Raw genomic sequence first — 55,055 nt, forward strand, 5'->3', positions numbered from 1 at the left:
CGTTGGCGTAATAGGCATTGCAGACTTCAGTGGTGATGGTGAAGCCCGGCGGCACCGGCAGGCCGAGGCTGCACATCTCGGCAAGGTTGGCGCCCTTGCCGCCGAGCAGGTTGCGATCACCGGCTCGGCCTTCAGCGGCACCGTCGCCGAAGGTGTAAACCCACTTGGTCATTAATGCCCTCCAGGTCCCTTGGAAGATAAACAACACCCGGGCCAAGGCCCCGGTCCCCGCCCTTCCGATCCGAGCGATAAGATGCTGCATTGCGAAAGGCAAGCGCCGGCAAAGCAAGCGCCGCGACTACAATCGATTAAGCAAAAGCTGCGTCAAAAAGACTTGCCGGTGTGAGTTGCGCGAGATAGAACACAACAAGAACAAAGTGGAGTAGCGCGATGAAACTCGAGGGAAAACTCGACTATCTGGAACTTCCGGCCACCGGCGGCACGCTGGACAGCGTCAAATCCTTCTACAGCGCGGCGTTTTCCTGGTCTTTCACCGATTACGGGCCAACTTACTCCGCTTTTGCCGAGGGGCTCGACGGCGGCTTCCAGGCCGATGCGGGCGAAGCGCCCGCCAGACCGCTGCCCGTGCTCTATTCCGAAAACCTGGAGGAGACGCTGGAGGCCGTTGAGAATGCCGGAGGCAGCATCATCAAGCCGATCTTTTCCTTCCCAGGCGGCAGGCGGTTCCACTTCACCGACCCGGCCGGCAACGAGTTGGCCGTGTGGGGCGAATAGCCGGCAATTCCGGTCGCCGGATCGATCTCCCCTCCAGATTACGCCCGAACGCGGCGGCAATCCGCCGGCGCAGACATGCGGCAAGATTACTTTGGATGTCAGCGGTCCAAGCATTGAGCTTTCGACCGGCTCGTCCTATAAGGCCGCGCGCAGCGGGCACCGCCCGGCTGCTGGGGCGTCGCCAAGTGGTAAGGCATCGGTTTTTGGTACCGACATTCCCAGGTTCGAATCCTGGCGCCCCAGCCAACCATTTTTTATCTTTTATTCAATGATTTAGCTAAATCGATCAGGTCTTCGTCTAGGGCACTCGGCTAGGGCCTTGGATTGCGTGGACCGGCAGCAAGAATCTGGCGTCCGGAACTGGACTTAAGAGAAGCGGCGCCGTTTAGGACCGCTTCGAATTCACGATAGCATGTGCAGTATGGTGCCAAGGGCCGTAGCCCCTGTTGGCCGCTTTTCGCGATCGAGAGCACGCGGACCATTGTTCACGGTAGCTCAGTCAGCCGGGCTGCGAGGAAAAAAGCGCGGCCGATTGACATACCGCTTAGAATTCCAATACCTATAGTATTTAAACGCCCAGTGCTGAATACCGGCGGGAGGAGCCAATGGCCGAAAACACGACAGCTGATCCTTCCACGCCTGCCCAGCTTCGCCTCGCGGGCGGAGCGCAGGGATTCAATTGGCTTCCGGTCTTCCTTGCAGACGAGTTGGGATTATTCGGCAAGCACGGCATTGCCATCGAATACAAGCGCTTCGGCAGCGTCGACAAGGCAACGGGAGCTGTCCTTGAGGGTGAGGCCGACCTTGCGATTACGCCGCCAGAAGGAGCAGTCGCGGACTTCGTGAACGGTGGAGAACTGCGCATTGTTGCGGCCAATGCAGTGCGGCTGCCGATGTCTGTCGTGGCGCGGCCAGAAATCGCCACCCTGGCGGACCTTCGAGGAAAGAGGATCGGCACGTCCTCGCTCACCGAGGGTACTGCGATTTACACGCAGATTGTGCTGGCTTCCCAAGGACTGCACTACCCCGCCGACTACGAATTCGTGCTTGCGGGTATTCATACCAAACGGTGGGAGGCGCTGCAGGCCGGGCAAGTCGACTGTGCTCCCCAGCCCGCGCCGTGGAACTTCCTGGCCGAGGACCAAGGCTACAAGCTGATCGGCGAGGTCAATGAGTTCATACCCGAGATCCTCTTCACCGCGGTCATCGGCCGATCATGGTGGCTGCAAGCCAATCGAGATGTGGTCATACGCTTCATCAACGCCCTGATTGAGGCCCATGCGATCACCAATGAACCGGCACGGCAGGACGTAACATTGCCGATCTTCCAACGCATCACCACGCCGGAAAGCTCCACCCTGGCCAATCGTGGTCTAGAATACATGCGTGACATGGGCATGTGGCCGGACAAGCTGGCCGTGCCGGCAAACGCGTTGCGCACGACGATCGACCTGATGATCCGCGCGCATTTGCTCGATGAGGCCCTTCGGAGCCAAGCGCTGCACGCCTTCGATGCTTCTTACCTGGACGCCGCTTGCACCACTGTCGGCTGAACCCATCCTGCCGTGCACCAAAGCAATCCCGCAACTGACCCCTCACCTTCGCTTGCCCTTGGAGGTCGACGACCCTAAGTTGCTTGCTCAGATACGCTGGGTATCCCGATACGTTCATTGGATGATCAAAGATGGCGCGACTGACCCGTGAACAAAGCCAAGCCTTGACGCGCGAAAAGCTTTTGGCTTCGGCCAGCGAGATGGTGGCCCGAGACGGCTATTCCGGCGCATCGATCGAGCGGATCGCAGAGGAGGCCGGCTTCTCGAAGGGGGCCTTCTACTCCAATTTCACGAACAAGGAAGACATCTTCCTGCAACTGCTGGAGCGCAACGCCGGCGGAGATGTGGTCGAACTGACCGAAAGGCTTCGCAGCGTTGACGAGCCGAAGGATGTCATCGAATCCATTTGCGAATGGGCCAACCAACGCGCCAAGGACAAGCGCTGGGGAACGCTGGCCATCGACCTGCTGCGCATCGCGCGCCGCGACAACACGCTGGAGGATCGGCACCTGCGCCTGTTCAGGGACCAGTGGGAAGGGCTGGGCAGGCTGTTGTCGGAGAAGCTGTTTCCGTATGGGGATGCGGAACCCCGGCCACTCTATGTCGGCGGTATCGTCCTCGAACTCGTCTATGGCGGCATGTCGAGTTTTATGGACGACAGGGCGCCCGGCGAAATGGTGCGGGTCGCGCTGACGTCGATGCACGAGGCTCATCTTTTTAGGCATAAGAACGGAAAGGCTGTGCGCAAGCGGACTGCAGCGTCCTGACGCGAACTATGCCACGCCACGTTGGAAGGCCGACCGATTCTCCTTCGTGGACGTCGGGTGCCTATTCGTAGAGAAGTCCCTTCAAGCGCAGCCGTTCGCGCATTGAGTTGACGTCTAGGCTGAGCTTGCCTGCAGCGTAGAGGCGACGTTTGTCTTCCTCGGCCGCCTCCCGCTCTCGTGCCGTTCTCGCAACCAACTCGGCATTGGCACGGGGCACCACGCAGACGCCATCATCATCGGCGACGATCACGTCGCCAGGGCAGATGCGGGCACCGGCGCAGATGATCGGAACCTGGCAATCGCACGGCGTCTCCTTTACCGTTCCCTGAGCGAAGATCGCCTTCGACCAGACCGGGAACTTCATCGCTCGCAAAGCAGCCACATCGCGCACGCCGGCATCGATCACGAGGCCTCGGATGCCGAGCGCCATCGCCGATTCAGCCAGAAGGTCGCCGAAAAATCCGTCTTCGCATGGAGAGATCGGAGTCACGACGAGCACATCGCCCGGCCGCGCCTGCTCCAATGCAACATGAATGGTCCAGTTGTCGCCCGGCGCCACCTCGCAGGTAAGCGCATTGCCGCCGATCCTGGCGCCGTCATAGATGGGACGCAGCCGCGAGGCCAGCAGCCCCTTGCGTCCCTGGGCCTCGTGAACGGTTGCCACCCCCAGCGCGCCCAGTGCGTCGCACACTTCGATCGGCGTACGTTCGGTGTTTGTCACGACTTTTGCCATTGATATCTCCAGAGATTCGTGCCGGCCGGACCTCGCTAGCGACCCTGTCGCTTGAGCCTCTCGTCCAGCCGCGGGTAGACTTTGCGCGCATTGCCCTCGAACACCGCCGCGCGGTCGGCTTCGTCGAGGCCCAAAGCATCGATGTTACGGCGCGTGTCGTCGAAGTTGAAGCCGGTCAGCGGGTCAACCGCCTTGACCGCGCCCAGCAGTTCCGAGCCGAAGAGGATGTGGTCCGGACCGATCACGCGAAACAGCGTGTCGATCCCCGCCTGGTGGTAGACGCAGGTGTCGAAATAGACGTTGCGCATCAGGTGCGTGGCGAGATCCGGCTTTTCCATCATGATTGCCAGCCCGCGATAGCGGCCCCAGTGATAGGGAACCGCGCCGCCGCCGTGGGGAATGATTAGCTTGAGGTCTGGGAAAGCGCGAAACAGGTCGCCCTGGATCAACTGCATGAACACCGTGGTGTCGGCATTGATGTAGTGCGCACCGGTGGTGTGCAGGCAGTCCGAGCACGCGCCCGAGACATGGATCATGGCCGGCACCTGGAGCTCGACCATCCTCTCGAAGAGCGGATACCAGTAGCGGTCATAGATTGGCGGCGCGGACCAGAAGCCGCCGGACGGATCGGGGTTGAGATTGCAGCCGACGAAGCCGAGCTCGTCCACACAGCGCTCGAGTTCAGCCAGCACAGGAGCGAGGTCACCGCTCATCGACTGCGGCAGCTGGCAGACACCGGCAAAGTTCAGCGGGAACAGGTCCACGATGCGCGCAATGAGATCATTGGAGACACGGGACCATTCGGCATTCAGCGCAGCGCTGCCGACATGATGACCCATGCCCGAGGCCCGGGGCGACAAAATTGTCACGTCCGAGCCGCGCTCCTGCTGAAGACGAAGCTGGTTTTCTTCGACGGTCGCGCGAAGCGTCTCGTCGCTTATGGCGGGATAGACCGGACCTGCGTCGCGCTGGCCCTCGGCAAACGCCACCTGGGCCTTGCGATAGGCATGATGCGCCGGGGGCTCGGTGGTGTAGTGACCGTGGCAGTCGATTATCATGGCATTCTCCAACCGCAGCTCAGGGCTCCAGCACATAGTTGGTGAAGCCACCGTCGCCCCAGGCTACGCCGTTGATCGCCTCATTGATCTGGTCCAGCGGATAGGTGCGGGCTTCCAGCACGGACAGGTCGACCGCGCCAGACCGGACCAGCTCCGCTATCTCGATGCCCTCCGCGGTGCTGAGCCAGGCCGAACCGGTGAGCACCATCGAATTGTCCATCCACCATTTGGTGTTGAACAGCATGTCGGCGCCCGTACCGCCGATGTTGACGATGGTGCCGCCGCGTTTGACGCCCATCATCGCGTCCCTCATGGCGTTGACGTCGGCCACCGCGCCAAGGCTGTCGAGCATGAGATCCGCGCCGGAGTGGTGCTTGGAGCGCACCCAGTCCGCGACCTTGCCGTCCAGGCTGGAAAAAATCTCGATCCGGTTCGGCGCGAGGCGCTTCAGCTTTTCCAGCAATGGCTTGCCGCGCGCGACCGCGTAGATGGTGGATATCCCCATGGCGAGCGCGAACATGGTGGCGCCGACACCCAGCGTCCCGGTCGCGCCGTTGATGATCAGCGACTTGCCCGCAAGGTTGCCCAGCTTCTTGAGCGCCGAATAGGACGTGCCGAGATAGCCCATGCGGGCAGCCTGCGGAAACGTCATATTGTCGGGTATCTTGACGATGGCGCTCTGGGGCGCGCGCATGAATTGAGCGAAGCCGCCGCCGGGATAGCGCTTGTAGATTTCCAGGCTGTTGCGATTGAACCCGAAATATCCGGCGAAGGTGAAGTAGTCGCACTTCATCTGGTTGCCGCTGGCGCAGGCGTGGCAGGCACCGCACGAACGCAACGGATTGACGTAGACACGGTCTCCGGGCTTCAAGGCAACGACCTGCTCGCCCACTTCGTGCACGATGCCGGCGGGGTCAAGGCCAAACGTCGCGGGCTTGGGAGGCAGCGGCTGGTGAGGATACCAGTTCTCCCAGTTGTTCAGCACGTTGGCGAGGTTCGGGACCATACCGCAGGCTTTGACCTCGACCACGACATCTGTTCCGCACGCTCGAGGCTTGGCGATCTCCTCGATCCGCATTGGTTCGTTTACCGCATGCAACCGTGCGGCGCGCATCATCACTGTCACGATGTTCCTCCTCAAATACCGCCAACCGGATCGAGTTGACATTCCGATTGGACTGTGGATACCGTACAGTATCTGGATTGGGAGACGCAAGACCCGATTTGCGGTGCCGGTACCAACCATCGCTGCTGCCCTCGGGCCTACGCTCGATTTCGCAGGGTGGCTGGCGGCCAAAACCGGGCCCGCTCACAACGACTGCAGCCGTCACGCCGCTGGGGAGGAGACGTACAATGCCGTTCGAGTTGCAGCCTCAGGACTGCCTGAGGATCCTATGTGGAGTCTGGTTCCTGCCGCATCTGATCGGGAAGGTCAGGAACTTCGATAAGGCTCCGGTCACATTTGAGAAGGCCGGTCTGAAGCCTGGCAAGGCATTCCTTGTCCTGACAATCGTCCTCGAGGTGCTTGCCGCGCTCGGCATGATTTTCAACGTCTATTCGAAAGCAGCAACCGGTTGCGCGATCGTCGTGCTGCTCGGAGCAGCCTACGCAGTGGTGAAGGTCAACGGCGCCAAATGGCGCTGGCAGCAGATGGGACCGGAATTCCCGCTTTTTTGGGCGCTCGCTTGCCTCATCTCGGCACTGTGACTTTGAACATCTACCTGGGAGGTTTGATATGCAGGTTCGACGCATCGTCACTGGCAGGGACAACGCCGGTAAGTCAGTGGTCGTCAGTGACGGTCCCTCCCCTGGGGAAATGGTCCTGCGCCACACGCCAGGTTTCGTATCCTCGCCACAGTGGAAAATCGAGGAGGCGCCAGAGCTGCGGAGCATCGACAACAAGGACCCCATGGAGACGACCGGCACCATGGTCATGCCGGCAGGCGGATCATCGTTCTGGATCATTACTTTCCCTCCCGACAGCGTCTACATGTCATCGGAATGGAACCCCGCGGTAGCTGGTCCCGAACTCATCGAGGCGTCACCTGGCATTGCCGAGCGGATGGAGCCGGACAGCCCTGGCATGCACCAGACCCCGACCGTCGACTACGTCACGGTGGTCAAGGGCAGACTGATCCTGGAACTCGATGACGGCAGGACTGTCGAGCTAAATGCCGGCGACACCGTAGTCCAGCAGGGCACTCGTCACGCATGGCGCAATCCAGGCGACCAGCCGGCGACGATCTCCGTGATCATGCTCGGCGCCACTGTCTGACGCGGCGGTTACCATCCCAGAGACCACACCAGCCTCGGCTGGGCTTCGGACCGCTCAGATCGTTGCCGCCACGTCGGCGAGGATCTGGCGCGTCCACGCATGCAGGCCCGAATAGTGAGAACGCTCGGTCCAATACATGTCGATCTGGATCAGCACCTCGAGAGGGAAAGGTTTTAACGTCAACTTGTCCGAAAGCCGGCGGGCCAGGCGATAGGGAATGGTCGCGACCAGCTCCGTGCCCCGGATCAATGCTTCAAGATTGTCGTGGCTCGGCACGATCACGCTCGGCGTAATCCTGACGTCGATTGCCCGAAGCGCCGCGAAGTACAACGCCTCCCACTGGCCATTGTGGGTCACGGCGATATGCCGCGTCTGCCGGTAGCGATCCATCGTCAGTTCGCCGGCCGCAAGCGGATGGCTGGAATCCATGATGCAAGCGTAGCGGTCGGTGAAGAGTTTGCGCCGGTAGTAGATATCGCCGAAAATCGCCACCGGGCCAAGCACGATATCGCAGATGTTTTCCTTGAGCTGCTGCCTGCCGTGCACCGCGGATTCAAAAATGTTGACTGCGATCTGGGGCGCCTGCTGCTGGACCTGGCGCACGAAGGCCGGCATCAGGAACATACGCTCGTGATGGTTACAGGAGATCGTCACGCTGCCCGTGGACGTAGCGGGATCAAAACCTTGCAGAGAGGACAACGCCTGCATGCGCTCGAGGACATCGCGCGCTTCCTGGGCGAGCTGACGGCATTTGTCGGTCGACAGGATCGAGTTGCCCTGGCGAACGAACATCGGATCGTTGAAGGCCTTTCGAAGCCGCTTGATCGAATAGCTGATCGTCGACTGATTGACGCCGAGGCGCTCCGACGCCTCTGAAAAGGACCGGCAGTCGCTGACCGTGACCAATGCCTGCAAAGCATTCAGGTCGATCTGGGCAAGTTCCTCCGACAGCATGGCGCCTACTCTCTATGCAAAATTTCGATCACCTGTATCGAACCTATTGGGTTGTTAGATGTCCTGCAAGGGCTTAGCCGGAAAGGAGCTGCACAGGAGGATTGAAAATGGCTGCTAATCTCGAACAGAAGATCGCTGACGCTGGAAGCGCCCAAACCATGCTCTGGGAATCGCAGAGCCCGCCGATCGTCAGCACGCCGGTGACGCCGGAATTCACCAACTGGCGCGACGAACAGCTCGCTTGGCGCAGCAACGCCGTGCTCTATGACCAGTCGCACCATCTCGCCGACCTGAACATCCGCGGCAAGGATGCGCTGAAGCTCATCCGCGACACGGCGATCAACAGCGTTGAATACTTTCCCGTCAACGCCGCGAAGCAGTATGTAGCGGTCAACGACGAGGGCCAGCTCATCGGCGACAACATCCTGTTCCGCTATGAGGAAGACGAATTCCAGGCGGTGGGCATTCCGCCGACGATCAACTGGCTTCAGTATCATGCCGAGACCGGTGGTTACGACGTCGAGCTTGTGCGGGACAATCCGTCCTATGCCCGCAAGGGAAATCCGCTGTGCTACCGCTACGAGATCCAGGGACCTGGCGCGTTCAACGTGATCCGGGAACTCATCGGCGGCGAGCCGCCGGATGTGAAGTTCTTCCACGGCACCCGCTTAACGATCGCCGGCAAGATGGTCCGCGCGCTTCGCCACGGCATGGCGGGCGAACCAGGCTTCGAGTTCGTCGGGCCCTGGGCCGATCATGAGGTCGTTCGGGCCGCTCTGCTCGAGGCGGGCAAAAAGCACAACATGATTCAGGTCGGCGGCCGGGCGTACCTGACCAACTCGCTCGAGTCCGGATGGCTTCCGCGCCCGTTGCCGGCGTTCTACTCGGGCAAGAGCACGGCGGGCTTCCGCAAGTGGCTTGCCGCGGACGAGATCGATGCCAATGTGTCTCTCGGCGGAAGCTTCTTTTCCGAGAACATCGAGGACTATTACTTCACGCCCTACGACGTGGGCTATGGAAAGATCGTCAAATTCGACCACGACTTCATCGGCCGCAAGGCCCTCGAGGCCCAGGTCGCCGACGGCCGGACCACGGCCAACCGCAAGGTGACGCTGCAGTGGAACGGCGACGACGTCGCCAAGGCGTGGGCCTCGATGTACCAGCCAGGTGTCGGAGCGAAGTTCATCAACCTTCCGATCGCCCACTACGCGACCTATCACTACGACCGGGTCGAGGCGCCAAACGGAAGCTTGGCCGGGCGTTCGCTTCATACCGGATACTCGGCCAACTACCGTTCGATGATGTCGATCGCGGTCGTGGATGCGGCAGTGGCAGAGCCTGGCACCGAACTGGTGGTGGTCTGGGGCGAGCCCAAGCCATCCTCCAAGGTGCAGGTTGAAGACCACGTGCAGTTCAAGATCCGCGCCACCGTCCACCCGGCGCCGATCGACGCGCACGCACGCACCAGCTATCGCAAGAACGCCTAAGCCGCACGCCTGAACCGAGGGCGGCATCACGGCCGCCCTCCCCTCACGGCAACCGCACCCGACGACAACAGACTGGCGGGACCTCCTGCCGGTGTCGCTTTGCGACGCGAGAAACCGCCTTGCCCTTCAGCTCGGCCGTCAACCCGGAGACCGGGTATGGAAAAGTCCTATCTGCTTACGCTCCAATGCAAGAACCGGCCGGGCATCGTCGCCGGCGTGGCGAGCCGTTTGGCAGCACATGGCGCCAACATCACCGCGGCCGAGCAATTCGACGACCCCGAGACGGATCGGTTCTTCATGAGGGTAGCGTTCGATTTGCCTTCGCCCCTCGATGATCTCGCCGGGCGTTTTTCCGAGGAGGTCAACCGCTTCGGCCTGCAATGGACATTGCGGCCCCAGAACCTGCCCCGCAAGGTTCTGCTGCTTGTCTCGAAATTCGACCACTGCCTGGTAGACCTGCTTTACCGCCAACGACTGGGCGAGTTGCCCATGCAGGTTGTCGCCATCGTCTCCAACCATCCGCGAGAAGGTCTCAACCTCGCCTCCGACGACGCCATTCCCTTCCACCACTTCCCGATCAGCCATGAGACCAAGGCCGCCCAGGAGGCGAAGATCAAGCGCGTGATAGAAGATAGCGGCGCCGAGCTTATCGTGCTGGCCCGCTATATGCAGATCCTATCCGACGACTTCTCAGCCTATCTCTCCGGCCGCTGCATCAACATCCACCATTCTTTCCTGCCGGGGTTCAAGGGCGCCAAGCCCTATCACCAGGCGCATGAGCGCGGCGTGAAGATAATCGGAGCAACGGCGCACTACGTCACCGAAGACTTGGACGAGGGTCCGATCATCGCCCAGGACGTCGAACATGTGACCCATGCCGACACGCCCGAGGACCTCGTTCGCAAGGGTCGGGACATCGAACGCCGCGTGCTGGCCCGCGCGGTCGCCTTCCACCTTCAGGATCGGGTCTTGCTCAATGGACGCAAGACCGTCGTCTTCGCCTAACAACGGAGCCACGCGCATGGAAAAAGCTGCTATCCGCCCCTCCTCTATCGACGCCTCGATCGAGATGGCGCCAAGCCAGGTGATCGACTCCCCTGACCTACCGGGCCTTTTCCCGTCGGGGGTCCGGGTCTACATCACCGATATCGGCCTGGCGGACACGCCGACCCTGGTCAAGGCAGCGCGTCGCGTCGCGGACCTTGGCTACACCGCGGTTCCCCATATGGCCGCTCGCCGACTGACCACGCGCCAAGCGCTGGAAACGCGGGTGAAGGCTTTGGCTGAGGAAGCGGGTGTCCGCGACTTGCTCATCATCGGCGGCGACGTGGCTACCCCAGCCGGTTCATTTTCCTCCTCTTTCGAGGTGCTCGAGACTGGTTTCGTTGACAAGTACGGCATCGCCGAGGTCGGTGTAGCCGGCCATCCGGAAGGCAGTCGCGACTTTGGCGACGAGGCGGCGATTGCAGCGCTCCGGATGAAGAGCGCCTGGGCCGAGCGGACCGGGGCAAAGATGCGTGTCGTCACCCAATTTGGCTTCGACGCGGACAAGTTCATCGCCTGGGCGGACGGCCTGGCGGTTTCCGGGGTGGACCTGCCGATCCATCTTGGCGTGGCCGGTCCCGCCAAGATCACGACCTTGCTAAAATACGCCGCCTTGTGCGGCGTCGGCAATTCGCTGAATTTCTTGAAAAAGCGCAGCGCCTCGCTTGCCGCCCTTGCCACCAGTCACTCGCCGGAGAGCTTCGTCGGCCCGATCGAGCACCATCTGCGGGCAAAGCCGGAGTCGGCAATCGCGCAGCTGCATGTCTTTCCGTTTGGCGGCATCAAGAATACGGCCAGGTGGCTCTACGAGCGTGGCTCGTGGCAAGACCTCGAAGCCGACGATCGCTCGTCGATCGCTTAAGCGCGCAGCCACCTCCCGAGAGCCGAGCCAGACCATGGCGCGCCGATCGTCGGCGCGCCATGGTCTCTCGTTGCCGCTACATGGGCGAATGTTGCGGCACGATTGCCACGCGCAGCCTATCAGTCAGCACCGCCGGACATCCGCGAGGACGTCCGGCGCGCTCAGGACAACGCGAAGCCGCCGTCAGCTGCGGCCGCGCCCCTCCGTTTCGATGCGCAGCGTGACCTCGTCCCCGATCAGGGGAAGATTGGCCGTCATGCCGAAGTCGCTGCGCTTCAACTTGGCAGTCGCGCTGAAGCCGGCCTCAAGACTGCCGTCCCACGGGTTCTTGCCCTGGCCGTTGAAGGTCACGTCGAGCGTCACCGGCTTGGTCACACCGGCGATGGTGAGATCGCCCGTGATGGTGCCCTGCTTGTCGCTGGACTTGGTGAATTTGGTGCCGACGAAGGTGATCTCCGGAAACTCGGTGGCATTGAACCAGTCGGCGCCCTGGATGTCGCTGTCGCGCTGGGCATTGTTGGTGGAGATGCTGGACACCTTGACCTTGGCCTGCAGCTTGCTGGCCTCAGGCGCGTCCTTGTCGAAGGTGAATTCCCCGGAGAACTCTTTTGCGACGCCGATGACGTTGGAGAAGCCGAGATGATTGATGAAGAACACGATGCCGGAATGAACCGGATCGATGTCGAACGTGATCGGCTGTGCGGTTGCCGGCCCGATTGGCGCCGTTGCGAGTGCAGCTAGCAAAGCTAGTTTCAGTCTGTAGTTCATTCCATCCTCCTTTGTTGATGCACGAAAAGCGAATTCACAGCGGAAGGCTGAACCCCTTCCGTGCCAGCATCACTGCGACTGCCGCGACGGCCGGCACCAGGCAAAACCCTGCGAAGACGGACGTGGCGAGTGCAGGGGTTTTCTGATCGAGACGATCGAGGATCACGCGGCAGGCCGAAGGGACCAGGAAAAGCAGCAGGAGCACCGCAAGGGCGAGAAGGTCGATCTTACGAGTGATCAGCGCGACGGTCTGCGCCACAGCCATCATGCCCGCCGCTCCGCCGAGCAAGGATGCCCATCCGAAGCGGTAATTCGGCTGGGACAGGTGCCCAACCACGATGCCGGCGATGCCAAAGGCGACGCCAAGAGACAGTTGCAGGCTGGATGATGAAGCCCCCATGAAGGCAATGGGAGCAAAGCCCGCGCTGGCAACCGCGAGCATGATCGCAGGGCGCAGGCCTGATCCCTCATCGGGATAGTCAGCTTCCCGATGAAGCGCATATAGCGCTGCCGCTCCGGCCAGAGCGGCGACAACCAGGTCGAGAGGCTGCGCCAGGGCAATCGTATCGCCGATGTAAGCTGCTGAGGCGACTGGCATTGCCGCCAACAGCAACTGTCCGAGCCTGCGGCTGCCTGTCCATTCCGTCGCCACGCCCAGGATCGATCCAACCGCCGCCAGGTAGAACACCTTGTTGACGGCGCCGACCGGAGGGAAGGAGGGAAGGCGATTGTAGGTCAACCAGTAGGACAGGAAGAAGCCGAGCGGGATCAAGAGATCGTACCAACGGCGATCGACGCGCCCCCATCGCATCAGGCCGCTCAAGGCGAACGACAAAAAGCCGCAAATGGCGACCGCCAGCATAACGGCCTCCTGCGGCGATCGGGCAACGCCAATCACGTCGCATTGCCGTTGTTGGCTACAGGATAGCGGGCACACGCTCGCGGCACCTTGCGGCAGGATGAAGTCACACCGTCCTCCCCGGTCTGAGTTCTCCATGACCGGCCCCTTCTGGATACCGGTCAGATTTCAAATACCAAAGCGTATCTCACTAACCTTGTCAATCCGACTGGGCGGCTGGCCGGAACCCGCCTCGCCTTAGTGCAGGTGCAACGGCGAAGTCGGTTGACATACGACTCAGACTTCAAATACTATATGGTATCTAAAGTGGGACAGACGCGGAAGCGCCGGTTCCGCTGACACGCCTGGGAGGAGTGCGTGGCTGTGCAGGAACATATCAACGCCTATTTGCCTGTGCTCGCGGCGGATGGCGTATCGGTCAGCTTCGGAGGCGTGCAGGCGCTCGACAATGTCTCGCTCGACGTCGGCGATGGCGAGATTTGCGGCTTGATCGGCCCGAATGGCGCGGGCAAGACCACCTTCCTGAATGCCATCACCTGCCTTGCACGCCTTCAACGCGGCACCGTAGAGCTGTCGGGTCGGATAATCTCCAATTCGGCGGTGCGCGACATCATCGGTCTCGGGATCGCTCGGACATTCCAAAATGTCGGCGTATACGGCTCGCTGAGCGTCCTGGAGAACGTCATGCTCGGCGCACACCACAAGATGGGTGGAAAAGTCGCGCGTGCCCTTCTCAATCCCTTCGGTGCGTGGGCCGAGGAGAAGACGGTCCGCCGCAAGGCTGAATCAATTCTGGATGAATTGGGAATGGCCGCATTATCGAGCGTGCGCGCTGACTCCCTGCCCTATCCCTTGCAAAAGCGGATGGAGATCGCACGCGCCCTGGCGGCCGAGCCCAAGCTCCTGTTGCTGGATGAGCCGGCCGGCGGACTGACCCATGGCGAGGTCACCGAATTCGGCACCCTCGTCAATACGATCCGGCACAGCCGCAGGCTCTCGATCCTCCTGATCGAGCATCACATGGGTCTGGTGATGAGCCTGTGCGACCGGATCCATGTGTTCCACCTCGGTCGAAATCTGGCGTCAGGACGCCCCGAAGAAATCAGGACCAATGAAGCCGTCATCGGCGCCTATCTCGGGAGGAGCACGTGAGACTGCTTGACGTCCGCAATCTCTCGGCCTCCTACGGCAAGGTACGGGCGCTTTTTGACTGCTCGCTCGCAATCGCGCAGAACGAATTCGTCGTCCTGCTCGGCGCCAATGGCGCGGGAAAAACCACTTTGCTGCGCGCGCTTTCGGGCACGATCCGCTCGGCCGGCGAGATCGCCTATATGGGAAGCGACTTGCAAAAGATGGCGCCGGAACGGCGTCTGCAACGCGGCTTAGCGCAGATTCCCCAGGGCAGAGGCACTTTCACGGAATTCACGGTCGACGAGAATCTGACGCTGGGCGCCACAATCGTCTCCGATGCCCGCCAGGTCCGACAGGACAAGGAGCGGTGGTACGATCGCTTTCCGCGATTGCGCGAACGACGCTCCCAACTGGCCGGCAATCTGAGCGGAGGCGAGCAGCAGATGCTCGCGGTTGCGCGAGCGCTCATGTCGCGGCCAAAACTGCTGCTATGCGACGAGCCGTCATTGGGTCTCGCACCCGTCATCACGCGCGAAATATTCGCGATCTTCAAGGAACTCCGCGACATCGATGGCTTGACGCTCTTGGTCGTGGAGCAGAACGCGGACCTGTCGCTCAAGTTCGCCGACCGCGCCTATGTCATCGAGGCCGGGCATATCGTGGCCGGCGGCTCAGCCGGCGCGATACTTGCAGATGAGCATATCCAGAAATCTTACCTTGGGGACTAACGTGGCGACGTTTTACCAGATCATTGTTTGCGGCATTGCCCCAGGCGGAGTCTACGCCGTGCTGGTCATTGCCCTCGTGCTGGTCTCGCGTCTTACAAGGCGCGCGTCGGCCGACCGCCTCGATGCAGCCTCCTTCATCGACATTCACGATACCGCCGGACTGCCATTCCTGATGGTGGTAACCGCCATTTCCCCGTCCTCAAACGCCAGGGTTCCCTTGGCCAAGGCTCTCGGATCGAAGGCGCGCAGGTCGACGGCCTCGGCGTTGCAGTTGGGAGGCTGGGCTTGACCCTTTTCCTGCAAATCGTCCTCAGCGGTCTTGCCACCGGCGCCATCTATGCGGCTCTTGCCCTTGCACTGGTGTTGATCTTTCGCGCCACCAACGTCGTCAATTTCGGTCAAGGCGAAATGGCGACTTTCTCGGCATACTGCACCTGGCAGCTATGCCTGTGGGGCCTGCCATTGTGGCTTTCGATTGCAATCGGCCTGGCCGGTTCCTTTGTGCTGGGAATCTTGGCGTTTCGGGTCTTCGTCCGCCCGCTCCTGGCAGCACCAGTCGAGGCGACAGTGGTCGTCACGCTCGGCATGTTTGTGCTCTTCCAGGCGATGGTGACGTGGCTCTGGGGCGCCGAGCAGAAGCCGTTCCCCAGCCTTTTTCCCGAAGGCAGCTTCAGCCTCGGTGAGGTACAGGTGCTGGCTTCGTCGGCCGGTACCTTGCTGATCCTCATTGTCCTGGCCGCGGCCATCGCCTCCCTCTTCGCCTTCACAAGGCTTGGGCTCTCCATGCGTGCCGCGGCCTTCGACCGCGTTCGCAGCGTTCTGGTGGGCATCAACGTCGAGCGCATGCTGATGCTCGGCTGGGGTTTCGCCGCGGCGATCGGAATGATCGCGGCGGTGCTGGTCGCGCCACGGCTGTTTTTGAGCCCGACCATGATGACCCCGATCCTATTCTACGGCCTTGCCGCGGTAACCGTTGGCGGCTGGGACAGTCCGCTCGGCGCGATAGCCGGAGGCCTTCTGGTGGGCGTCAGCGAGAGCCTTGGCGCCAACTACATCGGCTTTCTGGGTGCGGACATGCGCATCGCGGTCCCGATCGGGCTCACCCTTTTCGTCCTGCTGGTCAAGCCGGTCGGTCTGTTCGGCTCACAGAAGGTCACCAAGCTATGAGCAACGACATTCGGCGCACGGTCGCGGCAACCGCTGGTTTTGTGCTGGTCGCCGCATTGCTGCCGGCCACTTTGTCAGGCTTCCAGTTGCAGCAGGTGAGCATCGCCATCTCCTATGCGGTCGCCATTCTTGGCCTCAACCTGCTTATGGGGTTTGCCGGGCAGATCTGCCTCGCCCAGGGGACGCTGTTCGGCATCGGCGCCTACGTCGCCGCCATCTTGAACGCGACCTATGGCGTCCACCCGTTGGCGACCCTGCCTGCGGCAGCTGTTTTTACCGCGCTGGCCGGTCTCGTCGTCGGACTGCCGGCCCTGCGTCTGCAGGGGCTGCAACTTGCGATCATCACGTTTGGTGTCGCGGCGGCCTTTCCGCAGCTTCTGTTGAAGCTCGGCAGTTGGACGGGCGGAGTCTCCGGCTTGCCGATCGATTCCCTGGAGCCGCCTGCGTTCCTGGCCGATTACTCCGAGCTCTGGCTCTATCTGGTGTCGCTGGGGTGCGCCTGCGTCGCGGCATTCATCGTCTATCTCGTTCTCCTCGGCGACGTCGGCCGCGCGCTCCAGGCGCAACGGGACAGTCCGCAGATCGCGGAGGCTCTCGGCGTCAACCTGACCAAGACCAAGCTGTGGGCGTTCGCCATCAGCTCTGCGCTCGCCGGACTTGGCGGCGGCGTCTTCGCGATCCTCAATGGCTTCATCAGCCCGCAGTCCTTTCTCGCCCCACTTTCCATCACCATCGTGATCGGGAGCATCGTAGGCGACTCGACAAGCATTGTCGGCGCCTTCATCGGCGGGCTGTTCATCACCTTCGTCCCGACCTGGACGTCCAGCATCAATCTCGCACTCGGCAACGTCATCTACGCGCTGGCACTAATCGGCATCATGCTTCTGGCGCGCGGAGGGGTTGCCGGTCTGCTGGAGAGACTTGCCGCTGCCTTGACGGCGCGGTCGAACGCCAACGGCAAAGCCGGATCAATCAGCCAATTAGGGAGGAAGTTATGAGACGATGTTTACGCATGCCAAGAATGCTTGTGACGGCGGCAATACTTGCGCTAGCCGTCGGTGTCGCTCCGGCGAAAGCTGACGAGGCACCGGGCATCACCGACAGCACCGTCAAGATCGGCATCACCGGTCCGCTCACCGGTCCCGTCGCCGTCGTCGGCGCGGTCGCAGAAGGCATCCGCGCCCGGGTCGAGGCCGCCAATTCCCAGGGCGGCGTCAAGATGTCCGACGGCAAGACCCGCAAGATCGAGCTCGTGATCAAGGACGACATGCTCGATCCGCAGCGAACCCTTGCGAATGTGCGCGAGATGGTGGAGCAGGACAAAGTCTTCGCCCTTGTCGGCACGGCTGCCACGCCGAACAATGTCGCCATCGGACGCTATATCGAACAACGCAAAGTGCCCAATGTCTTCATGTATTCAGGCGTCCACAAGCTGAACGCGCCGCACGAGGAAATAGGGTTCGTCCCGGCCTTCTCGACCGAGGCGGCGTCGTTCGCCACTTATCTGAAGGACAACAAGCCCGAGGCAAAGGTCGCGCTCCTCTATCTCAACACCGAGACCGGCGAAACCTTCATGAAGGCCTTCGACCAGGCCATCGACGGCTCAGGCGTCAAGGTCGTCGATCGGCAACCGGTGACTTCGCAGGATCCGACCGTCGAAACGCAACTGACAGCGCTCAAGGCTTCCGGCGCCGATACGCTGGTGATCATCGCCGCGCCGCAACAAGGCGGTGAAGCAATCCGCTTCCAGGCCGAGAGCGGCTGGAAGCCGCTGACGCTCGTCACCAACCTTTCCTCGGCCTACCCGATCCTGCAGGCGGTGGGGCTCGAGAACGCCAAGGGCATCATCACCTCGAATTTCCTGAAACCGATCGTTAGCCCGGAAAAAACCGGTGATGCGGGTATCGACCAGTATCTGGACGATATCGCCGCGGCCAAGGTCAACTTCGTCTTCGCCAACACGATCGGACAGGTCGGCTACGCGACCGGCGATGCTCTTGTGAAGGCGCTCGAGCACATGAAGAAGCCGACCCGGGCTGAGCTCCTCGACACCGTCTTCAACATGCAGAAGTGGGACGATCCACTGTTGCTGGACGGGATCAAGCTGAACACCAAAGCCGGCTCCGATATTTTCCCGATTGAGGCACTGCAGCTCTATCAGTTCGACGGGCAGAAGTACGTGCCTGTTGGCAAGCTTCTGGATTTCGAGGGCAAGACGGAAGAGTAACGGACGATCGACACAGGTTGCTGCCGGCTGCGAGCGTCCGCGTTTTGCGGGCGCTTTGCTCGCGAGGGCGAATTTCGATTTGTTTGAGCCATTCGTGAGCCGACAAGATCGTCGGCGGTCCTATCTGCAACCCGTTTTTGCCGGAAGTCATTCGGCAGAAAGATGCTGGCGAAGGCCAATTCGGATTCCGTTGCGCGTGACGGCAGATCCAGCTTCAGGCAGTTTGCACCTGCTCTGCGTACCGGACGCAACTTCCCCATTCTAGCCAATATGGTAGAGATTGGGGCTGGTGCAAATTCCGGTACGAACGGCAATGAACCTTCAAACCAGAGCCCGGTCCATTCTCGATAGCGAAGTCGTCTGGGACGCCCATTCCGGCTTCATGCCGGATCCTGCCGCGGACTTGAACAACCTACGGATCTGGCGAGACGCCGGTGTCGACTATCTGTCCATCGATGTCGGGTTCGATCTGCTGCCCTGGGAAATGACGGTGACCAATCTCAGCTGCTTCCGCCACTGGATCCTGGCGCGTCCCGCCCACTACGTGCTCGTCTCGTCGGCCGACGAAATCCTCGCTGCCAAGGCGCAAGGCAAGCTGGCGGTCACCTTTGACATCGAAGGCATGAACGCCCTGGACGGCCGGATTGAGATGGTCGAGTTCTACCATGGCCTTGGCGTGCGCCAGATGCTTTTCGCCTATAACCGCAACAACCTTGCCGGCGGCGGATGCCATGACGAAGACCCGGGTCTGACCGCGTTCGGTCGGCAGGTGATCGACGAGATGAACCGCCTCGGCATGTTCGTGGATGTGAGCCACACCGGCTATCGCACCACCATGGACGTGATGGAGTACACGGACCGGCCAGTCATCTTCTCGCACTCCAATCCGAAAGCGCTCTGCGCCCACGGTCGCAACATCACGGACGAGCAGATCAAGGCCTGCGCCCGCACCGGCGGCATCGTCGGCGTCGTCGGGCTCAGCCGTTTCCTTGGCGAGGCGCGCACCGATTCCGAACGGCTGGCCGACCATGTCGAATATCTGATCGATCTCGCTGGCCCACGCCATGTTGGCATCGGCCTCGACCATACTTTCCCGGTCGAGATCGAAGGCATCGACGACATCATCGCCAGCAATCCGCATTTCTGGCCGAAGAGCGAATATGCGGGAGAAACGACCTATTCGGCACCAGCCCAAATGAAAGAGCTGACCGAGATCCTGCTTCGTCGCGGTCAGCCGGAAGGAGCGGTCCGCGACGTCATAGGCGGCAACTTCATGCGCCTTGCCCGGAAAATCTGGAAATAGCCACCGAAGCAGCCGTCGAGCGCTCCGTGGGACCTTCTTTGGTCAGGCGGGTTGGTCCGCGCCAAGAAGGACGCGCAGCTTCGCGACCGCCGCATCCGGACTGGTCGATACGGGGAGGTTCGTCGCCGCTTTGACCGCATCCCGCGCGCGCGCCATGGAGAACTGTGCCAAGACGATCGCATCGAAATCCCTCAGCTTGGCGGCTTCAGCCGCGATCAGCCGGTTGTGGGTTTCCACGTCTCCTGCACGCACCGCCTCGATCGCGCCCGGCACGAAATAGCTTGTGATCGTGGCAGCTTGGCCCATGCGGGCGGTTTCGTCCCGGAACTCCTGCTCCATTCCTTCCCTCGACGGCGGGAAAGTGTAGAGCATTGCGGTGCGGCCGCCACGGCGGATCGCCGTCTCAAACATGGCCTCGTTCGGTTTCAGGACCGGAACGTCCAGCTTCGCCGCGGCCTGTTCAATCGCTTGCCCGAACGCCGAGCAGGTGAACAGCACGGCATCGCTTCCGATCGAACGGGCATAGCTGGCCAAGGCCTCGACGCGCCGGACCATGTCGCTCGTCAGGTCAGCGGTTTTGGCGCGGTCCACTGCCAGGCTGTCCTCGAGGATATTGACGGTTTCGGCGCCAGGCCATCCCGCTTCGAACGCCCATCTGATCGGCTCCGTCGAGATGGGCGTGGCATGGATCAGGGCAATGCGAGGCTGTGACGTCATTGTGCGAGACCGAATGATAAACGAGGCCGCCCCGAGAGCAAGCGGCGTTGGTACCGATGACTATTTCGGGGCTGCCGCCGCGAAGACCCATACGCTCTCGGCAGGGATCCGCGCCCATACATTGCCCGAGGCAAGTTGCCGCGCGCCATGCGCCTTGGCGACGAAGTCGCCACGGCGCAGACGGTACTCCCGCTTGTCGCCGAGATAGATGCTGTCGTCGAGATGCATCTCGATGCCGTCCGGGTGCAAGGGACCGCGGTACTTCGAGATCGACACTCTCGCGATGGGCGGGATCATCCCGCTTATCCTTTCGAGGCCAGCTCACCATGGCAAGGAGGGAGGAAGGCGACCGCAGACCCAATAAGTGATCGCCCTTGCCCTCGATCACGTGGCGAGACAGCCATCACAAAGCCCGTCGCCTCGAGCGCTACGAGCGTGCGACGTTTTGGCCATGAAAACCGAGAACCGTGAGTGGCGAACCCGGTTGCGCATAATCCGGCGGAAGAGTTCCACTTCGGGTAAGGTTGAAGGCCGCAGGAGGCAGGATCGGGCTATCTTTCCCGAAAGGCGCGCTGGAACGAGTCCACCAGCGGCTTGGTCAGATAGCTCAGAAAGGTTCGCTCGCCGGTTGAAATGAAGGTTTCGACCGGCATGCCTGGGTAGATCTGCTCGGGCTTGACCTGCGGTGGCAGCTTGTCGGCCATCTTAAGCCGCACGGTGTAATAGGGCTGTCCAGTGCTGGGAGTGGTCAGCCGGTCCGCCGAAATGTAGAAGACCTTTCCCGGCACTTTTGGTGTTGTCCGTGCGTTCAGGGCCGTGAACATCATGTTCGCGCCTTGGCCGACTCGGATAGAATCGATGTCTTCAGGCTTGATCTTTGCCTCGACGATAAGTTCCTTCGTCGGCAGAAGCTCCATCGCAGGCTCGCCAGCACGAATGACGCTGCCTTCGGAATTGTACAGAGAGCGGACGATGATGCCGTCCGCCGGGGCACGAATGGTCGTTCGCACCAGGACCGATCGAGCGGCGTTGATTTGTTCCTCAAGGTCGGCCACCTCTACCCGGGCTTTGTTCAGTTCGGTGACAGCATCCTCGACCCGGGTGGTTGTTAGTCTTTCAATCTGCTGGCGCGCTTCCACGATCTGGGTGGCCGCGCTGGCGATTTGCGCCTCCAGCGATCCCTCCTGACCTACCAACTCGGCGGTGCTGCGCAGAAGGTCGGTGTATTCGGAACGATTTGTCAGTCCCTTGTCGAGCAAGTGCTTTTTGCGTTCCGTCTCGGCATTGACGATCGCGAGCTGGTTTGCCGCAGCACCCTTTTGCGCCTTCAAGCCGGCAACAGCTTCCTGAAGGGCTGCCACCCGTTCCCTAAGGATCTCCTGATCTGCGCCATAGCGCGCTAGCCGAGCCCGGAACTCCTTGGTTTGCTCTGCAAAGACGTCACTGAATTCGGACGCGTCTGAGTAGGCGCCTAAATCGCGGGGCAGGACGATTTTCTCCAGGCCATCCCGTTCTGCCTCGAGCCGCGCGATCTCAGCCTTTTGTGCGACCCACTGTTTGAGGACTCGGTTGAGCTGCGACTGCGCCACCGTTGGATCGAGCACGATCAGCGCCTGCCCTCGTAAGACTCTGTCACCCTCTCGAGCTTTGACGCTGCTGACCACGCCACCTTCGAGATGCTGGATCATGACATTCTGTCCAGCTGCTGCAATCACTCCTGGCGCGATCGTTGCTCCGGCAATCGGCGCCATTGCGCCCCAGAATACGAAGCCAAGCAAGAAAACGGACACGCTTGCATACCCCGCGAGCGTGATGCGATCTGTGCGTGTGTCGACGTTGCGCTGCCAGCTATACGTCCTGGCGCCGATGGCTTGGCTAGTCATTAGCGACCTTTATCTCGCCTCGAGCAGATGAGGGGAAAGGCACCACTCCTTCGCGCGACTGAGAGGCTGCGGGCCACCCCGCTTGGGCGCGTCGCTCGACAAGTCTATCGAGCACGCCCTTGGTCAAACCGTAGATCTCGACCTGGCCATTGCGTAGCATCAATACGCGATCGCATTTGGAAGCGAGAGAGGGCCGATGGGTTATGACAAGCACGGTCGTTTTTCGTGAACGCGCCCCGCTAATCGCGCGCTCGAGCGCGGCTTCGCCGTTGGAATCGAGATTTGCATTGGGCTCGTCGAGAACCAGCACCTTGGGATCGCCGTAGAAGGCCCGAGCAAGCCCGATGCGTTGACGCTCGCCACCCGAAAGGCGAACGCCGGTCGGGCCGATCAGCGTCGAGTAGCCATCCCTCTGACCCAGGATGAGCTCATGCACTTGGGCCCGCTGGGCTGCTTGAACCAACTTCTCGCTGGGCGCATTCGGTTCGAACCGCGCGATATTTTGCGCGATGGTTCCCGGGAAGAGTTCCACATCTTGCGGCAGGTAACCAATATGGCGGCCGAGTTGTTCCGGGTCCCAGTTCCGAACATCGCCGCCGTCGATCCGGATCGCCCCAGAGCGGGGCGCGATCGCACCGACGATGAGGCGCGCCAAAGTCGATTTTCCAGCCTGGCTCGGCCCTACGATCGCGACTGTCTCGCCGGCGGCGACCTCAAAGGTCAAGCGCTTGATCAGCGGCAGCGAGCCATCGGCCGCGCCCGGAAGATGATAGACTATTTGCTCCACGCTTAGCGCTCCTTCAGGAGCCGGCAATGCTACGTTCTCCTGGTTGTCGAGCCCGGACCGGAGAGCCGAAAGCCTCTTCCACGCAAGATTGGCGTCGATGATCTGCCGCCAACTCCCAATGATCTGATCAAGAGGTTGCAGAGCGCGCGCCGAAATCATCGAGGACGCAAATATCATACCGGCGGTCATCTCGTTGTGCAGAACCAGATAAGCGCCGGCCCCCAATATCGCGATCTGCAGTGTCGAACGAGTGGTGCGCGATACACCGCCATAAAACGAGTTGATGCGAGCGAGCCCATCCGAGGCGTGGAGAGAGCCGGAAAAACGGGTGCCCCAGAATTCTATCGCGTTGGACACCATGCCAAGTGCGCGAACGGTTTCGAAGTTTCGGGCGAAAGCCTGCGCCGAATTCATCGAGGCGTTGAGACTCTCCGCCGCCTCCTTGCCAGGTCGCGAGCTCGCGACCTGGTTCAGCATGGCGATGGCGACCATGAGAACCGCCCCGACGACCGTCACGAGGAAGAGCAGCGGATGGATGAAATAGAGCAGGCCTACGAAGATCGGCCCGAAAGGAAGGTCGAAGAGAAAGAAAATCGTTCTCGAAGCGATGAAGCCTCGCACGGTGGCCAAGTCGCGCAAGGCTTGAACATCGCCGAGGCCAGCGCGAGGGCCACTCATTGCAGCGAGAAAAGACGATGTGCCCAAAGAGACATCCAGTCGCGCCGCGAGCCGGCTTGCGTATACACCCCGCACGACTTCGAGCACGCCGAAGAGCAAGAGCGTCGAAAGCGCAAGCAATGTTAGGTAGGTGAGCGTGTCCAAATTGGCGGCGGGCAAAACCCGATCATAGACCTGCAGCATGTAGAGAGGCAGAACTAGCACCAGGGTGTTCATCACCGCGGAGAACAGGCCCATTTCGACCACGCTCTTCGACAGCACCCTTCTATTCGTGTAACTGGGCATCCCCGAAATCGTCTCTTTTGGTTAAGCGATCATTTTAGACAATGTTTATATATCATGCCAAGCAGCCGCGCTATCGCTTGCGACCTTTTGACAGCCTAGCCTCACTTTCACCGGAAGTTATCCACCGGGCATCCAGTTCGGCTGGGACGCCAGGAACCACCAATCCAGGATGGCGCTAAGCGTCTGATTCTCAAGCAGAGAATTGAATCGTCCAAACTCGAAATTGCCTTAGTCAGCCAATCGTTTGCTGGCAGTGAAAATGACGTCTGCGAACGAGGCGGCGTGAAACTCAAGTTGCTACATGCTTTCCAATAATAGCGGCGCCGCCGCAGCAAGCTGGCCGCCGATAATGGTGTCGCCGCCATCGGCCCGATCGGTTTGGAATTGGTGATGGCAGCGCCGACCGGAAAGGCCGGCGCATGCGCATCCGCGGCGATCAATGCGGCCGACGCTTATGGGCAACTTGATCGGCGTCCGCCGCCTTTCTGATCGGTGACCGTCGGAACCAGGCACGGCGGGGGGCGCGCCCGCCCCTCGCCATGCCATGGTCCGATCGCATGAACGATCAAACGACGAATACGTCGTGATAGGTCAGTGCCGCTCCGGGCTCCAGATGGGCGATTTCCACCTGCGGGGCCGATCTCGAGCCGTCGGGATCATAGGACAAGACGCCCGTGGCCCGGTTGTAGAGCAGGTGATCGTTGCTATGGGTGGCGTGTTCTCGCAACTCAAAATACGACGAGTTCACCTGCGTCGGGCTGGACGAGGAACCGGCGCCGAGTTGGGTGAAGACGGCGTTGTCGAGATAGAGCGCGTCGTTTACAGCGTCGAAGTCGGTCAGCGTGTCGACATTGCCGGCGCCATAGGCGGTGTCAAACACAAAGGTGTCGTGGCCCGCGCCGCCGGTCAGCACGTCGTTGCCACCCTTGCCCCGCAATGTGTCGTTGCCAGCCAGGCCATCAAAGGTATCGGCCGCGGCAGTGCCGACAAATGTATCGTTCCCGGTCGTTCCGTGGGTCGGGTCCGTCGGCAGGGTCGGAGATGACGGTAGCGGGTCGGTCGGCACGGTCGGAGATGACGGCAGCGGGTCCGTCCCGTCATGGGCTGCATGCCAGGCCGCCTTGGCGTTGGCCCAGTAATCGCGGGCCGCTTGGCCTTGAAGGACCGTCCAGCCGGCGGGCGGCATTGGATAATCCGCCGGCAGTGGCGTGTCGGAGAGGTTGAGATAGTAATTGCCGTGCGACTCGACCGTCTTGTCCCAGGCCCGCTGCACCCGCTCCAAGCCGTTGTGGTCAACGTCGGTGATCGCCACCACGCAGTCGATGAAGCGCAAGCTGGGAACGATATCGTCAGCGCCTGTGCCCTTGTCCAGTTTGAACGGCGAACCGTGCGTCATCTCGCCTTTGCGAAGATACTCTCCCATGCCTAGAAGCATGCCATCCATGGTGACCGTGTTGTCAGACCCATCCACGTCACCGTCGCCAAGGCTCACTCCGGAAAACACGTGGTCGAACAGCGAATCCCGGATGGTGCCGCCGATGACGTCGTCGTCCTCGACCGCGTCGTCTCGTGAGTAGCCGACATAGGTATCCTCGATGAGGAAGGTGCCAGTGCCGCCGACACGGATGCCATCCCAGGGCTTGGTGATCGTCCAGTCGTCGATGACAAAGCTGTGGGCTGAATTCACGCGGACTGCGGCGGAGTTGACGTAAACGTCCTCCCAGGCGCCGGTTTGGGAGACCGTGCCGTTGATCGTGCCGCCCGACGCCACGAGGTTGTCGCCGGGGTTGACGACCGCGAAGGGATAGAGGTTGGTGGAGCTTCCCTGATTGGCGACGATCCACGAGGCTTTGCTGGCATCGATAGTGGTGTCGGCGGGGAGACCGGATGCTTTATATTGGCGGTAGCCGTAGTCACCGCTCAAGACAATGGTATTCGTATCGGCCATTCTTGGCGACCTTTCACACCCCCACCCTTTCTGCCCAACATGCCTGAAGCCCGAATGGCTCGCGGCCAAAAAAGCCCAGGTTAGCGGTATGGAGCAAATCACAAAATTTAAAAAAAGTGTCTCAAAATGTAACAATATATCTCTAGCGGGAATTGGGTGGCGCGGCGATTTCAGCGCGGATTCTCTTCAGTGGTCTCAACGCGGCTTTCGATCCCTTGCCACCTCCAAAACCCACCGGCCTCGCAGGAGCAGTCCATGAGCGGAGACGGTGCGCACGGGTTCCATCGTTGCAAATCATCGAAATCCGGACGATTGGCGAGACGATCAAATTCGTCCGTGAGTTATGGGGCAAGAACGCACGCCGGGATGTCGAGCGCCCGGCAATGAACTGACCGATATTTGCGTCAGCTCGACATCACGCTCTCTCAATATGAAGTGGAAGTCCGTGCTCTGGTCGCGGCGAGCTGTGGGGCAGGTCCCTCGACAATATCGGCCCGACCTCCTATATGCTTCGCGCAAAAGCACGGAGAAAGGGTGTGTCCCGAGAGCGTGACGTGCTTATGTGGCGCGAAGCCGGGAAACTTGCGTTATCTGGCGACTATGAAGGATGGCTTGCCATCGAATGGGAGCTTCGTAGCAGAGGATTCTCACGCGCCAAGCTGTTGTTCGATAACGACCGGGTCCGAAAAAAATTGGATGAGATCTGCAAGAGGGCACAGGAGCAACGCGCCGACCCCAAACAGACCTAAAGACCAGAAACGCCCCGCCTTTCCAGAACCCAGCCAACCTTTCTCTCTTTCCGATGAGTTGCATTTCTCCACGCCAGGTTTCTCGCCAGGCAGGCGAAAGCGCCGGCCTAAACCTTTTCCGCCGACAGACGTTGTTTGTTCCAGACGGACCGAGCGACCGGCAGCGGAGAGGATCACCCGATGTATTTCATGGCACTGGCCACCGACTACGACGGCACGCTGGCGCATGACGGACTGGTCACCGCCAGCACGCTGTCGGCGCTGAAGAAGCTGAAGAAGTCCGGCCGCAAGCTCATCCTGGTCACCGGCCGCGAACTGCCCGATCTCAAAGAGGTGTTTCCGGAGGTCGGGCTATTCGACAAGGTGGTGGCCGAAAACGGCGCGCTGATCTACACGCCGGCGAGCGAAGAAGAGCAAACAATCTCGCCCTCGCCTTCCGCCGATTTCGTCGACAGACTGAAGAAGCGCGGCGTCAAGCCGCTCTCGGTCGGCCGCTCGATCGTTGCCACCTGGGAGCCGCACCAGGCCACCGTGCTCGACGTCATCAAGGAGCTCGGCCTTGAGCTGGAGATCATCTTCAACAAGGGCGCGGTGATGATCCTGCCCTCAGGCATCAACAAGGCCACCGGACTGGCGGCTGCGCTCAAGGACCTCAGATTGTCGCCGCATAATGTGGTGGGCATCGGCGATGCCGAGAACGACCACGCCTTCCTCAGGGCTTCGGGTTGCAGCATCGCCGTCGCCAACGCATTGCCCGCCGTGAAGGAAACCGCCGACCTCGTCACGAGGGAGGCGCGCGGCAAGGGTGTCGAAGAACTGATCGGCAAGCTGATAAAGCAGGATCATCTGATAGCTCGCAAGCGCTTGCGCGGCGTCCTGCTGGGAACTGCCAACGGCAAGAAGGTCTATCTGTCGCCCGTCGAGACCGTTCTGATCGCCGGAAGCTCCGGTATCGGCAAGTCGACATTGGCCACAGCGCTCACCGAGCGACTTGCCGAACAGGGATTGCAGTTCTGCATTTTCGATCCCGAGGGCGACTATGACGGACTGGAGGGCGCCGTTCCGTTGGGTGATGGCTCGACTACACCCAGCAAGGAACAATTGCTGGAGCTGATCGAAAAGCCTAGCACCAATATCGTGGTCAACGGGCTGGCGCTGAAGGTCGACGAGCGGCCCGACTTCTTTGCCGAATTGCTGCCAGGCCTCGGCAGCGTCCGCTACCGCACGGCAAGGCCGCATTGGCTGATCATCGACGAGGCGCATCACCTTCTGCCCAGGCGCCGCGAGGACACGCGCGCGGTGCTGTCGCTCGAGCTGCCGGGCACGGTGCTGATCACCGTGCATCCGGAAGCGATTTCGACCGGGGTCCTGCGCCTGGTGACGGCGGTCATCGCGCTCGGTCCGAAGGCGAAGAGCGTGATCAAGACCTTCTGCAAGGAGGCCGGGCTGGAGGCGCCCAAGAGCATTCCTTCGCCGAAGGGTGACCGGGTTCTGCTGTGGCGGCCGCAGGACGGCAAGAAGCCGTTCACGGTCAAGGTGATCGAACCCCACCAATCGCTGAAGCGGCACAGCCGCAAATATGCCGAAGGCGAGCTCGACGAGGCCGGCAGTTTCTATTTCACGGGGCCGGAAAAGGCGATGAACCTCAGAGCCCACAACCTGATTATTTTCGCCCAAATGGCAGAAGGCATCGACGACAAGACCTGGGAATATCACCTGCGCGCCGGCGACTATTCCAAATGGTTCCGCCAACAGATCAGGGACAAGGAACTCGCCCGCGAGACGGCAGAGGCCGAGAAGGACAAGCGTCTATCGCCCGAGGACAGCCGCAAGCGCGTGCTGGAGGCCGTGCGCCGGCGTTACACGGCGCCAGCCACGGCACCGGAGAGGTAACTCAGTCGGTTCCGGACGCCAAGCCGCCCTCAACTCGCCTCGCGCATCGCCTCAGCCGCCTGCAGGTCGACCGAGACCAGCTGGCTGACGCCCTGCTCGGCCATGGTGACGCCGAACAGCCGGTCCATGCGCGCCATGGTGATCGGGTTGTGGGTGATGATGACGAAGCGCGTCTCGGTGGTCTTCGACATCTCGTCCATCAGATTGCAGAAGCGCTCGACATTGTGGTCGTCGAGCGGGGCGTCGACCTCGTCGAGCACGCAGATCGGCGCCGGATTGGTAAGGAAGACGGCAAAAATCAGCGACATGGCGGTGAGCGCCTGCTCGCCGCCGGAGAGCAGCGTCATGGTCTGCGGCTTCTTGCCCGGCGGGCGGGCGAGGATTTCGAGGCCGGCTTCCAGCGGATCTTCGGACTCGATCAGCTGCAATTCGGCCGTGCCGCCGCCGAAAAGATGCGAGAACAGGCGCTGGAAGTGGCCGTTGACCACCTCAAAGGCCGACAGCAGGCGTTCGCGGCCCTCGCGGTTGAGGCTCTGGATCGCCTGGCGCAGTTTTCTGATCGCCTCGATGATGTCCTCGCGCTCGGAAACGATGATTTCCAGGCGGTCCGACAGCTCCCTCTGTTCTTCCTCGGCGCGCAGATTGACGGCCCCGAGCCGCTCGCGCTCGATCTTCAGCCGGTCGAGCTGGCGCTCGACCTCGGCCATGTCCGGCGTCGGATCGTCGGTCTCTAGCCCGGTATGCTTGATGACGAGATGCGGCGGCGTGTTCAACGCTTCCTGGATGCGCGCCTCGACCTCGGCGCGGCGTTCGTCGGCCGCGGTCAGCCGCTCCTCGGCGCGGACGCGGGTCTCGCGCGCTTCGGCAAGCGACTGGATCGCCGCGGTCGCCGCCTTGTCGAGCTCGGCCTGCTTGGTCTCCGCTTCCTGCAGGCGATCGCCGGCGGCCTGGCGCAGCGCCTCGGCCTCGGAAAGCTGACTCAACAGCGCACGGCGCTTGGCGTCGATCTCGTCGGGCGCGTCGGCCAGCCGCTCGCGCTCAGCTTCGGCCTCAGCCTTGCGCTCGCCAAGCGCGGCGATCTGCGTCGAGGCGTTTTCGGCCCGCTCCAGCCAGTTCTTGCGCTCGGTGCCGATCGCGTCGAGCCGGCGCATGCGCGCTTCGGCCTCGCGCCGTAGGCCGTCATGCACGGCGCGCGTATCGGCAAGCGTGGCGCGGTCGCGAGCTACACTGGCGGAGGCCTGCTCGAGCTGGAGCTGCAGGTCGCCGAGATCGGGCGCGTCCCTGAGCATCTCCTCGGCTTCGAGGAAAGCGGCTTGCGTCTCTTCATGGCTGTCGACGATGCGCGCGCGGGCGTCATCCAAGGCAGCACGGCGGCTCGCCAGCTCGCCGCCGGCCTTCTCGGCCTCGGCCAGCGCGTTGCGGGCGGCGTCCAGTGCGTGCTGGGCATCGCGTCCGGCCTGACGCGCGTTGCGCTCGGCCTCGCTCGCCTGGCGCATCGCCTGCTCGGCACGCGCCAGCGCGTCCTCGGCCTCGCGCACGACGCGGGTCGCCTGCACGGCCTCGGCATCGAGCTCCGCCAGGCGGTTCTTCTGCGCCAGCCGCTGCGCGGCAGCGGTCGGCGCATCGGCGCTGGCCGTCAAGCCGTCCCAGCGCCAGAGCGCGCCGTCGCGGCTGACCAGCCGCTGGCCGGGCGCGAGCTGCGCCTGAAGGCGACGCCCATCGGCGGCGTCGGCGATGCCGATCTGCGCCAGGCGGCGGGCAAGCTGCGCCGGCGCGCGCACCACACTCGCCAGGCTCCTCACGCCTTCAGGCAGGGCCGCGTCACCCGGTTGGACCGCGCTCTCGCCCCAATGTACCGGGGCGCTGCGGTCGAGCGGCACCTCGAGGTCCTCGCCGAGCGCGGCGCCAAGTGCCGTCTCGTAGCCGCGCTCGACGCTGATCTGCTCCAGCACCGAAGGAAAGAGATCGCCGCTCGCGGCGTTGAGTATCTTGGCCAGCGTGCGCGCTTCCGTCTCGATGCGCTGCAATTCGGCCTTGGCATCCTGCAGAGGCGGACGGGCGGCACTTTCGGCGGCGCGCGCTTCGGCGACCGCCTGCTCGGCGGCGATGGCGCCTAGCTCGCTCTCTTCCAGCCGGGCAAGCGCGTCCTCGACCAGCAGCCGCTTCTCGGCGGGATCGGGCAGGCCGGAAATGCGCGTCACAATATCGGAGAGCTCGCGATCGACCTCGGCAAGCTGGCGAGCGAAGCGGTCGCGGCGCTCGGCGGTCTCACGCAAAGTGCGCTCGATCTGGTGGCGCGAAGCGGCCGCCTCGGCGCGTTCGGCCGTCAGCGCGGCAAGCCTGGCTTCGCTCTGCGAGAGCGTCGCGCCGGCCTGCTCGAAGGCGGCGCGGGTGGTGGCTTCGCGCTCGGCAGCACCTGCATTGTCCGAATTGAGCTCGGCTTCCTCGGCGCGGAGACGCTCGAGAATGTCGGCATTGTCGCGCACCATCCGCTCCTCGCGGGCGATGTCTGCATCGAGCTGTTGCAGGCGCCGCTCCAGCTCCGCCTGGCGCGAGCGGATGCGGCCGGCCTCTTCTTCGATCTGCGTCTTGGCGATCGACAGGCGCTGAAAGGCCGCCGCCGCGGCCGCTTCCGCGTCGCGCAGGTCGGGCAGGCGGTGGGCGGCGATGCCCTGCTCCCTCGCAGCGGCCATCTGGGCTGCGGCGCGGTCACCGACCAGCGTGGTGGCAACGGCAAGCGCCGAACGCGCTTCGCCTTCCTGGGTTTTGGCCAGCGTCCAGCGCAGATGCAGAAGCGTCGCCTCGGCCTTGCGGATGTCGGCCGACAGGTTCTTGAAGCGCGAAGCCTGGCGCGCCTGGCGCTTCAGGCTGTCGATCTGGCTTTCCAGCTCGCCGACGACATCGTCAAGCCGTTCGAGGTTCTGTTCGGCCGCCTTCAGCCGAAGCTCCGCCTCGTGCCGGCGCGTGTGCAGGCCGGAGATACCGGCGGCTTCTTCGAGCAGCGCCCGGCGCGCCTGAGGCTTGGCCTGGATCAGCTCGCCGATGCGGCCCTGGCCGACCATGGACGGCGAGCGCGCGCCGGTCGACTGGTCGGCGAAGAGCAGTTGCACGTCCTTGGCACGCGCTTCCTTGCCGTTGATGCGGTAGAGCGAGCCCGCCTCGCGCTCGATGCGGCGCGACACCTGCAATTCATCGGCGTCGTTGAAGGCGGCGGGTGCCGTGCGGTCCGAATTGTCGAGGAAGAGCGTGACTTCGGCGGTGTTGCGCGCCGGCCGCGCGCCGGAGCCGGAAAAGATCACGTCGTCCATGCCGGACGCGCGCATGTTCTTGTAGGAGCTTTCGCCCATCACCCAGCGCAGCGCCTCGACAAGGTTGGACTTGCCGCAGCCGTTCGGCCCGACAATGCCGGTCAGCCCGCGTTCGATGACGAACTCGCCGGGCTCGACGAAGGACTTGAAACCGAGGAGGCGAAGGCGCGAAAACTTCATTCGCGCCGCTCCGCAAAGACCGACATGCCGAAGCCAAGCAGCTTCGGCGCGGCCTGGACGTCAGAGCAGAGGGTCGATGATGGCCGACATTTCCTCAATCGACATCGCCCCTTTGTAGGTCTTTCCGTTGATGAAGAAGGTCGGCGTCGAGTCGACCTTGAACTCGTCCGCTCCGCGTTTCTGGACTGCTCTCACATCGTCCAGAAGCTTCTGGTCCGTCAAGCAGGCCTCAAATGACTCCTGTGTAAAACCGGCGAGCTTGGAAATCTGCAGCAGCGCTTCCTTGGTGTTGCTGACGCCGACCCAGCTCGGCTGCTGCTTGAACAACACGTCCACCATGGCGAAATAGTTGTCCTTGGCGCAGCGCGCCAGCATGAAGCCGGCCTCGGCGCTCGGGTCGAAGGGGAATTCGCGCAGGATATAGCGCACCTTGCCCGTGTCGATGTATTTCGACTTCAGCTCAGGGAAGGTTGTGTCGTTGAAATGCGCGCAATGCGGGCAGGTCATCGAGGCATATTCGACGATGGTGACCTTGGCGTCGTCCTTGCCGAGCTGCTTGTCGGGCAAAGCGCCGGGCTTGAGCAGTTCCGCCATGTCGACGGTGCCCTGCGCTTCCAGCACCTGAGCGGCCGCGGGCGTGGCAGGCTTGGCTGGCGTCGACGGATTGGCGGGCTTCACATCGGCCGCCTTTGCCTCTTCACCCGAGTCGCTGCACGCGGCAAGCAGCGCCACTGCCGGAACGGCGGCCAGCGTGGTCAGAAGGTTTCTGCGAGACAAAGAGCGGTTCATGCGAATCACCTGATATCGGTTGGATTTTGCAATGCAAGGGCTAGAAAAGGCGAGAGTTGGCGCGAATTAAGGCATCGGCATCCCCAATCCAATCGCCAAATTTTTCGGGCGCGATCACGAATATGCGATATTGACGACAATTTTGCAGCGCGCTCCACGACTTTTCCCGAAACCGCCGGAACTTTCGGGAGACATGCTCAGGGCTTTTTTTGTCCGAGGATGGTCGCGCCGAGCCGCTCGAGCGAAGCGCGCAAGCCATCATCCTCGATCTTGCCGACCGTTCGCGCCAGCTTCGATTTCTCGGCCTCGCTGAGCGGCCTCGGTTGTGGTTTCGGCCGCGCTTTCGCCGAAAGGACCGGCTTCTGCAGGATCTTGATGCGGCCTATAGCGTTGAAACCCAGGAAGGCGTTGACGCGGTTGATGACCTCGCCCGCCTCATGCTGGAGATGCAGCGCCGCCATGCCTTCGCAGGCAATGATCAGCACCGCCGGCTCGAACGGATCGTCCTCATGCAGGCGGCGCGGCCACTGGATCTTTTCCGGGCGCGAGTGGCTGGCCAGGCGCGGCCCGGCGATCTCTTCCCAGGACTGCACCAGTCCGATCGAGATGCCGGCGCGCTTCTTCAGGACAGGATCGAGGATCTCGGTCGCGAGATCGCTCACCGGAACGGGATTGCCGAAGGGCCTTTTCCCTGCCATGTGCGTTCTCCGATCCTAACTCACCCGATCAATGGCACCGCAAGACCAGACCCGCAAGGCCGCAGCCGAGAAGTGCGTATCCGGAGATAGCAGCATCGCCGTCCGCCTGCTTGCCTGGTACGACGCGCATCACCGCAACCTGCCCTGGCGCGTGACGCCGAGTGCGTTCTCGCGTGGGACAAAACCCGACCCTTATCGCGTCTGGCTCTCCGAGGTCATGCTGCAGCAGACCACGGTAGAGGCGGTGAAAGCCTATTTCCGGACGTTTGTCGAGAAATGGCCGACCGTCGAGGCGCTGGCGGCAGCGCCGGCCGAGGACGTCATGAAGGCCTGGGCCGGGCTCGGTTATTACTCGAGGGCACGCAATCTCAAAGCCTGCGCCGATCTCGTGGCGCAGCGGGGCGGCCGCTTTCCCGACACCGAGGCGGGATTGAAGGAATTGCCGGGCATCGGCGCCTACACGGCGGCCGCCATCGCGGCGATCGCCTTCGACCGGCCTGCCGCCGTCGTCGACGGCAATGTCGAGCGTGTCATCTCGCGGCTCTATTCGGTGGAGACGCCGCTCAGCGAGGCCAAGCCGGAAATCCGAGCGCTGGTCGAGAAGCTCGTGCCACGTGCAAGGCCCGGCGATTTCGCCCAGGCGATGATGGATCTCGGCGCAACGATCTGCACGCCGCGGCGGCCGCGCTGCACGCTGTGCCCGCTGCGCGAGGATTGCAGCGCGATCCTGTCAGGCGATCCGGAGCGCTTTCCAGTCCGCCTGCCCAAGGGCGACAAGCCGCTCAGGCGCGGTGCTGCCTTTGTCGCTCAACGCGATGACGGCGCCATCCTGCTGCGCAAACGGCCGGACAAGGGGCTGCTCGGCGGCATGACCGAGGTGCCGACCACGGCGTGGACGGCGCGGGCCGACGGCGCTACGACGGCGGACGCAGCGCCCATTTCGGCCGACTGGCGGCGCGCCGGGCGGATCGGCCATGTCTTCACCCATTTCGCGCTCGAACTCGACGTCTTCCATGCCCACATCAGGGGTGATGCGCCCAACGGGCATTTCTGGTCGCTAGCCCACGAAATTCCCGGGGAAGCGCTGCCCACCGTCATGAAAAAGGTAATCGAGGCAGCGATACCGGGCGCAACCAAAAAGCAAGCCCCGCTGCGCCCGCGTTGAAAGGACCGCAATGACTGACATCCGCCACATCGTGTTCGATATCGGCAAGGTGCTGATCCACTACGATCCGGACCTTCCGTTCAGCCGGCTGATCCCGGATGCCGAGGAGCGGAAATGGTTCTTCGACAATGTCTGCACCAGCGCTTGGAACATCGAGCAGGATCGCGGCCGCACCTGGCAAGACGCCGAGGCGCTGCTGATCGCCGAACACCCCGATCACGCCGAGAACATCCGCAACTTCCGCCGCTGCTGGCACGAGATGGTGCCGCATGCCTATGACGACAGCGTCGCCATCATGGTCGGCCTTATCGACAGGGGCCGCGATGTGACCATGCTGACCAATTTCGCCGCCGACACGTTCGCCGAAGCCCGCCGGCGCTTCGACTTTCTCAATCGGCCGCGCGGCGTCACGGTCTCGGGCGAGATCGGCCTGATCAAGCCGGACCAGGCCATCTACGACCGTCACGTCGCATCCTTCGACCTGGAGCCGGCCGCCACACTCTTCATCGACGACAGCCAGAAGAATGTCGACGGCGCCAAGGCCGCCGGCTGGCAGGCGGTGCTGTTCACCGATGCCAAGGCGCTTCAAGCGGATCTTGAACGGCTCGGGATTGCGGCCTGAACTGAATCACTTGCGGCAATCGGTTGAGCTTTCGATTCAAGCGGATCAGCCGCCTGCCCGCTCCATTCCGAGGCGGGCGATGCGGCGCAATTCGTCGATCGGGGTGAGGCCGCCGCTGCGCTCATAGTGCCAGAAGGTCCAGCCGTTGCAGGCGTCCAAACCCTGCACCTCGGCGCCGATCTTGTGGATCGAGCCGGCGCTGTCGCCGATGGCCAGCGTGCCGTCGGCGCGCACCTTGGCCGCCCAGCGCTTCTTGGCGTCGTAAAGTGTGGCGCCCGGCGCCACCAGGCCGGTGTCGATCAGGCTTATGAAGGCGACGCGCGGCTCGGCGCGCTTGCCGGACAGCACGGTGAGGTCGGCCTCATCCAGCGGGCGCACGGCGGCGATGCGCTCATTGGCGGCATCGATGTAGGATTGCTCGCGCTCGATGCCGACGAAGTGACGGCCGAGGCGCTTGGCGACCGCACCCGTGGTGCCCGAGCCGAAGAAGGGATCGAGCACGACATCGCCCGGCTTGGTCGAGGCCATCATGATGCGGGCCAGCAGCGCTTCCGGCTTCTGCGTGGGATGCAGCTTGTTGCCGTTCTCGTCTTTCAGGCGCTCGGCGCCGGTGCAGATCGGGAACAGCCAGTCCGAGCGCATCTGCAAATCGTCATTCGAGGCCTTCAGCGCTTCGTAGTTGAAGGTGTAGCCCTTGGACTTCTGGTCGCGCGAGGCCCAGATCATCGTCTCATGGGCGTTCTGGAAGCGGCGGCCGCGGAAATTCGGCATCGGGTTGGTCTTGCGCCAGACGACGTCGTTCAGGATCCAGAAGCCGAGATCCTGCATCCTGGCACCGACGCGGAAGATGTTGTGGTAGGAGCCAATCACCCAGATCGTGCCATTGGGCTTCAGCACGCGTCGCGCGGCAAGCAGCCAGGCGCGGGTGAAGGCGTCATAGGCCTCAAAACTCTCGAACCGGTCCCAGTCGTCGTCGACGGCGTCCACCTTGGACTGGTCGGGCCGATGCAGGTCGCCGTCGAGTTGCAGGTTGTAAGGCGGATCGGCGAAGATAACGTCGATCGACTTTTCGGGCAGCCTGTCGAGGGCGGCGACGCAGTCGCCTTTGAGGATCGTGTCCAGCCATTCGGACTGCTGGGGAGCGTGGGAAAGCTCGTCGAGAAGACGCACGGCAGACATCAAAACACCCAAAGCACGCGTTACGATTTACTGGCCGTTATGGTTACCGATCAGCGTAAACATTCGGTGAAGGTCGGGCGAGAGCCTGCGCCACTGATTTGCGAACATCGGCCCATTGGTGTATGCCGCGCCGCTTGGGCCAGTCAGGCCATTTTCCTCCCAGCTTCGGATTGCCATGCCCCAGCCAGACCTTGTCATCTTTGATTGCGAGGGCGTGCTCGTCGATTCCGAAATCATCGCCGCGCGCGTCGAGGCCGAGCTTCTGACATCCGCCGGATACGAGATTTCGCCGGAGGAGCTTGCCGAGACCTATGCCGGACTGACCTTCAAGGACATCCTGATGCGGGTCGAGGAGAAATCTCACCTTCCTTTTCAGGCCTCGCTGATCGACCGCGCCGAGGAACTCGTCGATCGCAAGCTGCGCAGCGACGTGCGCATCATTGACGGCGCACGCGAGGCGGTGGCGGCGGTCACCGCGCCGCGCGCCGTCTGCTCCAATTCACGCACCGAGCGGATCGAGTTCATGCTTGAAAAGGTGCGCCTGCTGCCCTTCTTCGCCGGCCGCATCTTTTCGGGGCTCGACATCCCCGGCAAGAAGACCAAGCCGGCACCGGACGTGTTCCTCTATGCCGCCGAACAGCTCGGCGCCAACCCGAAGAACACTTTCGTCATCGAGGATTCGGTGCACGGCGTCACCGGCGCCAGGACGGCGGGCATGCGCGTCATCGGCTTCACCGGCGCGGGGCACAGCTATCCCGGCCATGCCGACTCGCTGACCGAAGCGGGCGCCGAAACCGTCATCCGCCGTTTGGCGGAACTCGGCAGCACGATTGCGGCATTGTCGGAGTGGTCGGAGGACGCTTAACCGCGGAAGCGCGATTGGAGGCGAACCAGATCAGTTTGTCGCCGCCGCGGCGACGCGCTTCTTCCTCTTGGCCTTGGACTTGTCCGTCGCTGCCGGCGCGTTCTCGTCATAGCCGGCATAGGCTTGGTAGTCGCGGGCGGTCGGCTCCGGCACTACGACGTTGGTGTCGGTGAAGACGAACTGCGTCGCGGCAGACGGATCGGTGACCTGCACCTGATACTGATGAAGCTGCGAATAGAGCACGTCAGGCCCATGTTGGACCGCGATGCGGATCGGCATCGTCACGGTACCGGGCGTGAACAGCGGTCCCGGCACGACCTTGCCGGCCACCGCGATCTTCATCGTCAGCTGGCCGTTTTCGTGAGTGCAGTCGCGCGTCACGTCGGTGATCGAGGCCTGGTAAATGATCTTGGCGGGATCGCGATTGGGGTCGACGGGTTGACCGTTCGGTCCGGTCTGTGCGGCTGCGGCTGCCTCGGCTTCAGCGTCCGCCGCGGCATCGACTTTCTTTTTCTTCGTCTTGGCGGCGGCGCCCTTAGCATAGGTATTGAAGAAGGCGGTGCCGTCGCGCAGCGTCACTTTCGGGCAGTAGGCGCGCAACTGGCTGGCAAGCACCTTGGGGTCCTGCGGCGGTGGCGGCGCGGTCGGGTCCTTCTTGCTGAAGCCGAAGTTCAAAATGCCATTGTCGCTCGATTGGCAGCCTGCGGCGGCAAGCATAAAGCCGGTGAGCGCCAGACCCGCGACAACACGGCGGTTGACCGAATAAAACCTCATGAACTGCACTTCCCTCTCACAAAGCCGGTGACGTATATCAACGCCGCGGCGAAAATGCGACTGAGCCGGCTCGGAAAATTAACCAATTTGCCGTGGATGACGCGGCCGGCAGCAATGGGTTCTTGACGATGCAATATGTGAGTACCCGCGGGGATGCGCCCGTGCTTGGATTTTCGGACGCGGTGCTGGCCGGACTGGCGCGCGACGGCGGGCTTTACCTGCCGCGCGAATGGCCGCAGTTCTCGTCCGCCGATATTCGCGCCATGCGCGGCCTCGCCTATCCCGACCTTGCCATCCGCGTCTTGACACCCTTCCTCGGCGGCGAGATAGCCGCACCCGTCTTCGAACGGCTGGTGCGTGAAGCCTACGCGACTTTCCGGCACGATGCGGTCTGCCCGCTGGTGCAGACGGGCAAAAACACCTTCATCCTCGAGCTCTTCCACGGCCCGACGCTGGCCTTCAAGGACGTGGCGATGCAGCTGCTCGCGCGGCTGATGGACCATGTGCTGGCTGAACGGGGCAACCGCGCGACCATCGTCGGCGCCACCTCCGGCGACACCGGAGGCGCGGCAATAGACGCCTTCGCCGGCCGCGACCGCACCGATATCTTCATCCTCTTCCCCAACGGCAAGGTCTCGCCGGTGCAGCAGCGGCAGATGACGACGTCGAGCGCCGCGAATGTGCACGCGCTGTCGATCGAAGGCAATTTCGACGATTGCCAGGGCCTGGTGAAGGATATGTTCAACGACCACGGCTTCCGCGACAGGGTGTCGCTGTCGGGTGTCAATTCGATCAACTGGGCCCGCATCATGGCCCAGATCGTCTATTACTTCTCCTCGGCGCTGTCGCTGGGCGCGCCCGACCGGCCGGTGTCATTCACCGTGCCGACCGGCAATTTCGGCGATATTTTCGCCGGTTATGCCGCCAAGCGAATGGGGCTGCCGGTCGAGCGGCTGATCATCGCCACCAACGACAACGACATATTGGCACGCACGCTTGCAAGCGGCGAATATCGCACCAAGGGCGTGTTCGCCACCACCTCGCCGTCGATGGACATCCAGGTGTCCTCGAACTTCGAGCGCCTGCTGTTCGAGGCGGCGGGCCGGGATGCCGCGACGGTCAGGCGCTACATGAACGGGCTGAAGCAGTCCGGCGCCTTTACCGTCGAAGCGGGCGAAATGGCGAGGATGCGTGCGGAGTTCGACGCCGGCCGCGCCAGCGTCGACGAGGTCGCGGCAACCATTCGCCAGACGCTTGAAGCGAGCAGCTATCTGCTCGATCCGCACACGGCCGCCGCTATGCACGTTGCGGCCCGCCATATGTCGGGCGCCGTGCCCATGGTGGTTCTCGGCACCGCGCATCCGGCCAAATTCCCGGCGGCGGTCGAGGCCGCCAGCGGCGTTACGCCAGCGCTGCCGGCCTGGCTCGCCGGCTTGATGACAGCCGACGAAAAGTACACCATACTTCCATCCGAGCTGAAAATGGTGGAAGAATACGTGAGCCGCCACACGCGGGCGGCCCGTTAGGGAGTAGTTGCCATATGGGTGTTGAGGTAAGCCGTCTGTCGAACGGCCTGACGGTCGCCACCGAAACCCTTCCAAGCCTCGAATCCGTTGCCCTTGGCGCCTGGGTCAAGTCGGGCGCACGCAATGAACGCGACGAAGAGCACGGCATGGCCCATCTGCTCGAACACATGGCTTTCAAGGGAACGAAACGGCGCAGCGCCTTCGAGATCGCCTCGGAAATCGAGAATGTCGGCGGCGAGATCAACGCGGCCACCAGCGTCGAGACGACCTCCTACTACGCCAGGGTGCTTTCCGCCGACGTGCCGCTCGCGGTCGACATCCTGGCCGACATCCTGCAGGAATCGGAGTTCGATCCGGAGGAACTGGAGCGCGAGCAGCATGTGATCCTGCAGGAGATCGGCGCCGCGCACGACACACCCGACGACATCGTCTTCGACCGTTTCACCGAAACCGCCTTCCGCCACCAGACCATCGGCCGCTCGATCCTCGGCACGCCGGAGACGGTCAAATCCTTCACCTCCAGGCAGCTGCACGATTTCATCGAACGGCAATATGGCGCCGAGCGCATGGTGATCGTGGCCGCCGGCGACATCAAGCACGACAATTTCGTGCGCGAGGTGGAAAGGCAGCTTGGCGGCTTCCGCGCCAAGGCCACCAGCAACATCCCGCAATATGCGCAGTATGTCGGCGGCGACTTCCGCGAGGACCGCGACCTGATGGACGCGCAGATCGTGCTCGGCTTCGAGGGCCGCGCCTACCATGTGCGCGACTTCTATGCCTCGCAGGTGCTGTCGATGATCCTCGGCGGCGGCATGTCGTCGAGGCTGTTCCAGGAAGTGCGCGAGAAGCGCGGCCTGTGCTATTCGGTCTATGCCTTCCACTGGGGCTTTTCCGACACCGGCATTTTCGGTGTGCATGCGGCGACCGGACAGAGTGATATCGCCAAGCTGGTGCCGGTCATCATCGACGAATTGCAGAAGGCCGGGGAAAGCATCCAGCAGGATGAGCTCGACCGCGCACGCGCGCAATATCGGGCCGGCCTCATCATGTCGGCCGAAAGCCCGGCAAGCCGCGCCTCGCAGATCGCCAGGCAGTTGCTGCTGTTCGGGCGGCCGATCGCCAAGGAGGAGTTGATGGAGCGGCTGGCGGCGCTGACGGTCGAGCGGCTGACCGATCTCTCCTCGCGGCTGTTCTCGACCAAGCCGACGCTGACGGCGGTCGGCCCCGTGGGCACGCTGGCGCCCTACGAGGCGATCCTCGAATCGCTTGCGGGCCCGCAGACGACGGCTCGCAGGCTCGCCGTCTAACCTTCGTTCCAAAGTCGTGTTCGCGCTTCCTTTCTTTCGCCGCGACCTGCCGGCACTGAAGGGCGAAAAAGTCACGTTGCGCGTGCCTTTGACCAACGATTACCGCGAATGGTCGACGCTGCGCGGCGAAAGCCGCGCCTTCCTGGAGCCATGGGAGCCGCGCTGGCAGCCTGACGAGCTCGACCGCACCGCCTGGCGGCTGCGCATCGGCCGCTACCGCGAGGACTATGCGCAAGGCACGGCCATTGCCTTCTTCATCTTCGAGAAGTCGAGCGGCAAGCTCGCCGGCGGCATCACGCTCGGCAACATCCGCCACGGTGTCGCGCAAAGCGGCCACATCGGCTACTGGATCGGCGAGCGCTTCGGCGGCCGTGGACTGATGACCGACGCGGTCAAGGTGGTGTCGCGTTTTGCCTTCGATACGCTGCGGTTGCACCGGATCGAGGCTGCCTGTATTCCCGACAACGCACGGTCGATCCGCGTGCTTGAAAAAGCCGGATTCCGGCGCGAAGGACTTCTCAGATCCTATCTCCGGATCAACGGCATCTGGCAGGATCACTACCTCTACGCCCGGATCGCGGACGATCCGCCGGGTGATGGAACGAAGGGCTGATATGTGACGACTTTTTCGCGAATCGCGTCGCTGTTCGCCCTCATCCTGGCGCTCTTCGTCACGCTTTCAGCGGTTGCGCCGGCATTGGCCGTCGAGCCGATCAAGATTGCCCGCGACGACAAGGCGCTCGACCTTTCGGGCGCAGTCGAGATCTACCGGAACCAGGGCGAGAATTTCCAGGTCTCGACCGCGCCCGGCCCCGACGGCATCGTGCGGCGCATCGAGGTTGAGGCCAATGACGCGCGCTCGACCGGCGACTGGGCGGTGTTCGCGCTCGCCAACACCACCGACCAGCAGCTCGATAGGCTGATCGTCGCGCCGCATTTCCGCCTGGTGAATTCCGGTATTTTCTGGCCCGATCTCGGCTCGACGCGCATCGCGGCGATCACGCCCAGCGAGGGCTTCGCGCTCGACCGCCAGACCAGCCCCGACGCTGATGTGTTCCGGGTGACGCTCAACCCCGGAACGGTCGTCACCTTCATCGCCGAGCTCGCCTCGCCCAAGCTGCCGCAGGTCTATCTGTGGGACCCGGAATCCTACAAGGACTCGGTCAATTCCTACACGCTGTTCCGCGGCATCGTCATCGGCATCGCCGGCCTCTTGGCGCTGTTCCTGACCATCCTGTTCGTCGTCAAGGGAACCTCGATGTTCCCGGCCACCGCCGCGCTTGCCTGGGCGGTGCTCGCCTATATCTGCGTCGATTTCGGCTTCCTCAACAAGGTCATCGAAATCTCGCCCGGCAACGAGCAGATTTGGCGGGCCGGTACCGAGGTGGCGCTGGCGGGTACCTTCGTGGTGTTCCTGTTCGCCTATCTCAACCTCAACCGATGGCACGGCCATTTCAGCTATGGCGCGCTGGTCTGGATCCTCGGGCTGCTGCTGATTGCCGGCGTGGCCATCGTCGATCCGGCGGTCGCCGCCGGCATCGCCCGCATCTCGTTTGCCGCCACCGCGCTCACCGGCCTCGGCCTCATCATCTTCCTCGGAATTCGCGGCTATGACCGCGCGATCATGCTGGTGCCGAGCTGGGTGATGGTGCTGCTCTGGCTATGCGGCTCGTGGATGGCGATCACCGGCATGCTGGACAACGACATCGCCCAGCCGGCGCTCGGCGGCGGTCTGATCCTGATCATCCTGTTGATCGGCTTCACCGTTATGCAGCACGCTTTTGCCGGCGGCGCGCTGCACCAGGGCCTGTTTTCCGACCTCGAGCGCCAGGCGCTTGCAGTCGCCGGCTCGGGCGACATCGTTTGGGACTGGGACGTGCTGCGCGACCGCGTGGTGACCAAGCCCGACATCAGCCTGCAGCTCGGCCTTGCCCCTAACAGCCTTTCGGGCGCCGCCCGCAACTGGCTGCCGGTGCTGCATGCCGACGACCGCGACACCTTCCGCACAACGCTGGACGTGGTGCTGGAGCACCGCCGCGGCCGCGTGGCCCAGAATTTCCGCCTGCGCGGCGCCGACGGGCATTATCATTGGTTCGCGCTGCGCGCCCGCCCCGTAATCGGGTCGGATGGCGAGGTGATCCGCTGTGTCGGCACCATGGTCGACGTGACCGAGCAGAAGAAATCCGAGGAAAGGCTGCTGCACGACGCCGTGCACGACAACCTGACCGGCCTGCCTAACCGCGAGCTGTTCATGAACCGGCTGGAGGCGATCATCTCGATCGCCCGCACCGAGGACAAGGTGCGCCCGACCGTCTTCGTCATCGACATCGACCGTTTCAAGCAGGTCAATGACGGGCTCGGCATTTCGGCCGGCGACACCATCCTGCTGACCATCGCGCGCCGGCTGCACCGGCTCTTGAAGCCCAAGGATTCGCTGTCGCGCTTTGCCGGCGACCAGTTCGCGCTGATGCTGCTGTCGGAACAGGATCCGGCCCGCATCGCCGCCATGGCCGATGCCATCAAGCATGCGATCAACAATCCGATCACCTTTGCCAAGCGCGAGATCGTGCTCACCGCCTCGATCGGCCTGATCACCTGGACGACGGCGCAAACCTCGTCGGAGGACATGGTCAAGGACGCCGAGCTTGCTATGCATCAGGCCAAGCGTTTCGGCGGCGACAGGATCGAGCCGTTCCGGCCGGCCTTCCGCACCGTCGGCACCGACAGGCTGCAGTTCGAATCCGATCTTCGCCGCGCCATCGAGCGGCGCGAATTCACGCTTGCCTACCAGCCGATCGTGCGGCTGGAGGATGGCAGCGTCGCCGGCTTCGAGGCGCTGCTCAGATGGGATCATCCGCGGCGCGGCATGATCCCGCCGGGAGACTTCATCCCGGTGGCTGAGAATTGCGGCCTGATCGTGCAGCTCGGCCTGTTCGCCATGCAGCAGGCTGCCGAGGATCTGGCCGCCTGGCAGAAGCAGATCGGCGACGCGCCGCTGTCGGTTTCGGTCAACCTCTCCAGCCGGCAGCTCATCCGCCGCGACCTGGTCAGCGACGTGCGCTCCGTCATTGCGCGGGCCAACTTGAAGCCGCGCTGCTTCCGGCTGGAACTCACTGAATCGCTGGTGATGGACAATCCCGAGCAGACCGCGCATGTGCTGACCAAGCTCAAGCAACTCGGCATCGGACTGTCGCTCGACGATTTCGGCACCGGCTATTCATCGCTCTCCTACCTGACGCGCTTCCCCTTCGACACGATCAAGATCGACAAGAGCTTCGTCGACGACGCAACGCCGAAACGTGCGGTGCTGCTCAAGTCCATGGTCAACATGGCCCATGAGCTTGGCCTGTCGGTCGTCGCCGAAGGCATCTCCGACGAGAGCGACGCGCTGGAGCTGCGCCAGATGGGCTGCGAATATGTCCAGAGCTTCATGTTCGGCGCGCCGATGCCCGGCGAACTGGTGCTGAAGACGCTGAGGGAGCAGTACCCGCTCACTCAGGCTTAGAGAGCGTTGCTTCGGCGCTTACGAACTGCGGCGACCTTCCAACTTCGTTATCACCCTAAACGCTCAGAGCGCCGCCATTCCTCGGAGGTGATGACGAAGCCAAGGCGGGGTTCGACTGATCCCGCAGCAAAGGCGTTTAAGCGTGCCCCGCGGCGGCGCTCAAATGGGCGAGATCGATGCCGATCGAGGCAAGGATGCGATCGTATTTGCGCTCGATGTCGGCGTCGAAGAGCAGCTCAGGCGTCGCCGGGCAGGTCAGCCAGCCATTCTCGGCGATCTCGCTTTCGAGCTGGCCGGCGCCCCAGCCGGAATAGCCGAGCGCCATCAGCGCATGACGCGGGCCGCGACCCGTCGAGATGGCGCGCAGGATGTCGACCGTGGCGGTCAGGCAGATGTCGTCGGAGACGTTGAGCGAAGATTCCACGCGATAGTCGCCGGAATGCAGCACAAAGCCGCGGCTGCGGTCGACGGGCCCGCCATTGCGCACGACGAAATCGCGGGCATGCGCCGGCAAGCGGATTGCTTCCTGCTCGTTCACGATGCCAAGCTGCACCAGAAGGTCGGGGAACAGCATCTGCTGCGTTTGATTGATGATCAGGCCCATAGCGCCCTCGTCGCTGTGGGCGCAGATATAGATGACGGAGCGCGTGAAGCGGTCGTCCTTCATGCCGGGCATGGCAATCAGGAACTGATCGTCGAGAAAGCCGCGTCCGGCCGTCTTCTTTTTGTGACGCAACAAGTCCATGGAGCTGAGGGTAACCCGTTTCCGCGGCGCCGAAAAGATGGTCAGGCTGCCCGATGTCACGCAAATATGATACCTGCAGGAACATGAAACCATTGCGCGGCCAAGAACGGGCGATCAAATCACCGGTCATGCGATACCTGAATATTGTGGCGCTCGGCGCCGTCGTCGGCCTGGCAGCGGGGCAGCCGGCCGAGGCATCATCCTCGGCCTGGTACAACAGCGAAGGCGGCAAGGTGCGGCTGGTGACCAGCGGCAAGCCGGACGAGGCGGGCAAGATCCACGGCGTGCTCGACATCGCGCTGAAGCCAGGCTGGAAAACCTATTGGCGCGATCCCGGCGACGCCGGTGTGCCGCCGCAGATCGACATCTCGGCCAGCACCAACATCGCAGATGCAAAGCTGTCGTTTCCGCCGCCGCAGCGCCACGACGACGGCTACGGCAAATGGGCCGGCTATGACCGTCCCGTATCGCTGCCGGTGACCTTCACGCTGTCGGCGCCCGACCAGCCGGCGACGATCGATGCCAACGTCTTTCTCGGCATATGCGAGACGATCTGCATTCCGGTGCAGACGCGGCTCAGCCTCGATCCTGCTTCCGATCCGAACAACGCCACCGACGCGGCGCTGGTGAAGACTGCGCTTGCAACGCTCCCCGGCCCGGCGCGATCTGATTTCGGCATCCGCGTGCTGCCCGGCGATCACGAGACGCTCATCGTCGAGGCGCATTCGCCCGGCGATGCCGAGTCCGTCGACTTTTTCATCGCGGGGGAGCGCGACTATATGTTCGGCGCGCCGGTGCGCAGCGAGAAGGACGGCAAGCTTGTTTTCACCGTGCCGATCCTCGACCGGCCGTCGGCGACGCCCACGGACGGCGGGCTCTACTACACGCTGACAAGCGCCGAAGGTGCGGTGGACGGATTGCTGCCTTTCCCTTGAGCCAATTCGTCGTGGAGCCGCAATTGCGGATGGAAAACCGCTGGGCACTTTTCCTGGCATTGCTCTGAACGGTTGCGGAATGCGGCCCGGTTCGATATCGCAGGCACAGATCCTTCCCAATCTCCCAAACGAGGAAACCATGACCATTTCGGTTGGCGAAAAACTGCCCGAAGCGATTTTCAAGGTGATGACCGCCGATGGCGCCAAGCCGATGACCAGCGCCGAGATTTTCGCCGGCAAGAAGGTGGTGCTGTTCGGCGTTCCCGGCGCGTTCACGCCAACCTGCAGCAACAATCATCTGCCGGGCTATCTCGAGAACCACGACGCCATCGTGGCGCGCGGCGTCGACACTATCGCGGTCGTCTCGGTCAACGACGTCCATGTCATGGGCGCCTGGGCACGTTTCACCGGTGGCGAAGGCAAGATCCTCTATCTCGCCGACGGCAGCGGAGACTTCGCCAAGTCGGTCGGACTTGACAATGACCTTTCCGCGAACGGCATGGGGCTGCGCTCGAAGCGCTTTTCGATGATCGTCGATGACAGCAAGGTCGTGGCTCTCAATGTCGAAGCCAAGCCAGGTGTCGACGAGAGCGGGGCGGCCAAAATCCTCGAGCAGCTCTGATGCTCGACATTGTCTGGCGCGCCCTCGCGATCGGCATCGGCGCCACGGTCTTCATGGACGTCTGGGCGATTATCCTCAACAAGGCGTTCGGGCTGCCGCGGCCGAATTGGGGCATGGTCGGCCGCTGGGTCCGGCATCTGCCCGAGAAGGTCTTCCATGACGATATCAGTCAGGCCGCGCCGTATACGCATGAAAAGGCGCTGGGCTGGGCATTCCACTATCTCGTCGGAATTCTCTACGGCGTGATCCTGGTCGTGCTGGCGGGAACGGGCTGGCTGGCGGCGCCGACCTTCCTGCCGGCCTTCGTTCTCGGCATCGTCACCGTCGGCGCCGGCTGGTTCCTGCTGGCGCCCGGCATGGGTGCCGGCTGGGCAGCATCCAGGACGCCCAACCCGATGCTGGTGCGCGCGCTCAACCTCGTCTCGCACACGGTCTTCGCCTTCGGCCTGTTCTCCACGGCGCTGGCGATCCGGTAGAGAACGTCAGGCGCGTCAATAGCTCTGAGTCGAGCGTCGGGGCGCGGGCTTCCTGGCCGGAGCACCAGCCTTCTGCGGCGCAGCCGCAACCGGTGCCGGCCGCGCCTGCTTCGGCTTGAACGGCGCCATGCCTTGCCTTGCCAGTTCGTCGGCGCGCTCGTTCTCCGGGTGGCCGGCATGGCCCTTCACCCAATGCCAGATAACCTTGTGGCGCCTGTTGGCCTCGTCGAGCGCCTGCCAGAGCTCACCGTTCTTGACCGGCTTCCTCTCGCCGGTCTTCCAGCCGTTCTTCTTCCAGCCATGGATCCATTTGGAAATGCCGTCCATGACGTATTTGCTGTCCGTATAGAGATCGACCGTGCAGGGCTCCTTCAGCGCATCGAGCGCGCTGATGGCGGCAAGCAGTTCCATGCGGTTGTTGGTGGTCTCGGCCTCGCCGCCCGACAGCTCCTTGGTGACGCCGTTATAGCGCAGCACCGCGCCCCAGCCGCCCGGCCCGGGATTGCCCGAGCAGGCGCCGTCGGTGAAGATCTCGATTTGCTTGTTCATGTCAGTCCGTATTCTGATGGAGACTTGATCGCCCGGTGGAAGCGCATGCGGCGGATATATTCGGTCGGATCGCGCTTCATCACTAGCCCGCCGTTGGGAATGGTCAGCCAATCATAGAGCCTGGTCAGCATGAAGCGTAGCGCCGAGCCGCGCGCCAGCATCGGCAGCGCCGCTTTTTCCTCTCCCTCAAGCGGCCTCACCGACTGGTAGCCGGCAAGCAGCGCGGCCCCTTTGGTGAGGTTGAAGGAAAAGTCCTTCTCGAAGCACCAGGCGTTGAGGCACGTGGCGACATCATAGGCATAGAGGTCGTCGCAGGCGAAATAGAAATCGATCAGCCCGGACACCTTCTCGCCAAGGAAGAAGACATTGTCCGGGAAGAGATCCGCGTGGATGATGCCTTGTGGCAGGCGGGTCGGCCAGTTGCGCCCAAAATCCAGGAAGTCCGCGTCGACTTCGGCCGCGAGCCCCGGCTCGACCTCGTCGGCGCGATCGCGCGACGCCGCCCAGAGCTTGCGCCAGCCGTCGATGGCAAGCGCGTTCGGCCGCTTCATCGGGAAATCCTGCCCCGCGAGATGGAGCGCGGCCAACGCCCTGCCGACCTCGCCGCAATGCGCTGCCGTCGGGCGCCTCAGCGACAGGCCCTCGAGGAAGGTGATGATGACCGCCGGGCGCCCGGCGAGCGTGCCGATGACGGTTCCGTCATGCGCGGTGACTGGAAGCGGGCAGGAAATGCCTTTTCGCGCGAGATGGCCCATCAGGCCGAGAAAAAAGGGCAGATCGGCCTTGTCGACGCGCTTCTCGTAGAGCGTCAATATGTAGGAACCGGTGGAAGCATGGACGAGAAAATTCGAGTTCTCGGTCCCTTCGGCGATGCCCTTGTAGGACAGGAGCTCGCCCACCGGATAGGCTTTCAGAAACGCGCTGAGCTCGTTTTCGTTGACGTCGGTGTAGACGGCCATCTGGGTTTACGCGGCTCCGTTGACGAAGGCCATGTCGGCCGCCGTCAGTTCGACATCGCGCAACACCCGCATCACCGGAAAATCCTCCGTTTCCGTGGCCGTGATGGCCAGATCGATGGTGACGTCGAAGCGTTGCCGGAACGCGTCGATGATCTCGTCGACGATGATTTCGGGCGCCGAGGCGCCGGCCGACAGGCCGAGCGTCGAAATCCTGCCGATCTCATCCCACGGAATTTCGGAGGCGCGCTGCACGAGAAGCGACATCGCGGCGCCCGCGCGCTCCGCCACTTCGACAAGACGCCGCGAGTTGGACGAGTTCGGCGCGCCGACGACGAGGAAAAGGTCGGCGCCGGCGGCCGTCTCCTTCACCGCCTCCTGTCGGTTGGTAGTGGCGTAGCAGATGGATTCGGCGGCCGGGGCGTGAAGCTCGGGGAAACGCTCTTGCAGCGCCCGGATGATGCCGGCGGTGTCCTCGACCGACAGCGTCGTCTGGGTGACAAAGCCAAGCGCCGCCGGGTCTGCCGGCACGAAGCTTGCCGCATCCGCCTCGGTCTCGATAAGGGTCACGGCTCCTTCCGGCAACTGGCCCATCGTGCCGATCACTTCCGGATGGCCGGCATGGCCGATCAGGAGCACATGGCGGCCGAGCCGCTGGTGCCGCATCGCCTGCTTGTGCACCTTCGACACCAGCGGACAGGTGGCATCGAGGTAGAACAGGTTGCGCGCCTCGGCGTCGGCCGGCACCGATTTCGGCACCCCATGCGCGGAAAAGACGACCGGCGACTGACGATGCTCGGGTGGGATCTCGGACAATTCCTCGATGAACACCGCGCCCAGGCTCTGCAGCCCCTCGACGACGTAGCGGTTGTGCACGATCTCATGGCGGACATAGACCGGCGCGCCGTATTTCTTCAGCGCCAGCACGACGATCTGAATGGCGCGGTCGACGCCGGCGCAGAAGCCGCGCGGCTGGCAAAGCCTGATCGTCAGCGGTGGCTTTTTTTCAATCATCAAAACGGGCCGGTTCAGTCGGAAAGCTGAAGGCGAAATGAGGCGTGCACCCCTGCCCTGTCAAGAGCGGCGCTCACTCCTCCTTCGCCGGGCGGCGAAGCCTGAGGATCAGCACCGCGGCAAGGGCGGCGGCAAGGCCATACCAGGTGACGGCATATTGCAGGTGGTTGTTCGGCAGATCGATGATGGTGACGCCGCCGACCGGCAGACCGCCGGGGTTAGGAGTCTTGTCGGCATCGATGAAGAAGGGCACCAGCACGGCTCCCGCTGGCAGACGGGCGCTCGAGGCCATGACGTCGCGGTCCTTCCAGTAAAAGATGTTCTTGGCGACGTCGTTGTCGGGCAGCATCATCGAGGGTTTTTCAGGCAGCGGATTGCGGGCAAGCCCGGTCACCGTCACCGTGCCGGCGACCTCGCCCTGCTTCCGCTTGGCCGGATCCTTGAGATCGTAAGGGACGAAGCCGCGGTTGACGAGCACGAAACGGCCGTCGTCGAGCCGCAGGGGCGTGTAGACATTGAAGCCCGTGTCGCCTTCCCAAGTGGCGAAGAAATGGCGCTCGCCCTGGTGCAGGAAAGTGCCGGTTACAGTCACCGGCGTGTAGTCGACATCGTTTGTGGCGGCGAATTCTTTCTCGACATCGGTCAGTGGCAAAGGTGCCGCATGGGTGCGCTTGTCGATGGTATCGATCAGCCCTTCCTTCCAGTGCAAGCGCTGGACCTGCCACGTGCCGAGGCCGAGGAGAATGGCGAACAGGACAAGGCCGATCCCAAGCAGCAGCGCCGAGCGCGGCCGCGAAGCGCCGGCAGTCGAGGAGGTCGCATCGCTCATTGGCCGCTGTCCAGCCTGCCTTCCGCGGCCTTCTTGGAATATTGCAGGGTGATCAGCACGCCCTTGACCAGGCGCAGCGCCGCCAGGCTCAGCACCAGCGCCAGCGGTATCCACAAAATGAAATGCAGCCAGAGCGGCGGGCTCAGCGACACTTCCATCCACAGCGCCAGGCCGACGACGATGAAGCCGATGATGAGGATGACGAAGACCGCCGGACCGTCGCCGGCATCGGCAAAGGAATAGTCAAGGCCGCAACTGTAGCAGCGCTTGCCGACGGTGAGAAAGCCGGAAAACAGCTTGCCCTCGCCGCAGCGCGGGCAGTGGCCGCGCAGCCCGGCCGAGATCGGGTCGACGGGTGGCCAGATTGCCTTGTCTTCGCTCATGTCCGCACCGTAGACCCGTTCGGTCAAAAAGATAAGGCGGCCACGTCGCCGCAGCCGCCTCGTGAACTCAATCCAAAGGGTCTCAGTGGGCTTCGATTACCGCGCCGCTCGAGGCCCAGACATAGATCGCGGTGAACAGGAACAGCCAGACCACGTCGACGAAATGCCAGTACCAGGCGGCCGCCTCGAAGCCGAAATGCTGCTTCGGGGTGAAATCGCCCCGCATCGCCCGGATCAGGCAGACGAGCAGGAAGATGGTGCCGATGATGACGTGGAAGCCGTGGAAGCCGGTCGCCATGAAGAAGGTGGCGCCGTAGATCGAGTCCTTGAAGCCGAACGGAGCGTGCATGTACTCGTAGGCCTGCACCATGGTGAACAGCATGCCGAGGCCGACGGTCAGGATCAGGCCGTTGATCAGGCCCTTGCGGTCGCCGTGCAGCAGCGAGTGGTGCGCCCAGGTCACCGTCGTGCCCGACAAAAGCAGGATGATGGTGTTGTAGAGCGGCAGGTGGAAGGGATCGAGAACCTCCAGACCTTTTGGCGGCCAAACGCCGCCCGTGAAGGTGGTGCGGGCATATTGCGCGGCCTCGCCCGGGAATAGGCTGGCGTCGAAGAAGGCCCAGAACCAGGCGACGAAGAACATCACCTCGGAGGCGATGAACATGATCATGCCGTAGCGCAGGTGCAGCGAAACGACGCGCGTGTGGTGGCCCTCATGCGCTTCCTTGATGGTGTCCGACCACCAGGCGAACATCGTGTAGAGCACGATGATCAGGCCGATGAAAAACAGCCACGGATTGGCGATGTTGTGGCCGAATATTGGGAAGCTGCCGGCCTTCAGATACTGCATCAGGCAAACGCCGCCGACGGCCGTGACCAATGCGCCGATCGAGCCCAGGAAAGGCCAAGGGCTGGGATTGACGAGATGGTAGTCGTGGTTCGGTTTTGCGTGCGCGTCTGCCATATCAACCCCCGAGGCTTGCTTCGGAATCTGGAACTTTGTTGCTGCTGCGAGCGGCCGGCGCGGACGACGCGATTGGCTGCTTCTTTTCGACCGGGAACATGGTGTAGGACAGGGTGATGGTCTTCAAGTCCTTCAGTTCCGGCACGTTGACGATGTCTGGATCGACATAGAACACGACCGGCATGTCCAGCGTCTCACCGGGCTTGAGCGTCGTGTCGGTGAAGCAGAAGCACTCCACCTTGTTGAAATAGGCGCCGGCCATTTCCGGCTGCACATTGAAGGAGGCGCGCCCGGTGATGGGGCGATCGAACTTGTTGGTGGCGCTGTAATGCGCCTGCGTGGTCTCGCCGATCTTGATCGTAACCGAGCGCGCGACGGGCTCGAACTGCCACGGAATGCCGTTGGTGTTGGCGTCGAAGCGGATGGTGATACCGCGGTCGAGCACGCGACCGGCATATTGCTTCTCGGCGCGCTGCGTCGTGCCGCCATAGCCGGTGACCTGGCAGAACATCTTGTAGAGCGGGACCGCCGCATAGGCCATGCCGACCATGCCGGTGAAGAAGGCAAGGCAGACCGCCACGACGATGCGGTTGCTGTTCTTCCCGATGGGTCCGGTCTCGCCGCTCATCGCCGCCTCACATCAAATTCGTCGGTATCAGGCCGGAGGCATGGTGGCCGAAGCGCACGATGGTGGCGATGTAGAAGATGATGACGAGCGCGGCCAGCGCGACGCCGATGGCAACGGAGCGGCTGCGCCGCGCCTTCCGCTGGCGTTCGGTCAAGGTGACCAGTTCGAGGTTCTTGTCGGCCACGGTCATGCTCCCCCCATGACGAGGGCACGCCCGACCACGCTGTCGACGAGATAGGCGGCAAAGATTGCGAAGAGATAGAGCAGCGAATAGCCGAACAGCGTCTTGGCCGGCTTCATCGCGCGGTCGGCATCGCTCATGCCCAGCACCTTCCAGGCATACCAGACGAAGCCCAGGCCGAGCAGGACGGAAACCGCGCCATAGGCGGCGGTGGTGTAGCCGAGCAGCCATGGCAACACGCCGACCGGCGCCAGGACTAGCGCGTAGGCAAAGATCTGGCGGCGGGTCGAGGCGTGTCCGGCGACGTTCGGCATCATCGGGATGCCGGCGCGGGCGTAGTCGTCCGACTTGAACAGCGCCAACGCCCAGAAATGCGGCGGCGTCCACAGGAAAATGATCAGGAAAAGAATCAGGCTTTCGAGGCTGACCGATCCGGTCACCGCCGCCCAGCCGATCACCGGCGGGATGGCGCCGGCGGCGCCGCCGATGACGATGTTCTGCGGCGTCCAGCGCTTCAGCCACATCGTGTAGATCACGGCGTAGAAGAAGATGGTGAAGGCAAGAAGCGCCGCCGACAGCCAGTTGATGAGCACGCCCAGCGTCATCACCGACAGCGCGGAGAGCACGAGCCCGAAGCTCAGCGCCTCACCCGGCGTGACGCGCCCGGCCGGCACCGGACGGCTCGCTGTCCTGGTCATCACCGCGTCGATATCGGCGTCGTACCACATGTTGAGCGCGCCCGAGGCGCCGGCGCCGATGGCAATCGCCAGGATCGCGATCACCGCCAGCAGCGGATTGATGGCGACCGGCGCGGCGACCATGCCGACAAAGGCCGTGAAGACGACCAGCGACATCACGCGCGGCTTGAGGAGGGCGAAGAAATCGCCCGCGGTGGCTTCCGACATGCGAAAGCCAACTTCCTCCATCAATTTGTGGTCGGCAAGGGCCATGCGTACTTAAAGTCCATCATTCCGTTGGCCAAGACCGCCGGGCGAGCAGGCGGTCCTGTATCTGCGGCCTTACTTGATCTTCGGCAGCTGTTCCCACTGGTGGAACGGCGGCGGCGACGGCAGCTGCCATTCGAGCGTGGTGGCACCCTCGCCCCACGGATTGGCGCCCGCGACGCGCTTCTTCTGGAAGGCCTCGAACACGCCATAGAGGAAGATCGCAACGCCGACGGCGGCGATGTAGGAGCCGTAGGACGAGATCATGTTCCAGCCGGCAAACGCATCCGGATAGTCGACAGTGCGGCGCGGCATCCCGGCAAGGCCGAGGAAGTGCTGCGGGAAGAAGATCAGGTTGACGCCGACGAAGGTGACCCAGAAGTGGGTGTTGGCGATCACCGGCGAGTACATGTAGCCGGTCATCTTCGGGAACCAGTAGTACCAGCCGGCGAAGATGGCGAACACGGCGCCCAGCGACAGCACGTAGTGGAAATGGGCGATCACGAAATAGGTGTCGTGCAGCGAGCGGTCGAGGCCGGCATTTGCCAGCTGAACGCCGGTGACGCCACCGATCGTGAACAGGAAGATGAAGCCCAGCGCCCACAGCATCGGCGGCTTGAAGGAGATCGAGCCGCCCCACATCGTGGCGATCCAGGAGAAGATCTTCACGCCCGTCGGAACCGCGATGACCATGGTGGCGAACACGAAATAGCGCTGCGTGTCGAGCGACAGGCCGGTCGTGTACATGTGGTGCGCCCAGACGATGAAGCCGACGGCGCCGATCGCGACCATGGCGTAGGCCATGCCGAGATAGCCGAAGACCGGCTTCTTCGAGAAGGTCGAGACGATGTGGCTAACGATGCCGAAGCCCGGCAGGATCAGGATGTACACCTCGGGATGGCCAAAGAACCAGAACAGGTGCTGAAAGAGCAGCGGGTCGCCGCCCTGGTCCGGCACGAAGAAGGCGGTGCCGAAGTTGCGATCGGTGAGCAGCATGGTGATGGCGCCCGCCAGAACCGGCAGCGACAAGAGCAGCAGGAAGGCCGTGATCAGCACCGCCCAGGCGAACAGCGGCATCTTGTGCATGGTCATGCCAGGCGCGCGCATGTTGAAGATGGTGGTGATGAAATTGATCGCACCGAGAATCGACGAGGCGCCGGCGATGTGGAGCGACAGAATCGCAAGGTCCATCGCGGGGCCCGGCTGGCCGGATGTCGAGAGCGGCGGATAGATCGTCCAGCCGCCGCCGACGCCGAAGGCGCCGGGCGCGCTCGGTACGAACATCGAGCCGAGCAGCAGGAGGAAGGCCGGCGGCAGCAG

55 protein-coding genes and 1 tRNA gene (2 of these 56 running past the window's edge) are annotated in these 55,055 nt (G+C 62.9%); 27 read left to right on the top strand and 29 right to left on the bottom strand.

Annotation, left to right across the window (positions count from 1 at the left end):
* Positions 1 to 172, bottom strand: partial view of a pyruvate, phosphate dikinase gene (gene ppdK, locus CK222_RS10195; protein WP_095800265.1) — the beginning only. It extends 2,513 nt beyond the left edge of the window; 172 of the gene's 2,685 nt are visible here — the first part of the coding sequence; the start codon lies at positions 170 to 172; the stop codon falls past the left edge of the window.
* A gap of 218 nt (positions 173 to 390) precedes the next feature.
* Here ppdK and CK222_RS10200 point away from each other — a divergent pair, with 218 nt between their 5' ends.
* From CK222_RS10200 to CK222_RS10215, 4 genes are all read left to right on the top strand, one after another.
* Positions 391 to 735 carry a VOC family protein gene (locus CK222_RS10200; protein ID WP_066997872.1) on the top strand — a complete coding sequence of 115 codons (345 nt, stop codon included), beginning with the start codon at positions 391 to 393 and terminating at the stop codon, positions 733 to 735.
* Positions 736 to 906: 171 nt separating this feature from the next.
* Positions 907 to 981, top strand: a tRNA-Gln gene (locus CK222_RS10205).
* A gap of 359 nt (positions 982 to 1,340) precedes the next feature.
* Positions 1,341 to 2,288 (top strand): ABC transporter substrate-binding protein, encoded by a 948-nt coding sequence (locus CK222_RS10210; RefSeq protein ID WP_095800266.1) that lies wholly within the window; start codon positions 1,341 to 1,343, stop codon positions 2,286 to 2,288.
* 131 nt (positions 2,289 to 2,419) lie between these two features.
* Positions 2,420 to 3,055, top strand: coding sequence for a TetR/AcrR family transcriptional regulator (locus tag CK222_RS10215; protein WP_066997878.1), 636 nt, complete (start codon positions 2,420 to 2,422; stop codon positions 3,053 to 3,055).
* Between the two features lie 61 nt (positions 3,056 to 3,116).
* Here CK222_RS10215 and CK222_RS10220 read toward each other — a convergent pair whose 3' ends face one another.
* The 3 genes from CK222_RS10220 to CK222_RS10230 are packed head-to-tail and all read right to left on the bottom strand — an operon-like array spanning position 3,117 to position 5,963.
* Positions 3,117 to 3,788 carry a 4-carboxy-4-hydroxy-2-oxoadipate aldolase/oxaloacetate decarboxylase gene (locus CK222_RS10220; RefSeq protein ID WP_095800267.1) on the bottom strand — a complete coding sequence of 224 codons (672 nt, stop codon included), beginning with the start codon at positions 3,786 to 3,788 and terminating at the stop codon, positions 3,117 to 3,119.
* Positions 3,789 to 3,823: 35 nt separating this feature from the next.
* Entirely contained in the window at positions 3,824 to 4,846 is a 1,023-nt protein-coding gene (locus tag CK222_RS10225; protein WP_095800344.1) for an amidohydrolase family protein, read from the bottom strand.
* Between the two features lie 19 nt (positions 4,847 to 4,865).
* Complete coding sequence (locus tag CK222_RS10230; RefSeq protein ID WP_245433004.1) at positions 4,866 to 5,963, bottom strand: alcohol dehydrogenase catalytic domain-containing protein; 1,098 nt, start codon at positions 5,961 to 5,963, stop codon at positions 4,866 to 4,868.
* Positions 5,964 to 6,199: 236 nt separating this feature from the next.
* On the opposite strand from CK222_RS10230, the gene CK222_RS10235 reads away from it, so the two are divergent.
* Together CK222_RS10235 and CK222_RS10240 are read left to right on the top strand one after the other, a co-directional pair.
* Positions 6,200 to 6,553: a DoxX family membrane protein gene (locus CK222_RS10235; RefSeq protein ID WP_095800269.1), complete on the top strand. Its 354-nt coding sequence runs from the start codon at positions 6,200 to 6,202 to the stop codon at positions 6,551 to 6,553.
* 28 nt (positions 6,554 to 6,581) lie between these two features.
* Positions 6,582 to 7,121, top strand: coding sequence for a cupin domain-containing protein (locus CK222_RS10240; protein WP_067327891.1), 540 nt, complete (start codon positions 6,582 to 6,584; stop codon positions 7,119 to 7,121).
* 54 nt (positions 7,122 to 7,175) lie between these two features.
* On the opposite strand, the gene CK222_RS10245 is transcribed toward CK222_RS10240, so the two are convergent.
* The gene (locus CK222_RS10245; RefSeq protein WP_095800270.1) at positions 7,176 to 8,075 is read right to left on the bottom strand and encodes a LysR family transcriptional regulator; all 900 of its coding nucleotides are present in this window, start codon (positions 8,073 to 8,075) and stop codon (positions 7,176 to 7,178) included.
* Between the two features lie 107 nt (positions 8,076 to 8,182).
* Between CK222_RS10245 and CK222_RS10250 the strand changes: the two genes are divergently transcribed.
* The 3 genes from CK222_RS10250 to CK222_RS10260 all read left to right on the top strand — a co-directional run bounded on the left by CK222_RS10250 (position 8,183) and on the right by CK222_RS10260 (position 11,468).
* On the top strand, positions 8,183 to 9,562 hold the full coding sequence (locus tag CK222_RS10250; RefSeq protein ID WP_095800271.1) for an aminomethyltransferase family protein: 1,380 nt from the start codon (positions 8,183 to 8,185) through the stop codon (positions 9,560 to 9,562).
* 156 nt (positions 9,563 to 9,718) lie between these two features.
* The gene (gene purU, locus CK222_RS10255; protein WP_095800272.1) at positions 9,719 to 10,567 is read left to right on the top strand and encodes a formyltetrahydrofolate deformylase; all 849 of its coding nucleotides are present in this window, start codon (positions 9,719 to 9,721) and stop codon (positions 10,565 to 10,567) included.
* Between the two features lie 16 nt (positions 10,568 to 10,583).
* A complete protein-coding gene (locus CK222_RS10260) occupies positions 10,584 to 11,468 on the top strand; it encodes a methylenetetrahydrofolate reductase (RefSeq protein WP_095800273.1) in 885 nt (294 codons plus the stop codon).
* Positions 11,469 to 11,651: 183 nt separating this feature from the next.
* On the opposite strand, the gene CK222_RS10265 is transcribed toward CK222_RS10260, so the two are convergent.
* Together CK222_RS10265 and CK222_RS10270 are read right to left on the bottom strand one after the other, a co-directional pair.
* Positions 11,652 to 12,236: a YceI family protein gene (locus CK222_RS10265; RefSeq protein WP_066997911.1), complete on the bottom strand. Its 585-nt coding sequence runs from the start codon at positions 12,234 to 12,236 to the stop codon at positions 11,652 to 11,654.
* Positions 12,237 to 12,270: 34 nt separating this feature from the next.
* On the bottom strand, positions 12,271 to 13,098 hold the full coding sequence (locus tag CK222_RS10270; RefSeq protein ID WP_095800274.1) for a hypothetical protein: 828 nt from the start codon (positions 13,096 to 13,098) through the stop codon (positions 12,271 to 12,273).
* Positions 13,099 to 13,452: 354 nt separating this feature from the next.
* On the opposite strand from CK222_RS10270, the gene CK222_RS10275 reads away from it, so the two are divergent.
* The 7 genes from CK222_RS10275 (at position 13,453) to CK222_RS10305 (ending at position 19,651) form a co-directional block, all read left to right on the top strand.
* On the top strand, positions 13,453 to 14,247 hold the full coding sequence (locus tag CK222_RS10275) for an ABC transporter ATP-binding protein (RefSeq protein ID WP_245432996.1): 795 nt from the start codon (positions 13,453 to 13,455) through the stop codon (positions 14,245 to 14,247).
* Positions 14,244 to 14,954, top strand: a complete 711-nt coding sequence (locus CK222_RS10280; protein ID WP_066997920.1) for an ABC transporter ATP-binding protein — start codon at positions 14,244 to 14,246, stop codon at positions 14,952 to 14,954. Before CK222_RS10275 ends, CK222_RS10280 begins: the two co-directional genes overlap by 4 nt.
* 1 nt (position 14,955) lies before the next feature.
* On the top strand, positions 14,956 to 15,243 hold the full coding sequence (locus CK222_RS10285; protein ID WP_067327883.1) for a hypothetical protein: 288 nt from the start codon (positions 14,956 to 14,958) through the stop codon (positions 15,241 to 15,243).
* Positions 15,240 to 16,121 (top strand): branched-chain amino acid ABC transporter permease, encoded by an 882-nt coding sequence (locus tag CK222_RS10290; protein ID WP_095800276.1) that lies wholly within the window; start codon positions 15,240 to 15,242, stop codon positions 16,119 to 16,121. Before CK222_RS10285 ends, CK222_RS10290 begins: the two co-directional genes overlap by 4 nt.
* Entirely contained in the window at positions 16,118 to 17,119 is a 1,002-nt protein-coding gene (locus tag CK222_RS10295; RefSeq protein WP_095800277.1) for a branched-chain amino acid ABC transporter permease, read from the top strand. Before CK222_RS10290 ends, CK222_RS10295 begins: the two co-directional genes overlap by 4 nt.
* Before the next feature lie 14 nt (positions 17,120 to 17,133).
* Positions 17,134 to 18,348, top strand: a complete 1,215-nt coding sequence (locus CK222_RS10300) for an ABC transporter substrate-binding protein (protein WP_245322294.1) — start codon at positions 17,134 to 17,136, stop codon at positions 18,346 to 18,348.
* A gap of 313 nt (positions 18,349 to 18,661) precedes the next feature.
* Positions 18,662 to 19,651 (top strand): membrane dipeptidase, encoded by a 990-nt coding sequence (locus CK222_RS10305; protein WP_095800279.1) that lies wholly within the window; start codon positions 18,662 to 18,664, stop codon positions 19,649 to 19,651.
* A 42-nt stretch (positions 19,652 to 19,693) separates the two neighbouring features.
* On the opposite strand, the gene CK222_RS10310 is transcribed toward CK222_RS10305, so the two are convergent.
* The 6 genes from CK222_RS10310 to CK222_RS31565 form a co-directional block, all read right to left on the bottom strand.
* On the bottom strand, positions 19,694 to 20,368 hold the full coding sequence (locus CK222_RS10310; RefSeq protein WP_095800280.1) for an aspartate/glutamate racemase family protein: 675 nt from the start codon (positions 20,366 to 20,368) through the stop codon (positions 19,694 to 19,696).
* A 60-nt stretch (positions 20,369 to 20,428) separates the two neighbouring features.
* Complete coding sequence (locus tag CK222_RS10315) at positions 20,429 to 20,665, bottom strand: hypothetical protein (RefSeq protein WP_067327877.1); 237 nt, start codon at positions 20,663 to 20,665, stop codon at positions 20,429 to 20,431.
* Positions 20,666 to 20,919: 254 nt separating this feature from the next.
* Positions 20,920 to 22,251: an HlyD family type I secretion periplasmic adaptor subunit gene (locus CK222_RS10320; protein WP_095800281.1), complete on the bottom strand. Its 1,332-nt coding sequence runs from the start codon at positions 22,249 to 22,251 to the stop codon at positions 20,920 to 20,922.
* Positions 22,244 to 23,977 carry a type I secretion system permease/ATPase gene (locus CK222_RS10325; RefSeq protein ID WP_176477610.1) on the bottom strand — a complete coding sequence of 578 codons (1,734 nt, stop codon included), beginning with the start codon at positions 23,975 to 23,977 and terminating at the stop codon, positions 22,244 to 22,246. Before CK222_RS10325 ends, CK222_RS10320 begins: the two co-directional genes overlap by 8 nt.
* 589 nt (positions 23,978 to 24,566) lie before the next feature.
* Positions 24,567 to 25,949 (bottom strand): calcium-binding protein, encoded by a 1,383-nt coding sequence (locus CK222_RS10330; RefSeq protein WP_095800283.1) that lies wholly within the window; start codon positions 25,947 to 25,949, stop codon positions 24,567 to 24,569.
* A 647-nt stretch (positions 25,950 to 26,596) separates the two neighbouring features.
* Complete coding sequence (locus tag CK222_RS31565) at positions 26,597 to 26,875, bottom strand: hypothetical protein (RefSeq protein ID WP_127323569.1); 279 nt, start codon at positions 26,873 to 26,875, stop codon at positions 26,597 to 26,599.
* A 3-nt stretch (positions 26,876 to 26,878) separates the two neighbouring features.
* Here CK222_RS31565 and CK222_RS10340 point away from each other — a divergent pair, with 3 nt between their 5' ends.
* Positions 26,879 to 28,591 (top strand): HAD family hydrolase, encoded by a 1,713-nt coding sequence (locus tag CK222_RS10340; RefSeq protein ID WP_095800345.1) that lies wholly within the window; start codon positions 26,879 to 26,881, stop codon positions 28,589 to 28,591.
* A 29-nt stretch (positions 28,592 to 28,620) separates the two neighbouring features.
* Here CK222_RS10340 and smc read toward each other — a convergent pair whose 3' ends face one another.
* From smc to CK222_RS10355, 3 genes are all read right to left on the bottom strand, one after another.
* Positions 28,621 to 32,079, bottom strand: coding sequence for a chromosome segregation protein SMC (smc, locus tag CK222_RS10345; RefSeq protein ID WP_095800284.1), 3,459 nt, complete (start codon positions 32,077 to 32,079; stop codon positions 28,621 to 28,623).
* A gap of 60 nt (positions 32,080 to 32,139) precedes the next feature.
* The gene (locus CK222_RS10350) at positions 32,140 to 32,868 is read right to left on the bottom strand and encodes a DsbA family protein (protein WP_095800285.1); all 729 of its coding nucleotides are present in this window, start codon (positions 32,866 to 32,868) and stop codon (positions 32,140 to 32,142) included.
* Between the two features lie 197 nt (positions 32,869 to 33,065).
* On the bottom strand, positions 33,066 to 33,566 hold the full coding sequence (locus CK222_RS10355) for a DUF721 domain-containing protein (protein ID WP_067327870.1): 501 nt from the start codon (positions 33,564 to 33,566) through the stop codon (positions 33,066 to 33,068).
* 31 nt (positions 33,567 to 33,597) lie between these two features.
* Between CK222_RS10355 and mutY the strand changes: the two genes are divergently transcribed.
* Positions 33,598 to 34,731: an A/G-specific adenine glycosylase gene (gene mutY, locus CK222_RS10360; RefSeq protein ID WP_095800286.1), complete on the top strand. Its 1,134-nt coding sequence runs from the start codon at positions 33,598 to 33,600 to the stop codon at positions 34,729 to 34,731.
* 10 nt (positions 34,732 to 34,741) lie between these two features.
* On the top strand, positions 34,742 to 35,353 hold the full coding sequence (locus CK222_RS10365) for an HAD family phosphatase (RefSeq protein ID WP_095800287.1): 612 nt from the start codon (positions 34,742 to 34,744) through the stop codon (positions 35,351 to 35,353).
* A 45-nt stretch (positions 35,354 to 35,398) separates the two neighbouring features.
* On the opposite strand, the gene CK222_RS10370 is transcribed toward CK222_RS10365, so the two are convergent.
* A complete protein-coding gene (locus tag CK222_RS10370; RefSeq protein WP_095800288.1) occupies positions 35,399 to 36,532 on the bottom strand; it encodes a site-specific DNA-methyltransferase in 1,134 nt (377 codons plus the stop codon).
* Between the two features lie 175 nt (positions 36,533 to 36,707).
* Here CK222_RS10370 and CK222_RS10375 point away from each other — a divergent pair, with 175 nt between their 5' ends.
* Positions 36,708 to 37,397, top strand: coding sequence for an HAD family phosphatase (locus CK222_RS10375; protein WP_095800289.1), 690 nt, complete (start codon positions 36,708 to 36,710; stop codon positions 37,395 to 37,397).
* 30 nt (positions 37,398 to 37,427) lie between these two features.
* Here CK222_RS10375 and CK222_RS10380 read toward each other — a convergent pair whose 3' ends face one another.
* Positions 37,428 to 38,171, bottom strand: coding sequence for a hypothetical protein (locus CK222_RS10380; RefSeq protein WP_066997974.1), 744 nt, complete (start codon positions 38,169 to 38,171; stop codon positions 37,428 to 37,430).
* Between the two features lie 128 nt (positions 38,172 to 38,299).
* Here CK222_RS10380 and thrC point away from each other — a divergent pair, with 128 nt between their 5' ends.
* From thrC to CK222_RS10400, 4 genes are read left to right on the top strand one after another with little or no spacing between them, the layout of a single operon-like run.
* Positions 38,300 to 39,697 carry a threonine synthase gene (gene thrC / locus CK222_RS10385; protein WP_095800346.1) on the top strand — a complete coding sequence of 466 codons (1,398 nt, stop codon included), beginning with the start codon at positions 38,300 to 38,302 and terminating at the stop codon, positions 39,695 to 39,697.
* 14 nt (positions 39,698 to 39,711) lie between these two features.
* Positions 39,712 to 41,004 (top strand): pitrilysin family protein, encoded by a 1,293-nt coding sequence (locus CK222_RS10390; protein ID WP_066997977.1) that lies wholly within the window; start codon positions 39,712 to 39,714, stop codon positions 41,002 to 41,004.
* 16 nt (positions 41,005 to 41,020) lie between these two features.
* Entirely contained in the window at positions 41,021 to 41,617 is a 597-nt protein-coding gene (locus tag CK222_RS10395; RefSeq protein WP_066997979.1) for a GNAT family protein, read from the top strand.
* 3 nt (positions 41,618 to 41,620) lie between these two features.
* On the top strand, positions 41,621 to 44,509 hold the full coding sequence (locus tag CK222_RS10400; protein WP_095800290.1) for an EAL domain-containing protein: 2,889 nt from the start codon (positions 41,621 to 41,623) through the stop codon (positions 44,507 to 44,509).
* A gap of 136 nt (positions 44,510 to 44,645) precedes the next feature.
* Here the strand turns inward: CK222_RS10400 and CK222_RS10405 are convergent, their stop codons facing one another.
* Positions 44,646 to 45,254, bottom strand: coding sequence for a YqgE/AlgH family protein (locus tag CK222_RS10405; RefSeq protein WP_066997984.1), 609 nt, complete (start codon positions 45,252 to 45,254; stop codon positions 44,646 to 44,648).
* A 128-nt stretch (positions 45,255 to 45,382) separates the two neighbouring features.
* On the opposite strand from CK222_RS10405, the gene CK222_RS10410 reads away from it, so the two are divergent.
* The 3 genes from CK222_RS10410 (at position 45,383) to CK222_RS10420 (ending at position 47,287) form a co-directional block, all read left to right on the top strand.
* Positions 45,383 to 46,189 (top strand): protein-disulfide reductase DsbD domain-containing protein, encoded by an 807-nt coding sequence (locus CK222_RS10410; RefSeq protein ID WP_095800291.1) that lies wholly within the window; start codon positions 45,383 to 45,385, stop codon positions 46,187 to 46,189.
* A gap of 139 nt (positions 46,190 to 46,328) precedes the next feature.
* Positions 46,329 to 46,811, top strand: coding sequence for a peroxiredoxin (locus CK222_RS10415; RefSeq protein WP_095800347.1), 483 nt, complete (start codon positions 46,329 to 46,331; stop codon positions 46,809 to 46,811).
* A complete protein-coding gene (locus CK222_RS10420; protein ID WP_095800292.1) occupies positions 46,811 to 47,287 on the top strand; it encodes a DUF2938 domain-containing protein in 477 nt (158 codons plus the stop codon). Before CK222_RS10415 ends, CK222_RS10420 begins: the two co-directional genes overlap by 1 nt.
* A gap of 15 nt (positions 47,288 to 47,302) precedes the next feature.
* Here CK222_RS10420 and rnhA read toward each other — a convergent pair whose 3' ends face one another.
* The 10 genes from rnhA to ctaD form a co-directional block, all read right to left on the bottom strand.
* Positions 47,303 to 47,836: a ribonuclease HI gene (gene rnhA / locus CK222_RS10425; RefSeq protein ID WP_067327861.1), complete on the bottom strand. Its 534-nt coding sequence runs from the start codon at positions 47,834 to 47,836 to the stop codon at positions 47,303 to 47,305.
* On the bottom strand, positions 47,833 to 48,795 hold the full coding sequence (locus CK222_RS10430; RefSeq protein WP_095800293.1) for a homoserine kinase: 963 nt from the start codon (positions 48,793 to 48,795) through the stop codon (positions 47,833 to 47,835). The genes rnhA and CK222_RS10430 overlap by 4 nt, the downstream gene beginning before the upstream one ends.
* Positions 48,796 to 48,801: 6 nt before the next feature.
* Entirely contained in the window at positions 48,802 to 49,806 is a 1,005-nt protein-coding gene (gene ispH / locus CK222_RS10435) for a 4-hydroxy-3-methylbut-2-enyl diphosphate reductase (RefSeq protein ID WP_067327859.1), read from the bottom strand.
* Positions 49,807 to 49,879: 73 nt separating this feature from the next.
* Complete coding sequence (locus CK222_RS10440; protein WP_176477611.1) at positions 49,880 to 50,635, bottom strand: SURF1 family protein; 756 nt, start codon at positions 50,633 to 50,635, stop codon at positions 49,880 to 49,882.
* Complete coding sequence (locus CK222_RS10445) at positions 50,632 to 51,018, bottom strand: DUF983 domain-containing protein (protein WP_095800294.1); 387 nt, start codon at positions 51,016 to 51,018, stop codon at positions 50,632 to 50,634. Before CK222_RS10445 ends, CK222_RS10440 begins: the two co-directional genes overlap by 4 nt.
* A gap of 82 nt (positions 51,019 to 51,100) precedes the next feature.
* Positions 51,101 to 51,982, bottom strand: a complete 882-nt coding sequence (locus CK222_RS10450; RefSeq protein ID WP_066998007.1) for a cytochrome c oxidase subunit 3 — start codon at positions 51,980 to 51,982, stop codon at positions 51,101 to 51,103.
* A 1-nt stretch (position 51,983) separates the two neighbouring features.
* Entirely contained in the window at positions 51,984 to 52,610 is a 627-nt protein-coding gene (locus CK222_RS10455) for a cytochrome c oxidase assembly protein (protein ID WP_095800295.1), read from the bottom strand.
* A gap of 7 nt (positions 52,611 to 52,617) precedes the next feature.
* Positions 52,618 to 52,800 carry a hypothetical protein gene (locus tag CK222_RS10460; protein WP_067327855.1) on the bottom strand — a complete coding sequence of 61 codons (183 nt, stop codon included), beginning with the start codon at positions 52,798 to 52,800 and terminating at the stop codon, positions 52,618 to 52,620.
* Positions 52,797 to 53,741: a heme o synthase gene (locus CK222_RS10465; protein ID WP_095800296.1), complete on the bottom strand. Its 945-nt coding sequence runs from the start codon at positions 53,739 to 53,741 to the stop codon at positions 52,797 to 52,799. Before CK222_RS10465 ends, CK222_RS10460 begins: the two co-directional genes overlap by 4 nt.
* 69 nt (positions 53,742 to 53,810) lie before the next feature.
* Positions 53,811 to 55,055 carry the 3' portion of a cytochrome c oxidase subunit I gene (ctaD, locus tag CK222_RS10470; RefSeq protein WP_066998019.1) on the bottom strand. 405 nt of this gene lie beyond the right edge of the window, so only the last 1,245 of its 1,650 coding nucleotides appear in the window; the start codon falls outside the window, past its right edge; the stop codon is at positions 53,811 to 53,813.

It is taken from the genome of Mesorhizobium sp. WSM3866 (genome assembly GCF_002294795.1).
In the GTDB taxonomy this organism is placed as follows: Bacteria; Pseudomonadota; Alphaproteobacteria; order Rhizobiales; family Rhizobiaceae; genus Mesorhizobium.

What these genes read in the sequence shown, in the direction of transcription:
- CK222_RS10200 (WP_066997872.1), top strand. Translation starts at nt 391, where the DNA reads ATGAAACTCGAGGGAAAACTCGACTATCTGGAACTTCCGGCCACCGGC.
- CK222_RS10210 (WP_095800266.1), top strand. Translation starts at nt 1,341, where the DNA reads ATGGCCGAAAACACGACAGCTGATCCTTCCACGCCTGCCCAGCTTCGC.
- CK222_RS10215 (WP_066997878.1), top strand. Translation starts at nt 2,420, where the DNA reads ATGGCGCGACTGACCCGTGAACAAAGCCAAGCCTTGACGCGCGAAAAG.
- CK222_RS10220 (WP_095800267.1), bottom strand. Translation starts at nt 3,788, where the DNA reads ATGGCAAAAGTCGTGACAAACACCGAACGTACGCCGATCGAAGTGTGC.
- CK222_RS10225 (WP_095800344.1), bottom strand. Translation starts at nt 4,846, where the DNA reads ATGATAATCGACTGCCACGGTCACTACACCACCGAGCCCCCGGCGCAT.
- CK222_RS10230 (WP_245433004.1), bottom strand. Translation starts at nt 5,963, where the DNA reads ATGATGCGCGCCGCACGGTTGCATGCGGTAAACGAACCAATGCGGATC.
- CK222_RS10235 (WP_095800269.1), top strand. Translation starts at nt 6,200, where the DNA reads ATGCCGTTCGAGTTGCAGCCTCAGGACTGCCTGAGGATCCTATGTGGA.
- CK222_RS10240 (WP_067327891.1), top strand. Translation starts at nt 6,582, where the DNA reads ATGCAGGTTCGACGCATCGTCACTGGCAGGGACAACGCCGGTAAGTCA.
- CK222_RS10245 (WP_095800270.1), bottom strand. Translation starts at nt 8,075, where the DNA reads ATGCTGTCGGAGGAACTTGCCCAGATCGACCTGAATGCTTTGCAGGCA.
- CK222_RS10250 (WP_095800271.1), top strand. Translation starts at nt 8,183, where the DNA reads ATGGCTGCTAATCTCGAACAGAAGATCGCTGACGCTGGAAGCGCCCAA.
- purU (WP_095800272.1), top strand. Translation starts at nt 9,719, where the DNA reads ATGGAAAAGTCCTATCTGCTTACGCTCCAATGCAAGAACCGGCCGGGC.
- CK222_RS10260 (WP_095800273.1), top strand. Translation starts at nt 10,584, where the DNA reads ATGGAAAAAGCTGCTATCCGCCCCTCCTCTATCGACGCCTCGATCGAG.
- CK222_RS10265 (WP_066997911.1), bottom strand. Translation starts at nt 12,236, where the DNA reads ATGAACTACAGACTGAAACTAGCTTTGCTAGCTGCACTCGCAACGGCG.
- CK222_RS10270 (WP_095800274.1), bottom strand. Translation starts at nt 13,098, where the DNA reads ATGCTGGCGGTCGCCATTTGCGGCTTTTTGTCGTTCGCCTTGAGCGGC.
- CK222_RS10295 (WP_095800277.1), top strand. Translation starts at nt 16,118, where the DNA reads ATGAGCAACGACATTCGGCGCACGGTCGCGGCAACCGCTGGTTTTGTG.
- CK222_RS10300 (WP_245322294.1), top strand. Translation starts at nt 17,134, where the DNA reads ATGCCAAGAATGCTTGTGACGGCGGCAATACTTGCGCTAGCCGTCGGT.
- CK222_RS10305 (WP_095800279.1), top strand. Translation starts at nt 18,662, where the DNA reads ATGAACCTTCAAACCAGAGCCCGGTCCATTCTCGATAGCGAAGTCGTC.
- CK222_RS10310 (WP_095800280.1), bottom strand. Translation starts at nt 20,368, where the DNA reads ATGACGTCACAGCCTCGCATTGCCCTGATCCATGCCACGCCCATCTCG.
- CK222_RS10315 (WP_067327877.1), bottom strand. Translation starts at nt 20,665, where the DNA reads ATGATCCCGCCCATCGCGAGAGTGTCGATCTCGAAGTACCGCGGTCCC.
- CK222_RS10320 (WP_095800281.1), bottom strand. Translation starts at nt 22,251, where the DNA reads ATGACTAGCCAAGCCATCGGCGCCAGGACGTATAGCTGGCAGCGCAAC.
- CK222_RS10330 (WP_095800283.1), bottom strand. Translation starts at nt 25,949, where the DNA reads ATGGCCGATACGAATACCATTGTCTTGAGCGGTGACTACGGCTACCGC.
- CK222_RS10340 (WP_095800345.1), top strand. Translation starts at nt 26,879, where the DNA reads ATGTATTTCATGGCACTGGCCACCGACTACGACGGCACGCTGGCGCAT.
- smc (WP_095800284.1), bottom strand. Translation starts at nt 32,079, where the DNA reads ATGAAGTTTTCGCGCCTTCGCCTCCTCGGTTTCAAGTCCTTCGTCGAG.
- CK222_RS10350 (WP_095800285.1), bottom strand. Translation starts at nt 32,868, where the DNA reads ATGAACCGCTCTTTGTCTCGCAGAAACCTTCTGACCACGCTGGCCGCC.
- CK222_RS10355 (WP_067327870.1), bottom strand. Translation starts at nt 33,566, where the DNA reads ATGGCAGGGAAAAGGCCCTTCGGCAATCCCGTTCCGGTGAGCGATCTC.
- mutY (WP_095800286.1), top strand. Translation starts at nt 33,598, where the DNA reads ATGGCACCGCAAGACCAGACCCGCAAGGCCGCAGCCGAGAAGTGCGTA.
- CK222_RS10365 (WP_095800287.1), top strand. Translation starts at nt 34,742, where the DNA reads ATGACTGACATCCGCCACATCGTGTTCGATATCGGCAAGGTGCTGATC.
- CK222_RS10370 (WP_095800288.1), bottom strand. Translation starts at nt 36,532, where the DNA reads ATGTCTGCCGTGCGTCTTCTCGACGAGCTTTCCCACGCTCCCCAGCAG.
- CK222_RS10375 (WP_095800289.1), top strand. Translation starts at nt 36,708, where the DNA reads ATGCCCCAGCCAGACCTTGTCATCTTTGATTGCGAGGGCGTGCTCGTC.
- CK222_RS10380 (WP_066997974.1), bottom strand. Translation starts at nt 38,171, where the DNA reads ATGAGGTTTTATTCGGTCAACCGCCGTGTTGTCGCGGGTCTGGCGCTC.
- thrC (WP_095800346.1), top strand. Translation starts at nt 38,300, where the DNA reads ATGCAATATGTGAGTACCCGCGGGGATGCGCCCGTGCTTGGATTTTCG.
- CK222_RS10390 (WP_066997977.1), top strand. Translation starts at nt 39,712, where the DNA reads ATGGGTGTTGAGGTAAGCCGTCTGTCGAACGGCCTGACGGTCGCCACC.
- CK222_RS10405 (WP_066997984.1), bottom strand. Translation starts at nt 45,254, where the DNA reads ATGGACTTGTTGCGTCACAAAAAGAAGACGGCCGGACGCGGCTTTCTC.
- CK222_RS10410 (WP_095800291.1), top strand. Translation starts at nt 45,383, where the DNA reads ATGCGATACCTGAATATTGTGGCGCTCGGCGCCGTCGTCGGCCTGGCA.
- CK222_RS10415 (WP_095800347.1), top strand. Translation starts at nt 46,329, where the DNA reads ATGACCATTTCGGTTGGCGAAAAACTGCCCGAAGCGATTTTCAAGGTG.
- CK222_RS10420 (WP_095800292.1), top strand. Translation starts at nt 46,811, where the DNA reads ATGCTCGACATTGTCTGGCGCGCCCTCGCGATCGGCATCGGCGCCACG.
- rnhA (WP_067327861.1), bottom strand. Translation starts at nt 47,836, where the DNA reads ATGAACAAGCAAATCGAGATCTTCACCGACGGCGCCTGCTCGGGCAAT.
- CK222_RS10430 (WP_095800293.1), bottom strand. Translation starts at nt 48,795, where the DNA reads ATGGCCGTCTACACCGACGTCAACGAAAACGAGCTCAGCGCGTTTCTG.
- ispH (WP_067327859.1), bottom strand. Translation starts at nt 49,806, where the DNA reads ATGATTGAAAAAAAGCCACCGCTGACGATCAGGCTTTGCCAGCCGCGC.
- CK222_RS10440 (WP_176477611.1), bottom strand. Translation starts at nt 50,635, where the DNA reads ATGAGCGATGCGACCTCCTCGACTGCCGGCGCTTCGCGGCCGCGCTCG.
- CK222_RS10445 (WP_095800294.1), bottom strand. Translation starts at nt 51,018, where the DNA reads ATGAGCGAAGACAAGGCAATCTGGCCACCCGTCGACCCGATCTCGGCC.
- CK222_RS10450 (WP_066998007.1), bottom strand. Translation starts at nt 51,982, where the DNA reads ATGGCAGACGCGCACGCAAAACCGAACCACGACTACCATCTCGTCAAT.
- CK222_RS10455 (WP_095800295.1), bottom strand. Translation starts at nt 52,610, where the DNA reads ATGAGCGGCGAGACCGGACCCATCGGGAAGAACAGCAACCGCATCGTC.
- CK222_RS10460 (WP_067327855.1), bottom strand. Translation starts at nt 52,800, where the DNA reads ATGACCGTGGCCGACAAGAACCTCGAACTGGTCACCTTGACCGAACGC.
- CK222_RS10465 (WP_095800296.1), bottom strand. Translation starts at nt 53,741, where the DNA reads ATGGCCCTTGCCGACCACAAATTGATGGAGGAAGTTGGCTTTCGCATG.